The sequence below is a fragment of the Rhizobium sp. S152 genome (assembly GCF_030380735.1).
In the GTDB taxonomy this organism is placed as follows: Bacteria; Pseudomonadota; Alphaproteobacteria; order Rhizobiales; family Rhizobiaceae; genus Rhizobium.
In genome coordinates, this window is the sequence record NZ_JAUDRZ010000025.1 from 342244 (window position 1) to 397475 (window position 55232).

Here is a 55232-nt window from a genome sequence, read left to right on the forward strand (position 1 = left end):
CAAGCCCGACGACGGCGTGTCCCGCCTCATGCACGCTTACGATCCATCGCTCGTGACCGACAAGCGGAAGCGCCGGAGGCAGGCTCGCGAGAACCAGTCCGCCGTCCAGACGGACCTTGCTCCGGCGCGCACGTCGTCGCGCTTCCCTGACCACGCCCTCGATGTCGGCGCCGGACATTCCCTCGGTGGCCGCCGCGAACGCTCGAAGTTCCTCGGCCGACAACGCCCCGTTCAAGTAGGCGTCGGCGATCGTCGCCCGATCCTCGATGGCCGGGAGAGGGATCCGGATGTGCCTGCCCAGTCGTCCTTGTCGAAGGAAGGCCGGATCGATGGCATCCGGGTTGTTCGTCGCACCGACCACCACCACCCCTTCCCGTCGGCTGGAGCCGTCGATGCACTCGAGCAGACCGTTGACCACCTGCGTAGAATAGCTCGCGTGGTCGGCAGAAAACCGCGCCCGGTCACCGATGCTGTCGAATTCGTCGATGAAGAGCAGCGCGGGGGCGCGCTCGGTCGCCATCTTGAACGACGCCCGCATCGCCGCGAGCAGGTCTCCAAGATGGCCGGTCGCCTGCCATCGCGCGACCGACGTCGGCACGAATGCGAGATCGCAGGATCGTGCCAACGCCGCCGCATACAGCGTCTTGCCGGTCCCCGGAGGACCGCTCAGGAGCAGTCCTGCGTCGACTTCGCTCCAAGCGATCTGTCCGTCTCGCCACGCTCCGACGTCCTCCGCGAGGTCGAGCCCCCAACGCCTGGCCTCTCCGTATCCACCCAGCGTCTCGAGCCTTGGCCCGTTTTCATCGGGACGGGATTGTTGGGAAACGACGTCGATAGCCCCCACGGCATTGACGATCTGCCTGACGCTCCGCCCCGGCCTCATGGCGGCCAACATCGCTTCCAGGGGCAAGGTCAGCAGTCTCCGGGCCTGACGATCCGTCAGGCTCAGCCCGAGTACCTCCTCGGCCGCGGTCCGCAGATCCACCGCCGCGACGGGCGCGATGTCCGCGACCACGTCGGCCGCGGCCCGCAACCTGCCCGGAATGGCCCGTGGATCCTCCACCAGAACGACAAGCCCACGTTCCTCGGCGACTTCCAACATGATCTCGTCGAAGTTCAAGGCGCCGCGTCGATCGCGGCGCGGCGCAAGCACACGCGCCTGCTCTTCCTTCGGCGCGGCAAGCATCATCATCATCGCAGCGTCCAGATATCCTTTTTCGTCCGCCCCTTTGGGAAGACGAAGCACCGCGATCGGGCGTCTGAGGTAAGCGATCGCGCCCAAGTCGCCGAGCGCCCTGCGGATGCCGAGGCTATAGACGACACGCTCGACGTTCGGCTCGAGGAGCCTTGCCCTGTTCGGAAAAGCCATGGAGCGAACCTCAACGCTGAAAGCGACGGACCACCGTCTCGGGACCGATCATCGCGTCGTCGAGATCGAGGTCGATCAACCGGTGTAGAAACATCCAGGCGATGCCCGTCATGGGCGCCACCTCTCGGAACAGACCAAGGCATTCCCCGATCTGGAGCGATCCCGCCTCCTCGATGACCGCGAGCACGCGGACACGGTCGTTGAGAGGCGTTCTCCACCGCGCGTACCGCAGAAGATCGCGTGCGTTCAGGAGCCGGAAGCCACCCTCGATAAATTCGCGGAATTCGAAGCAGTGACGCAGACCCACGATGGCGGCTGCCTCGGTGACGTCAGGAACGTCTTCCGCATCCTCCGCCGCATCGAAATAGACCTCGGCGCCGTCGTCGTAGGTCACAAGAAAGTCGAAGACGTGCGGCCCGTCCCCCGTCTCCACGCTCCGCGGAAGGCAGGTCCAGGCGACGACGCTACGGTCGACGTCGAGCAGGCACCCCAGATCCCGCGCAAGCTGCGTCCGAAACATGGGAACACCGGAACAACGGACAGTGCCCGACGGATAGAACTGTTTGTTGGTGGCAACCGCATAGGCGTCGTACAACGCCGGAGGCATTTCGAAATGAGAATGGCTCATCGCATGATCCCGAATACGAAAGAGAGTGCCGATCCGCCCGAAGGCGGCAGGACAATCAACGTATTCGCGATATTCGAAGGGCGTTCATCATGGTGAACAAAATATGAACAAAATTTCGAAAGTCAACAGGATTCTGATTCGCGTTGGCGGTCCGCGGTGGGGACGCTCAGCGCTTCAGGCCGTAGGAGTCGGCCAGCGCTTCGAAGATCTGTTCCCGTAGGAGCTGCGCTTCTTTCTCGAGCGAGCGAACTTTGAACCCGTAGATCCGCTCGAATTCGAGCAGCATGATCACCGTGAACAAGAAGTTGCCGAAACCCTCCTCCTCGAGAACGTCGCCCTTGTCCCGCATAGGCGAGAACGGGCTGAAGAGCTGAACCTTGAGCTCGTCGGTGACGTCGAAGTCCAGTCGATGTGCGAACTGGTTGCGGGCCTTGTTGATCGCCCGCAGCGTCGACGCGAAATCTTCGTCGACCAGCCCGTGGGCGCGACACAGGGCGAGCTTGTCGGCGAATGTCTTGTGCCCGCCGCCAAGGTAGCCGTCAATGTCGGGTATCGTGTCCCGCAGCGTCTGCGTCAGGACGTGGTCGAGATAGATGTGTGCGGCGACGAGCTTCGCCCAGTCCTCGACCGCCTGCAGCCGATCGGTCAACGCGACGACGTCGAAGGAGATCTTCTTGAAGTCTTCCACGGTGAACCGGCCGGGCAGCTTCGCATACGTACGAACTTTCATCGCAGGTGTGCCGGCCCCGACGACCCGTCGTCGACGGTTCTGTCGAGCTCCGGGCGCCATCCGCGCGTCAGGCCGCGGCTCAGGCATCTGCTCGCCATGTCCAACTGCCCCCGCAGATGCGCGCAGTCCAGCAACAGCGTCGCGATGGTCGCGCGCGCGTCGTCATCGTGCCATGCGAGAGCGGCGTCGACGTCGCCGCGTCCCTCTGAATCCAATTTAAAAGCTGGCATCTCGTCCGTCCTTCTTGGGCGCGTCGCGCCGATCTTCCCGGACATTGTCAATCGCCAGGCGCCTCGTATCGACATCGCACCCCGAAGGCGACGATCCGCCGCCGGAGGAACGATAGGCGCCCGCGTGAGTCGCAGCAACGCGTCTTTTTCAACGCCGACGCACAACTGACATGTGCGCCGAAATTGCAATATGGTTAACGAATCCTTGAAATTTTCCGCGAATTCTAGCCCTTTGGGCGGAGTTTCAGGAGCGCTTCGGCCACGTCGGCCTTATTCTCGCGGACGACCTTGAGCACATAAACACCCGTGGGATCTCGAATTTCCTGTGGGCCGGCCTCCCGCGCCTGCCGAAGCACGCGCACGAAATTCCTCGCCGCATCCTCAGACGTCCAAATCGAGCTCGAATCTTTCAAACGTGCACCCGTTTCGATCAGTAACTTTTTGTAAGCTAAGCGACGCCACCCTGCTTGTGTTTTCTTATGGTTCACACAGGAAAGTGACGCGTGCGTGGCGAAGCTCCTGATCGACACGAACATCATTTCGGTCGCGTATTTGCCCAACGCGCCGAAATGGCTCTGGGACTGGCTGGAGTCCTTGCCGGCCGGCCTTCTCGCCGTTCCCTGGACCGCCATCTACGAGACCGAGTACGGAATCCGAACCGCCCAACGCCACAACCCGCGACGGGCCCTCGAGCTTCTGGCCTGGTTCGACAGCTTCGTCGCCGACTGCGACACCTACCCCGACATGAACGTCGACGCCTCCAGGCTTCTGGGGAAGATGGCGTCGTCTCCGGCCCTGCGCCACTTCTTCATCACGGAAGAGCGGAAGAACAAGAACGGCGAGGTGCTGGAACCGCTTCACGTCAAGCTTGGCTGCGACGTCATACTCGCCGCCCTGTCGATCGCACATCGTATACCGATAGCGACGTTCAATACCCGCGACTTTGTCTTCATCGATCGCCACTTTCCGCTGCCCGGCGTCTACGATCCGCAGTTCGACTGCTGGCACGTGCCCCCAAGCCTGGAATGGGCGACCGCCGGACACGCCAACGACGACGACCAGGACGCTCCGCTGCGGCGCTTTTCGCGGTAACTGGCCCGCGAAGCGCGGACCCAGCCATCCCGATCTGGCCAGGAGCTGAAGGCTTTGCCACCGACCCGCTCATCGCCCGGTGTTCAACAAGGCTCTTGCTTCGATCTCGGCGAGTGCGGCCCCAAGCTCTCTAGCCGCTTCCATGTGGTCCTCTTCCTCTCCAAGAAACCGTATGGCTTGACCGTCTTCAAGAAGAACCGCCCGCCCTTCTCGATATTCGATCTCGAACGAGCGGCCTTCAAACTCGAACACGTAGGCTTCCTTTCTATCTTCCCTGCGAATGACAGCCACCTGCTCTATGTTTCGACGCCGGCATTCCGGCTCGAGGAACTCCCACAACTGGCCGATATCGATGTCGCCAATTACGTAAGGCAGGTCGAGGCCGAAAGCCCGCGGCGCAAGCGCCTGGCCGCGCAGGTTTTCCGCGGCCAGTTCGAAAGCCCTGTCTACCTCCGCATCGGTTTCGGCAGGCGCGACCGGATGGCCACAAAGCATGTTGAAGTCGCGTTCGTAGAAAACCCAGCCATTCGTGCCAATGGGATACGACACCGTTTCGTCGAGATCGAGCATGACATGCTTCCAACTGATCTCGTCTTCTCGAGTCCATTTCGCGGACGGAAAGATGAAGCAGGTCGGCGACACCCAGCGAACTCCGTTCTCATCCCTTCGGTCGAAACATAGCACCAGCTCGTCATCAGCCGTCTTGCGGAGGCTATGGCGGAGGCCGAGCTCTCTCGTGACCGGCCCCAATCGCTCCTTGATCTCCATCAGACGTTTGCGCACGTACATTTCCCGTTCTCCCCGATGTTCTCGAGAAGATCGTTCCGCCACGGCGAGCAACCGACAAGGATTGGGCGAGCCATGGGTTCGGCGGCGATCCCGCCGAATGAGACAAGCCATACCTGACTTAGGCCTCCGGGCGGCGACAGCGCTCGACGACGTCGAACATCCATCTTATGTCGAGCTCCATTTCGCGAAGACGGTATGACTGCACGACGGATTCTACCTCGCCATCCACCAGAAATTTCGCCTTGTCGCCACTGAAGACGATCTCGATCGCGCTTCCATCGTATTCGAAGCAGAAAAATTCGTCGCCGTTACCGGATCGATCAACGTCGATTTCCTCGACTCCGTGATCCGAACATATCGATCGCAAGGTCTCCCAGATGTCGTCTAGGGGACCGACTTCTATCACGCCCGAAACCACGTCGTCCGGCATGAGGGGAAACTCCCGGAGAGTGCTCTCGGCCGCCTCGAACGCAATGTCGATCGAAGGGATCTGGTTGTTCTGCTGCCCAATGGTGAAATCGTAATCAGGACCGTCAAAGCAGACCCAGCCATTGGTGCCGACCGGTTTCGCGACAGCCTCCGTTAAACGGATGCGCACCTTGCTCCAGGTGTCGTCGATCTCCTGTCTGGATAACGCCGGAGGAAAAGTGAAGATCACCGGCGCCTTCCAGACCACGCCGTTCTTGTCCTTTCTTTCAAAACACAGACGGAACTCGTCGTGATCGATCCTTAGCCGATGCCGGAGGCCGAGTTCCTTGGTGAGCGGGCCAAGCCTCTCCTTGATTTCCAGCATGCACTTCCTGAGATTGGCCAAGACGTTCCTCCTTTTCGGTCGAGGATCATGGTTCGACGTCGTGGCGCATTCGACAAACCACTTGTGGTGTTCGCTTCACAGGCGCCGGGCCATCCATAGAGAAACCCAGGGAGGAGGCAGGCCTTGCGCTGTTGCTGCCGTTTCCGAGAATGTGCCGATGGCGCGGATCTCATAATCGAGTTTACGACAGTGCAACCAAATGGCGGTATCCGTGCTCTGACAGGAGCCGCTGCATGACAAGTTCGCGTGACACAGCAGAAATCCAAGCTGCGAAAAAACTAGCAAAACAGAAGGCTGCGACCTTACGAGATGCCAAGGCCGATCTCGAAACGCTATGCAGAAAGCAAACCGAATATTTCCTGAAGATCGCCGACGAGGTTCGCGCCCTGAAGGCGAGCGTTTCGGGATACGAGGATTTCGATCTCGTCGGCTGGCTGCAATCCACGCTCGGAATCTCGGTCGACGAAGCAACGGCCTATGCGACGTTCGACGCCGATCTGATCAGTCACCGGGAGACCTTCATAAAATTCCGCACCTCTCCCGAAACCATAAAGGCATTGGCACTATGCGACGTCGCGCTCAGGTCGGAGTGCATTGAGCAAATCGAGTTGAATGTTTCGCTAAACGCCGGGATCATCACGAAGAGGCGCGAAGACAAGCTGATTGCCGAGATGTCAGCGGAAGATCTGGCAATGCTTCGGAGGCAGGAAATCTTTGATGCAGCCGCGAGCCAGGCCGGCACTGCTTTAGCGGAGAAATTAGAGGATGGCGCGAAGGAAATCCTTAGGCTTCTCAGTCTCAACACCGGTGAAGAAACTGAATCTATGAAACCTTCCTCGGAAGTTGCGACGAAAGCAGCAGATGTCCGCGACGACTTCTATCGCTTGCTGGGCCCGTTCCTCCCACGCCACGGCCGAGATAAAATCGAAGAGCGGGTCGCCATCGGAGCGATCGTGTCCGCCTACTACAGCCTCGAGAGGCTGATAAAGGGAAAGCCTGGGCCTTGGAAGGGAATTGATTTCCTTGCCGGTATCCGTTCATTCGCCGTCGATCCTCTTGCGGCGACGGGTCCACAGCGGTCGCCATGGCGCGGGCCGAATTTCCTGGACATCGACGCTGGTGTTGGTAGAATGGCTATAGGCTTGGCAGCAGCCGGCTTTTTTAATCCGACGCTTTTTGCCAGAACTACTGATGAATTTTCAGCAATCGTCTCGAACAAGACCTTTCGCGACGTCCGGGAGGTTCGTCAGGACGCCTTCATAAGTCAGATCGCGAAACTCGACGGATCGGAGATCGATCTCGTTACTTGCGGCATTCCTTGGTACGCCTACAAATCAGGCGACTCCCGGCAGGCTTTCCAAAACTCGCTGTACGCGGTCGAGACGCTGAGGCCAAAGGCATTCGTCTTCGAGGCATATTCGCAGGAACTCGATGTCGATCGAGCTCAATCCTTCGAAGACGCGGGATACGATGTGAAGTGGTATTCGCTAGACAGCTCCAGGTTCGAACTCGCACAGAACAAAGTGCGCCATGTGATGATCGGCTCGAGAGATGGCCTTTTGGCCAATTTCGTCATGCCGAGGCTGAACGGTCCGAAACAAGTTTACCTCGATGAGGTCATAGGAGACCTCCTGGGCGGGCACGTATGGAGCGGACCAGTCAGCCCCTTGGCGCTTGAGAACTACACCAGTGCTCTCGCCGCTCTCCGCAAAAAATACGCAACTGTAAAAGCGCCTCCCTTTCCGAATTTCTATCGACGCGGACTGAAGCGATTCTGGACCGCTCTGAACGTCGACCCCAAAGGCTTTGCGGACGTCGCTCCGGCACTCGAAGATTTGGAAAATCCGGCCGGATTTCAGTTGTCTACCGCAATGGTAAAGCGCATCGTCAGCTTTCCGGACGATTGGAACGTCGAGTCAGCCTACTCTTCGAACGCACAGAAAGTTTCAGAGTCCTTCCCCCCGAAACTGGCGAGGATGATCGGACTGGCAGTTCACTCGGCGCTATCAGGGACCGACTTTGACTACGAGATAGCCAATCGACTTGACCTTATTGTACCGGTCCCCGCTTCAAATCAAGATCTATCACTTTTCAATATGCATCCGCATTATCCTGGGAAAGCCATCGTGAATCCAAACAAGGCAATCTACGACCTTTATGTTCGTTATTCACCAAGCACCATCTGACGCGACCCGCTTCAAATATCCTTGCACGATGACGCAGCAGCCGAGAGCTGCGTGTCGATGATCTCGGTCACATCCATGAACTTGAACTTTGTGATCACATCGCAAGTCTCTCCGTCCTTGCACAGGTCTATCTCGAAACCACGATCGATCAATTGAAAGCGTGCGCCGGCGTAATCGAATTCGAAGAACTCCCAGCGCTCGTCGTCTCGACCGACGTAGACATCGTCGATCCCTCTCTCAAGACAGATCGGTTCGAGTTTTACCCACAAGTCTCCCATTTCCCCATCGTCAAGAATGAATGGATAGCCAAGCCCTTGTGGAACGAGCGGATATCTTCGCAGGCCGTCGGCGGCAAGCTCGAACGCCCGTTCCCAGGTCTCGATGTATTCGCCCTTGCCAATCGTGTAGCCTTGGTAGTCGTAATCGCCCAAGTAGTGGACCCATCCGTTCGAGCCGACCGCAATCATGCTGCTTTCACACAGGCCGAGCTTGACGTTGTCCCAACTTACCTCGGCCTCGCCCGTGCGAGCCGGTGGCTCGAATATGAAGCTGACGGTCGAACGATAGATGTTGCCGCTGTCGTCGACCTTCTGAAAGAACAGATGGTACTGTCGATTTATAACTTCCATCTTGGGGGTCAGCCCAAGGTCCGCCGTGATCGCACCAAGACGCTGGTCGATCTCTTGCAGCCGCTTCTCCAGATAGTGCATGTCACCTCTCCACAATCGGTTTCCGGGAGAGATCGTTTCCGTTTGGCGCGCAATCGACAAATCTCGCGACGCGCCCACATGTCCCGCCAGCGGGGGCATGGTCGTATAGCGTTCATAACATTCGCGACGCCGTCGCCCGTTAACTATACTTAATAAATGCTAAAGGCGTCGGATTGACGTCGCGACCATTTGGCGTCGGAATAGCGGTCGAATTCTTCGCTAAACGGGGCAATACCCATGCGATCTGCTCGAATATTCCGCCTCATAGGGGCGTTGATAGGCATAGCCGCCAATTGAGCGCCATCGTGGCGATAGCCGCGAGTCCTTTCCAAGATTGACATTCGGGTTCGGGAAGTGTGCCGTATCGGGGCACTTTAGAACAAAAAAAGAACGATCTGTTTTTGGCGCGTCCTTGCAGATCCCGAGTTTAGGTTGCGGCCCAGGCCTCGGTGTAGGATCTTAGGCGTGTTCTGAAGTTCAGGTGCCTCGGCGCACCAAAGGAGTATGAGATGGAAATGCGCATCGCCGATCTCAAAGGATTCAACGTCGCGCTCGTCGATTAGATGAAGCGTCGTTTCGGCGAGACCTGCTCGTCCAATGACATCTTGATGACCGTCAGGGCGGCGAACCTCGCCTACGATCTTACCAAGGATTGGTCCGAACACCATGTCAGGCTTGCTGATCGGATCGCGACGATGGCTTGGTTCACGAAGAGACCGCTGCTTGTTCCCGCCCAAAGCGAATTTTACGCCTTGGTGCGGTCCTACTCGAACGACGCCGAGATTCGGGCCGTCTACCAGTCGAGGAGAAAGCCGATCTACGCGCACGTCGACAGTGACATCTTGGCTGCGATCGTCAAGCACGAGAGAGCTGCGGCAAACGCCCGAATAGAAGCCGCTCGCGCAGCGTAACGCGCAAAACCTTTCCTTCCAACAATCTGACCAGGAGAGCTGCCGTGCCGCAGAACCCTTTCGTGCGCCCTTTTTTTGAAACGTTCCTTACGGGATTGGCCGGAGGGCCAGGCGTTTCGGCGGCTCGGCGGCGCACTTCCGATCATTTGTCCAAATCGACGCTGCAGGAGGTACCATGCGCGACATTTTCCACGAACCTTGCCACGAAGACCACCGCGATACGGCCCGCGATGACGAGTTGGATCAGTGGGATCCGGCCGAGCATGCGCCGCGCGGAGCATCCAGACCATCGTCGCGGGGCTGGACCTACAGATTTCGCCCCCTCGCCCGCGGACCGCGCGCCCGAGGCGTTGGCATGCACGGTTCGATCCGTGCGGGACAATAGCGTCGGAGCGCTGCTGATCGATGCGAATGAAACACCCTGACATGAGGAGATCGACACGATGACAAAAGAGATGCGCTGGTCCTTCAACGTAATTCCAGAGCGCGTTGTGTCGGACCATTCATTGGCGACTGTCAGCCCAGCCTTGCGAGCGGCGCTCGACAAGCTGCGGCTCGACGGCGCCCAGCGCCGGTCAGCCGCGGACCGGGTCGAAGTCGACGGCCTTCCTTGCGCCGACCCGATCTTTCCGGACCCACGGTGTGCAACGGCGCCGCACCGACGTCTTCGGCGAAATCCGAGAGACCGACCGGTGCCTGCTGGCCCCTATCTGGCCTGACGCCGGCAATCCAAATCAGTTTGACAACCAGTCTTCACAGAAAGGTCCATCCAATGGCAACTTTTCCGCCCTTGTTTACCGATGCCGACACACCGTTCAGTGGTGGGGAGTACCTGTCCGCCAGTGAACGGCGTCCTTTCCAACAGCCAAGCCGCGAGGTGATGCGGTTGATGACCGATTTCGCCAAGCAGGCGATCGCGGAAGGCTGGGACGCCGAGACCGCGTTCGAAACGTTCGAAGAACTTCTCGACGAGCACAACGACGGCCTGCAACATGATGAGCGCCTCCACATGCCACGGTACCGGGCTTTCGAAGCAACGTTCGAGTCCGTCGCGCTCGCAGCCGATTTGGTGCTTCGCAGACGTCGCGCGCACTGACTGCGTGATCGAATACGGGTGCCGATAAGCGACACCCGCCTCAACAAACGGAGATGAATACGATGACTGCGTCGCAACACGCCGCGGCAACCCTGCCGCACGCCCTGAAAAATCATCCGGACTCGCTGTCGGTTCGGGACCTGTCCATCCAAGCCGCCTTCGCAAAGCTTACGATCGGAAGGAACGGCATCTCGGAAAAAGAAGCCTACGCGGAATACGAAAGATCCGTGTGCCGGGAAAACTCCTATGCCGCGGTGGTGGGTAGCCCGGAAACCGGCCTCGTCGGCCCCCGTGGTTTTTCCACCATGGTCCGAGCGATGAAATCCGAACGCGAGGCGCAGATCATCTGCCGCGGCCGCATGCACCCCGTCCTGCACTGAATTCAGATCCGCTGCCAGTGCCGCACGCTCCCTCCTTTTGAAAGGACGTCAAATGAAAGTCGAATGGCCAACAGTCCAGTCCGCCCTGGACGCGATCTCCGCTTCCTCTCCTATCAACCGGCGCCCGATCCTGGGCGCCGCGCCAGCGCCCGCTTGCCCGGCGCCCCTTGGCCGGCCCGATACTTGGCCGGTCCGGCCGTCGATCGCCGATATCGGCGACATGTTCTTCGAGCGCGCCTCCGAAGCGCGTCCCCGTTACCTGCACTAGGCCAGGCCATGCGGCCGCGGCCCAGGCCGCGGCCAGCCCGAGTTTTCCAATCAGGAGTACCAAAATGACTGCTTCCCGACCGTTCGAAGCTGCGTCGATCGCTTCGAACTCTCCCCTCGCCGTAGCTTTTGCGCGGCTCGTGGATGAGATCCCCGTTCCACCGAAGCCGGAGACCACTGTCGATCTTGAGACTGGGTGCATCACGGGCGTCAAGGTCGAACTGCTTCCCATGCGCACGGAGACGACGGAAACTCCTTGCGATTTCGCGCGGACCCGCGTCAGGCCGTTCGCGCCCCGGTCGGTGCAGGCCTGATCGACCCCGGTCGCTATTCCTTCCTCCGCGATCGCGTTGGATTCCCGTCGCTCGGCATCCGGGCGGCACAAGCACACTTGTTTGCATTGGAGACGACGATGACGAAAGAAACAGACCGGACGATCACGCTACCTCTCGGCAATCCAGCCGCCATGCGTCTGTTCGAGCAGGAAACGGGTGCGATCCCGATCGTCGTGGTGACCGATCCCGAAATTCTCGCGCTCCTGGACGGCATGCTCAGAGAAGCCGTCGACTCCTGCTTTGGACCGGACGAGCTTTGCGTGGACGACGCGTATGACCTCTTCAAGCAGCGGATCGAGCTGCTGAACAACGACCGGGAAGTCCAGATCCCGTTGCCGTCCTTTGGAATGTTCGGACTGCGGCTTCGTTCCGACGAGAGAAGCTCGTTGAACCCGCGGGTCTGGCTGCCTTCAGAACGTCCACCCCGCGATCTTGCGAGGGAAAGGCGCCGTCGCGAGCTTTGGTTCGACGCCTGCGACTTGTTCCTCGAAATGCACGCCGCCGGCCAGCTCATCGACGGAGAGTGTACGTCGCTGTCCAACCGCTCGCTCAAGAAGACCCTTCCTGCGCTCATGCGTGCGGTCGGCGGCGACAAGGAAGGCATGGAGCCGCCATCACCTCGCTGGTTTCGACGCGAAGTGACGAGGCAGGAAGACTGACTTCCCGCACATCTCACAACCGGCGACGGCACCGAGCCGGCGTACCCTTTGCCACGTCCAGAAAGGACAATGCATGTCGAACGACCAGACGTTTTCACCGTTGCTCATCGGAGGAATTCCGGCGGCCGAGCTTCGCAGGAAGCTCTATGGCCACCGGGGCCGGCTGCGCAACAACCGCGGCATCCTCGAACAGGTGCAATATGATCGCGCGGGCGTAGCGCCAATCAACCAAACGCCCGAAAGCACCGTCTACCTGACGCCCGACAGGGAGCACGTCGGCGCCACGACGTCAGATGAATTCGGCGACGTGTGGATCGAACCGACGCCGTCGTCCGGACTGCGTTCCGTGGACTTCAAGTCGACCTCGTCGTTCCGAGGCCATGTTCCCTATCGCGACCAGAACACGCGGCTGGCTGCGGAAAGCATGATCGAGGCGCGTCTCGCGAAAATTCTACAGGTGAATCGACGCATCGTCGATATTCGCGACCAGTATCCGCTGTGCCACTATCTCGACGACGGCGAGCAACGGGAGACGATCTTCGACTACTGGGTCCAGCTCGACAATCAGATGCGGGTGGCGATTGCCGTCAAGCCGGCGAACCGCGTGCGCAAATCGGGAATCCTCAGGACATTGAAGCTTTGCGCCGAGCAGGGGATCGGCAGCTATGCCGACCGAGTGGCGCTCTTCACCGACATCCCGGCAAGTTTGGACAACGAATACAACGCCGCCTGGATTCTTCGGTCCCGCCGCGCCTTCAACCAGGCGGAGTTCGACCAGGCGCTCGCGCGCATTCAAACGGTCTACGGCTCGACCCGCTTCCACGACCTTCTACTAGGAGCGCCAAGTCAGGCCGGTCGTCGTACCGCTATCTGGAACTTGATCGACGAAGGGTACCTCGTCGCGGAAGAGCCCGGTCGGATCAAGGATCTTTCATGGCTTCGTCACAACCTGACCAATTGAGGAGACCTCATATGAGCGCGGACATCCCTATGAAGAAAGTCGCCTCGTCGATCGCAGGTGCGCCCTCGCGAGCCGACGTCCTTCGGGCGCGAATGAGCCCTCGCCTGTTCAACGTGGAACGGCCTCGCTGGTGCGTGTCGCCGTCGGACTGGGAAGGCCGACAGCGCCTCCTTGAACAGGCCTGCGATCTCTATCTCGAGCTTAAGGCAGCCAAAATCCCGATCGCCGGACGTCGCGCGAGCCTTTCGACGCCCGTGCTCCGGGTCATCTTGCCGGTGATCGAGCACGAGGTCGGCGCCGGCCGGTGCTTCGGCCTGACGCAGAGCCAGCGAGCATTCCGCGCGATGGTGAAGGAGAAGCAGGCGCAGTCGTCAGCGGCGAATATCAGCTCCAGACACTCGTCGGCGCTGCACTGAGCGACCGGTCAGAACGTGGCTTGCCGCCTGCGTGGCGCCTCGATCAGCAGCGCTGGCAGTCGGGCTCCGGCGCACCGGCAGATCTTTGCGGCCAGCTTCGGTCGCCAAACTCCAGGATAGGAATACTCATGACGAATTCCGGCTACTCCGCGTCCGATCTCAAGCCGCGCCGACGTTTTGGCAGAAATGCCGTCGTGCGAATCTTTGGGCGCCCTTACCGCGTCGTCTCGTCCAGTCGTGAAGGGAAGCTCTTCAAGTCCTTGATTTCCATGGAGACGCTCTTCATGGCCCACGACGACATCGACGATCATTTCTCCGGCGGCTCAATCACGGTCGAGCTCTTTCCCGGAACAGATGGACGCGTTTCCTATGTCGATAGACCAGGGGCCACAGACCTGAGCGACGAGCGGATGCGGGAACTGGCCGGATGCTGATCTACCAATCCTCCGGCGCCGACCCGCCATAGCTCCGTCTGTTCCGGACAACCGATCAACCTGACGAAACCGGCGTTCCGACGCCGGTGCCTCACGGCGACGCGATCGCGTCGGCGGCGCCCTTCTGCGCGCCAACACAACCTTGATCGTTTTTCGAAAGGACGACTGCATGAATGAACCTGTCAAGAACATGCTCTTTCCGGTCCCGCGTTATCGGATCTGGAAGTCTGCGCTGATCGTGATCAAGAAGAAGGAGTACCGGCTCATCGACACGAACGACGAGGGCCATCTCCTCGTTCCGGTCGATCGCCCGGAAACCACGGAGCGGTTCACCCACACGCGTTTCTACGAGCTGATGGAAGCTCGGAAGATCGACGTTCACCAGTTCTTCTTTGCCGGAGGACGGAAAAAGCGTCCGACCGAGTTCGAGAGCAAGCGCGTCGTCGATCTTCCTGACAAAGCGCAGTTCCGCGTCATCCAGTACCAAGCGATGCTTGATGCGTTTCTCCGTCGGAAGGTCGCCGCGGCGCGCGACAAGACGCTCGAGAAGGTGCAGCTCAGCGACGCTTCGCTCCGACGCGTTCTTCCGCTCATCAAAGCGGAACTCGAGCCGAAAAAGGGTCAGGCAGGGAGCGTGCGCACTTCGGTGACGATGCCGAGCCCCCGTCAGTTCCGACGTCTCCTCGCCCGGTACCAGGAGAGCGGTTACGACCCGATGAGCCTTGCCAAGTTCTCGGCCAGCAAGACGAAGAGGCTTGAGCTGCATCTGGCGCAGGATATCCAGATCTGGAACCAGTTCGCCCACGAATATGCGAGCCCCTTAAAGCCGTTCGTCACCGACGTGCACAAGGCGCTCGTGGCTCATATCGTGCAGCTCAACGACAAGCGCGTCGAACAGAACCTGCGGCTCCACACGATCCCGTCTTACAAGCAGTTCCTCAAGCTTGTGAAGTCGCTGAACACGTTCTGGGTGACCGCCGCGCGAGAAGGCAAGGAGGCTGCCAACAAGCTATTTCGGATTACCTACGGCAATCACGAAGTGGAGCGCCCCGGCGAGGTCGTCGAATTCGACGAATGGACCGTCGACCTCATTACCTGGTTCTCTTGGGCAAAGCTGCTTGAGTTCCTGTCGGCAGAAGAACTGGCGGCCATCAAGAAGGTGCGCTTGAGGGTGATCGTCGGCATCGACGTAGCCACGAAGTGCATCGCTACGATGCGGTTCTCGACGGCTGCGGCGACCGAGAAGACCATGATCGACGCGATCGAGATGATGGTCAGCGACAAGTCGCGGCTGGCCAAGCTTGCGGGCGCCAACTCGTCGTGGCCGTACCACATGCTGGCGGAGACCGCGGTCGCCGACAACGGTGGCGCACTTGCGGCGTTCGGGGTCCGTGCGGTGTTCTCGGCGCTCGAGACGCAGTACATGCACCCGCCCGCTGGAATGCCTTGGTTGCGCGGCTCGATCGAGGCGGTGTTCAAGACGTTCGGCGGCCAGTTCCTGGCGTGGTTCGAAGGCCGAACGTTCTCGGACATCTTCACGAGGGGCGACTACAAGTCCGAAGAGCGCGTGTCTTTGTCGATCGACCAGCTCAACCTGCTGCTGGTGCAGGCGATCGTGGATATCTACCACCATCAGCCTCACTCGACGACGGGCCAGACGCCGCACGAACGTTGGCTGAGGCTGTCCGAGAAGTACGGCGTCCTTCCGCCGCCGCCGGCGAAAGTACGTAGGGCGATCTTTGGTACCCGCATGAACCGCGAGATCACGGACCAGGGCGTCACGATCTTCGGCATCCACTACCAGAGCAAGCTGCTCCAGCAGTTCCGCATGGACTCGAAGAGCTCGATCCTCGTCCGTGTGGACCGCTTCAATCTCGATGCGATCTCGGGTTGGAACGGCGAAGGCTGGTTCACGATCCCGGCGACCATCCGGATCCCGGAGGACGTTTCGCTGTGGGAATGGGTGGGCGCGGCCCGCGAAGTGGAGGCCGACAACGCCCCCGGAACCGAGCGCGGGCTCGCCTCGATGCTTGCCGCGGTCAATCGTCTTCGCCTTTCCGGCGCCGCGGCATCGGCGCGAGCCGGGATCGCGACGGCCCCGATCGACGAGGAATCGCTGTTGAAGGCGCACACGAACTACTTCGACAACATGGCCTACATCGACGACCTGGGCGACGTCGACCCGGAACTCGCACCGCTTCTGCTGGCGAGCGATCCCTTGATGACGGGCATCGCCGGCATCGACGACCAGCTCACGGCTTCATCAGAGCCGGATCCCGATTTCCCGGCAGCCGCGATCTTCGTAGCGGCGCCAACCACCATCCGTTCCACTTCCGACATCAAGATCTAAGGAGGATCGCACATGTCAGACAATTCCAGCTTCGACCCTATCGCTTCCGCGGCCGCTCACCTCGTCTCCGCCATGGACCCGGAAGCCCGCGCGCGGGCCGAGGCGATCGGGCGCTTGAACCAGGCCTACATCGAGTCGGATCAGCACACACGTGTTCTGGCCGGCGTGAACGACCTCATCGAGAATGCCGCATCGGCGCTCAACGGTGAAGCTGGCAAGCGCCGTGCCTTGTTCGTGCTGGGCGCGAGCGGCTCCGGCAAGACGACCGCCCTGCAACATACGTTGTTGAACCGACCCGAGCTCCAACCCTACTACAACAGCTATGGCAACGAAGTAAGGCACCTCATTCACATGGAGGCGCCGAAGCCGGCATCGATGAAGCTGTTTGGTCGAAAGATGGTCGAAGCCACGGGCTACCCGTTGTCCAACTCAGCGCGTTACACCGAAAACGAGCTCTTCGAACTCGCCAAACGGCAGCTCAGAGAGAGGCAGGTGCTGTTCCTTTACGTCGACGAAATGCAGCACCTGTTGCGGGCCAACAAGGCCGAGGACATCGTCAATGTCGCGGACACGCTGAAAAGCCTGCTGCAGATCGAAAACTGGCCTCTCCACCTTATCGTCGCTGGCATGCCGGTCCTGGCGAAGTTTCTCGAGGAGGAGACCCAGCTTCGCAATCGGAGCCTTCTGATCTCCTTGGAGCAGACGACCTTCCCGCAAGACAAGGAGCGCGTGCGAAAGATTGCTCAAGGGATCATCGAAAGTCATGCGAAACTTCGCCTGGATGGCTCCTTCTTCACGGACACCTTCCTGGAAAAGTTGGTCAAGTCGGCAGATGGCGGCTTCGGCACCATCATCCAGATGGTCAGAGGTGCCTGCCAGATCGCTCTTCAGGCGAAGCTCTCGGAGGTCGGAAACCAGCAATTCGCCGAATGCTATGCGCGCATCACGGGCTGCCAGCCCGCGCACAACATGTTCCTGTCGGCTGATTGGAGGAAACTGACGCCCGCTACGACGCTGGCCGACCTTGCTGCAAAGCAGGCACGTGCCGACCGCGTTGCGAAGGCTACCAAGACAGTACGGGAGGGCTAGGGATGCTGAATCGGGTCGAGTTTCACTCCTCTGAGACGCTCAAAAGCTTTCTGTCACGCTCTGCGGCAGCAAATGGCGCTGGCGACATGCGCTCTCTCCTCAAGCATCTTGGCACGACCTACGCCAAGTTCTCGAGTGAGATTCGACCCTCCGATGAATACGTTTCGGCCGAGCTTGGGATCTCGGCCGAACGGCTCGCTCGCGCCAGGCGCTCCAAAGCTGGGAGCAGCGCGCGTTTCAAGCTCAACGGGCATCTGTTGGATCGTAGGTCTCTTTGGCTCGGGCCATTGCGTTACTGTGCGTTGTGCTTGATGGACGACATGACGACCAGAACCGACAGGCCCGTCGTTCGCCCATTCGGCCGGATGTCATGGACGGTCGAATCGGTCTCCGCCTGCCCCGTTCACAGCATCAAGCTCTCCATTGCGGACAACCTTGGACGGGAACCCGACGACTTCGCTCGCGACGTTTCATCACGATGGGCGGTAGTCGAATATCAGGCCTCACGCTGCGAACGTGTCGAACTGCATGCCTGCGACCACTACTTCGCCGACCGCCTGGACGCCAGGGAGGTCGCAGTCCCACTCGTCGACGAGATCCCTTTTTATCCGGCGATGCAGATCTGTGAAAATCTCGGCGCCTTGGTCGACCGAGGACCAACTGCGCTCGGCATGGCAAAACTGCCTGCCGACGAGCTTGCGCGGCTACGACATGTCGGCTTCGATCTCCTCGCTCGGGGGGAAGGCGCGCTTCGCTCTTTTCTGACCGGCGCTGCTCGGCGTTATTGGGACACCGCCGCATGGCATCCGATGACGTCGCTCTTCGGAAATTTCTATCAGGTCGTGAGTCGAAACCAGAACGATTATCCAACTGCAGTCAAAATTCTCCGGGATGTCGTCCAGAATAACCTGCCTGTGGGACCTGACGACGTCTTTCTTGGCGCGCCTTTCGAGCGACGGCTTCATACCGTCGCGACGATCGTGAGGCAGCATGCGATCAGCTACCGAGCGGTACGAGGCATTCTCTGTGACGCCGGAATCATCGATGAATCTGTCCGTTTCACAGGCGACGCGAATATCCGCATCGAGGGTGATGTGCTTCGCGACACATTCGAGCGAGAGGCTAACCTTGTCTCCCAGTCGTCGTTGATCAGGATAACCGGCATGTCCGATCTGTTCGAAACCTGCGTATTCGATCCGGGCTGGGAGTATTCGCTCCAGCCTCAAACGACGTACAACCGCGGCAAGCTTTACAGGATCTCTGACGCCTTCGACCTGCTCGCTAGACTTTCAGCGAATGCGGGAGATCACAGTGGATCCGACATGGTCACAGTCTCTGAGGCGGCACGGCTTGCAATGACCTCGAAAGACGAGGTGATCCAGCTCCTGGCAAAGGGCGCACTTCAACGCGTCAGCACGACAGGTAAACGCTTCTCGGGGATAACTGTATCGTACCTCGAAGTACGCGAAAATTTGGCAAAGCCTTATTGCGGAGCGCTGCACTACGAGGATGTCTCCATCGTGTTGAACCTGCCGCTTAATTTGGTGAAGTCCTTGATGCAGGACGGCGCCTTGCCTGTATCGCTGGTTGAACTGCCGGGATGGATCAAGACGTATCCGGTGATCTGGCCGGCTGCGCTTGACGTGTTCACAGACCTGAATGTCTCGGTGGCCGAATTGGCTGCGCGTGACAAGTCGACGCCGGAGGCCGTCGTAGCGAAGCTTGAGGACGGCGGGATCTTCCCTTCGGTGAAAACGCGAGGCGGGTTGCCGGTTTTCTATTCGAGGGAGGTGCTGGGTGAAAGAGTCACTCGCATGATTTCTTAATCGAAGGTGTCCAAATCAGGACTGCACACGAGCACAGACACCGACGCGATCAATCCCACCTACTGGAAAATTGCGGAATTAAGTGGCAAAAGTCACCATCTCCACTTTTGGCCGCTTAGCCGTAAAGCACCCCGTCGCTAAGGCCTCAGTCGTAGCCGGCCATCCTTGCGGGCAATGAACAAACACGGATCGCAAAATCTCAAAGTTCACTTGTTAGTTGCTATGGCTTTGCGGAACCTAGATTATCACTTGGCTAGGAAAGTCGTGCGAGATGCTCGAAGTGAATATGGAAAAAGTGCCATCCTTTAAGGAGGCTATCGATAACGCAGACTATCGGGGAAATGTGCAAGGAGTAGCGGAATCCATCAAGGACTACGTCCTGAGCTGGATAGATTTTAACGATGAAGACGAACTGTCGCCTCTCTTCGAAATCCCACTGGATCACCTTCGAGCCCTTCGTGCCACATGTTTCGCTGCAACAGATGAGGAGAGGATCCTGGATGCGGTTTCGAGTAAATTTTCCGAATTCGGCCTCAGTTTTCGATAGTTTTGTCTCGGCGCTCTAGCTGCAGCGGCCGGTTCGCTGGGATATTTAGCTTTCGTTGTGCGTAGGCGATCCCTATGAACCGGAGACGGGTAAGGTCACCCCGGCTGCGAGGCTCGCATTAGCTTCGAGGAACGAGGCAATCTAGCTCTTCCCGTCGCGTTCTATGAGATCATGTTGCCGTCGAGGTTCAGGATCGTAATCACGCCCTCTCCCGGAATTCGAAACGACTGCTCGGTGATTTCATACTTTTCGGCTGCCCAGTTGTCGAACCATGCATCGGCGCCGATCTTGCGAGGGAAGCCTTCATCGCGGGACGTGGGGTTGTGAAGAAGTTCAAAGGCGAAGCTGTCGGCATCGAGATCGTCCTTGGGCTTCCAGTATCCTGGAATGCCGTTCGCCAGCTTATGCCATTTGCGGCCTCCAGTCCCATGGTTGATCATGATCGCGTTCGGATAATTTCCAGTATCGATCATCCTGATCAGGGTAGCCGTGAGACTCGTGTTGAATGCTCCCGAGACGGCCTTCAACGCTTTCAGATCGAGCCGCCGATGCTCGCGGCAAGCCGATTTGAACATGGCGTATGGCATAAGGAGATTGGCCGCGTATTGATCGGCCGCGCGCTCGACCTCGTTCGTCTTCGAGAACCTTCCAATATCCGTCGCGCGACAGGCCACCGTTTCACCGCGGTGGTGAGCCCAATGTCCAAGTTCGTGCGCAATTGAAAACCTTTCGCGCTGAGGCATGACTCCGGGCTTGACGGAGATGATCCCCTTGTTTCCACGACCCGTTATCATTGCTTCGCAGCAATTAAGACAGCGCCGTTTCACTTTCAGGCCGACGTAATACGCGATCGCCTCAACATCGATGTCTCGTGGCTCGGTAATGCCGAGCGACCGAATCAATGCGTCCGGCGACAAATTCGAGGGGATGGGATCAATTCTCGTCATCGTCGTCGGCTTCAAGTTCTGCAAGATCCTCAAGAATTGCGTCTTGATCGCCGTCCATGGAGCCGTCGCCGAAGCGGGCTGCGAGTGTGAGGCCTGCCGTCGCGTCGCCAGCCTTCGCACGCTCGTATAGACGTCGGGCGCGTTCGATCTTCAGATCACTTACGTTGCTGGTCATGTTGCTTGCGAGCACGCCGCTACGTGCCCGCTCCAAACGAGCCTTGGCAAGCTTCGCCTCGGCCAGAGCGATAGCATCATCGAAAATCTTCAGGTCGTCTTCGTCTTCCGGCCCGACAGGAGTCTCGTCCGAGAGAATGAACTCTATCAAGTTGTCGAGACCGTCCTTCTTCTTGTCGCTCATCACGACTTTCCTTCCGTCTTGCCGTATTCGGCAGCGAGTTTCTTCAGCTCGCGGTTCAATCGGGTGCGCAGCGCTTCCAAGCGCTTGGCGTCTACACCGATTGCTTCCTGCAAGTCGTTTCCGATCAGCCCCTCCCTGACACCCATCAGGAGCAGCTCCATTTCTTCATCGCCGGAAAAACGGGTCTCCAGCTTCGTCAATGCCTCTTCGTCCCGAACCTTCTGCGCCAGGTGGTCATCCTCTACGACCGCCACGTTGTCCAGTTGATCCGAGGTGACGATAGTCGAACCCTCGTTACGGCGCACGAGGTTTCTCTCTTCCGGCAGAAAGTCTGCATCGGTCGCCAAACTACGAAAGACCCCCGCAAGAAAGTGCGTGAAGGTCTTCGATTTGTTCCACTTGCGCTTGCCCTCGGCGATCCTGATGTAGGCTTCGCTTATGAGCTCGTCGGGCGTTGCGAATCCTGTGCCAGCCAGGCAGACACGCGCGATAACGATTAGGTTGCGGCGCTCTTCTTTGGAAAGGGCGCCGAAGGCCGCGACAGCTTCGTCCGCGGTGAAGTGTTCTTTGACAGGTACGTCCACCTGTTCCTCCTCATATCAGTGGTCATGCCGTTTCTCCTCCTCTGTTGGCACCTCCTTTGCGCGCGAGATCGCGGATTCCGACATTTTATTTTTCATGTCGGAATCGACAGGGCCGCGCGCAAAGGAGGTGGACAACGAGTCCATCCGATAAACAGGAATCAAGACCATGACTATCGAACATCACGAACCTCCCGACGACAAGCGCATCACTGTCGAAATCGCCGGGCTCGACCTCAACTTCCACACGTTTGAACTCGACACGAAGACGCCCACCGGCGGCAAGATCGCCAAGGTGTTCGGGTTTACTCCGGACCAGTCACCGTACGTTCTGCAGTGGCGCGATGACGGGGATTTGGAGGACTTGCGCTCGCAGGAGGAAGCCAATCTCGGCGTGGGTGGAAAGTTCATCGTTGCGGAAGCGGACGGAACGAACCGCATCACCATCGATGGCGAGGAGTACGACTGGCCGGCGGACATCATCCTTGTCTCCGTCATCCGCAAGCTCGGAAGGATTCCCGCCGATCATGCCGTCTATCTTGAACGCACCGGCGAGCCGGACCACGTCCTCGCGGACGACGCTTCAGTGAAGATCAAGGCCGGTGGCATCGAGCGTTTTCGTCGCGGAAAGCCCGAAGTCTGGGAGCTGAACGTCCAGGGCAAGAAGATCACCTCGACCACGTCGATCATCTCGGTGGTCGATGCTCTGACGCGGGCGGGCTTCGATCCGAATGACTGGATCATCATCCTGAAGATTGCCGGCCAGCCTAAGAGGCAGCTCTCGGTCGGCGAGGAAATTGATCTGCGCGCTCCTGGCATCGAGAAGATCCGGCTCACCGCGAAGGACGTGAACAATGGAGAGGCGCGCACGGCGCCTCTTCGCCAGTTCGCTCTTCTGGAAGGCGACGAATCCTACCTCGACGGTCTCGGCCTTCAGTGGGAGACCATTGAGGCCGGCGGACACAGGTGGCTGATCGTCCGGGACTATCCGGTTCCTGACGGCTACACGATAAAGACCGCTTCGCTCGCGCTCATGGTGCCGTCAACCTACCCGCAGGCGGAAATCGACATGTTCTACGTGCACCCTCACCTCCATCTGAAGACGGGTGCCGAGATCCCGGCAACGCAGGCGCTCCAAGACGTCGCTGGGGTGTCCTTTCAGCGCTGGTCCCGACACCGTGGCTCGGTCAAGCCTTGGAACCCGAGCCGGGACAATGTCGTCACCCACCTCGCTCTCGTGGAGTCGGCGCTTTTGAAGGAGATCGGCGAATGATGCCCGAACGCACCCTTGCCATGGCCGGCATCACTCACGCCGCACTGAAGCAACACCTTCTTGCCGACGGAAACGAGGCCGCAGCGATCCTAATCTGTGCCCGCTCACCCGGCCCTCGGCACCGGCTGGTCGTCCGCCGTAGCATTCTTGTCCCGCACGACGCATGCGCCGTCCGCAAGCCAGATTACATCGTCTGGCCGGGTGCCTACATCGAGGAGGCAATCGACGCTGCGGAGCCCGAAGGACTCACGATCATTCTTCTCCATTCCCACCCAGGCGGATGGCTGGACTTTTCTCGGGTGGACGACGAAAGCGACCGCAAGGTTATTCCTGGCATCTTTCAAGCATTCGGAGCATGTCATGGATCGGCCATCATGACCCCAGACGGTGCGATCCGGGCACGCCTCTATTCGGACGACATGACGTCAACGCCCATAGATCTCGTGACGGTGGCAGGCGACGACATTAGCCAGTGGTGGAACGATGTCATCATCGACGGGACGATCGCCAGCCGGCCTCTTCCCTTCACGAGCAGCATGACGGCGGAGCTTTCTCGGCTTTCGGCGGCAGTCGTCGGTGTGTCCGGAACGGGTTCGCTCGCCGCCGAACAGGTTGCACGACTAGGATTCGGATCAGTCGTCCTGATTGACCCGGACAAGGTTGAGAAGAAGAATCTGAACCGCATCGTGAACTCGACAACCGCCGATGCCGAACAGGGCGTCGCCAAGGTGGAAATGTTCTCCAGGGCCGTCGGCACCTATCGCGGAGACGGCGTGACCGTCTTGATCGCGAGCCTTCTTGGCACCAGGGAGGCGATTGAGGCCGTCGGCCAATGCGACGTGATCTTCTGCTGCGTCGACAGCAAGGAGGGGCGGATGTATGCGGACCTTATCGCCTCGGCCTTCCTGCTGCCCCTGTTCGACGTCGGTGTCACGATCCCGACATTTCTCGACGACGGACACGTCGCCATCGCAGATGTGAGCGGCCGTATCGACTATGTGCAGCCGGGCGGTTCCACGCTTTCCGACCGCGGTGTCTACACCCCGGAAGGTCTCCGCGCCGAGCACCTGCGGCTTGCCGATCCAGGTGCCTACCGGGACGAGCTCGCTGCCGGGTATATCAAGGGCGTACTCGAAGAGGCGCCTTCCGTCATCACTCTGAACATGCGCGCTGCTTCAGCGCTTGTGAACGAGTTCATCGCCCGCGCCTATCCATTCCGGCAGGAGCCGAACAGGAACTACGCTCGGTCTGAATTCAGCCTTGCAGCCTGTGACGAGGAGCACTACGCCGAGGACGAGTACCAACGTCAGGAAAACGACCTGTTCGGTCGGGGTGACGCGGAGCCTCTTCTGGGCATGCCCCAGTTCCGCAAGTCGAAGAGGAACGCATGATGAGCCTGATGTCTTGGGTACGCCGGCTCTGGGACCGTTTCGGACCTGCCCGGCGGCTCGTTGTCGTGGAAGGTGACAGTTTGCCAACGCTCCTAACAGGTCGTGACTTGGTTCTGGTCCGCGATGACGGCGAAGACTGGAGCGTCGGCATGTTGTGCCCGTGCGGCTGCGGCGAGACCATTGAGCTGTTGCTTCTGGAAGAGGCGCGGCCCAGATGGGACATCTCGCTCGATGCCTTCTCGCGCCCCTCGCTGCATCCGTCAGTCTGGCGTAAGACAGGATGTCGATCGCACTTCTGGGTCAAGCATGGCCGTATCCACTGGTGCGACTAGATGGCAATCGTACACCTTCGGACCACATCGATTGTCGATATGGATTACACGCCTGAGGCCCCAAAAGCCGGAGTGCTTCATCGGGCCAGGAGCCATAAACCACCTACGTCCTCAGGTTTCGCCCAACGGCAATAAGTCAAAGGAAGGCAGCGCTTGTCGCGGACGCTACAGGGGTTGGCGGATATTCGCCCAACGGGTGCTGGACTGACCTTATTTTTGCCGGGGGACACCGTCTCGGGGAAACCGCCATCAGACGGTGGGAAATCTCGCGGAGACTGCATTCTGCGTTTTCAACAACTTGGTATTTTTCGCGAGGACAGTGTTAGAGGGCACCAGCAGCAACAAAGCAGATTCGCTCGTCTCCCCTACGGAAACGTTGCGCCCGCCTCGTATCGAGACGGGCTGCCGAGCAAGCAGGGCTTTCAGGCTATGAGGGTTTCGCCCGCGCGCGGTCCAGCGACAACTATCGGGGGTGTCGTGGAGACTGTCGGGACCAGAACGCTGCCTTTTTCGATCGGCGACGTCATCGGCGGCGTCAAGATCGCCCGCACGCTATCCGCAGGGGGATCTCGGCGCCGATATTCTCGTACCGTCACAAGGAGGATTGACGGCCTCGTTTCCAGGGAGAAGCGACATGTTCGGCCCATACCACCAGACCGTAGACAGCCATGCTGATCGAGGATGCCACAAGCGCTGTCGCCCACAGCTCGGGTATCTTGTAATCCTGTCCGTAATCGACGATCAGGAAACCCAACCCCCTCTCGGAGGCCAGCCACTCCGCCACCAGCGACGTCACGATCGAGCCACAGGCCGAGAGCTTCAATGCGTTGAAAAGAAACGGCACCGATGCGGGGAGCCGGACCATGAAGAGCCGCTGACGCGTCGAGGCTCCCAGGGTGTAGAGCATCTCGCTCACATCGCTGTCGGCGCTTCTGAGGCCGCGCACGGCGTTGACCAGCATCGGAAAGAACGTGTTGATCGTGATAATGAAGATCTTCGGCGCCATGCCGTTGCCCAACCATAGGATCAGCACCGGGATGATGGCGATGAACGGAATTGCCTCGGCGCCGATCGCCAGGGGGTAGAACGTTCTGCGGACGAGCGACGAGTGGACAAAGATGATGGCGATCAGGAGGCCAAGCGCATTGCCCGCGGCAAAGCCGATCAACGCCTGGGCCACAGTTACACCGGCATTGCTCGAAATCACCGGCCACTGATCGATAAGGGCCGCGACGATCTGCGAAGGACCCGCAAGAACGAGGCGCGACATGATCTCGTTGTCCGCGACATATTCCCAAACCGCCAGAATGAGAATGAACAGCAGCGCGGGCAACAGCACCTTCCGCCACGTTTGAAAGAGTTCGCGCGCTTTCTGGTAAAGGCCGCTGTGATGCATGTCATCGGCAAGTGTCGTCTGGTTGATTGCTTTCGTCGTGCTCATGGTCAGCCTCCCACATCTTCGGCGGCAGCGGTCCAGCGACCAAGAAGCGCTTCCATCAGGGTGACTATGCCCAGAAGCGCAAGCGTAAGAAACGCCGCCGTGAAAATCGCGGCCCAAAGGGTGGCCAGCTTGAAATATTGGCCGGAGACGACGACAAGATAACCAAGCCCGAGATTGGAACCGATCCATTCCGCGACGAGCGCCGAGATGAACGCGCCGGACGCGCTGATCTTCAACGCCGCGAACAGATATGGCATGGATGACGGAAAATCGACCAGCCAAAGCCGCTGCAGCCGTGTCGCCGAAAGAGTATGCAGCGTTTCATGATACTCCGCGTCCGCGGAACGCAATCCCCGGATCATATTCAGAAAAGTCGGGAAATAGACCGTGAGCGCGACGGTGAAGATGATGGGTGGCAGCCCGCGTCCGAGCATCACGACGATGAGGGGCGTGAAAACGATGACCGGGACCGCACGCGTCAGCAGGGCGAAGGGATAGAATGTCTCCTTCATCGGTCGCGACCAGGTCAATAATATCGCCATCACAACTGCGACGATATTGCCGACGGAAAAACCGGCGAGCGCTTCAAGCGTCGTGCGTGTCGCATGCTTCAGCAGCACCGCCTTGTTGGCCATGAACTCCGCGGCGACCTGCTCCGGACCCGGTATGATATAGAACGGCACGATCCCTTTCGCCGAGCCCCACGACCACAGCACCACCAGAACGATCAGAAATACGACGGGCGGCGTCGCCGCGACAAAAGCGGCCAGAACCGCGGAAGCCGTCGGCAGATTTGAAAAAATGGCCCTGGCGGGAGGCTTCTGAGTGTCCAGCGCGGCGTCTGTCATCGTGGAATTGCACCTGTGTCATCAAGCAGAAAGTGTCAGCGGAGCGTGGGGGGCGCCCCGCCGATGCGGTGGTCAGAGCTTCGGACGATCGATCTTGTCGAGAATTTCGGTCGTCAGGAACTGCGAGGGATCGATGAGGCTGGGCGTGCTCTTGGCGGCGAACGAATTGGCGGCCGTTTCCTGCCAGACCTTCGGCTCGAGGTAGAGGATTCCCTTTTCCTTGGTCGTCTCGCTGGTCATGAAGCTGACCTGGCGTTCGGCCTGGTATGTCTGCTGCTCGAGATCGAGCCCATCGTTGAAGCCTCCTTCCACGATGAACTTCGCGGCGGCGGCGGGATCCTTGAAAAACTCGGCCCACGCCTTGCTTTCGGCTGTCAGATAGGCCGTGAGCACATCCTTGTTCTCGTTCAGGTATTTCTCGGTGACCGTGATGGCGCCGGGCTGGCTGTTCAGACCGTATTCGCCCAGCGGCAACACGTTGACGGGTACGCCGGCACCTTCGATGAGACGAGGTTCGTTGAACGCGAAGGTGGAATACAGGCAATCCACGCGCCCGGCGATGATGGCGGAGATATCGCTGCCGCCGACGCTCAATGTCTCCATGTCCTTGGTGGTAAGGCCCAGCTTGGAGAGAAAGACATCGGCCTGACGCGTCGCGGTCTGCTTGATCGCTAGGCGCTTGCCTTTCACCATATGGGCATCCGTAACACCGGAATCCTTCCGGCAGGTCATTGCCTGCGGGTTCATCTGAAAGCGGGCGCCGATAACCTTCAGGTGTTCTCCCCGGCCTTCGGCGGATAACACGTTGGCTGCATCGACCATCGCGATCTGCGCCGTGCCGGACGAGATCATCTGAATACCGTCGATACCGCTGGTACCCGGTACGATCTCGACCTCCAGGCCGGCTTCCTTGAAGTAGCCCTTTGCGTTGGCGTAGATGGTGCCGAAGTTCTCAACGTTGGGAATATAGCTCAGCACGACTGTCACATGCTTCAGTTCGGCCGCGTTCGATGCCGGCACCGCGCCGAGCAGTGGCAGTACGGAAGCGCCGACGGCAAACAGGGTTCTCTTCAGGCATGCGTGTATGGACTTGGGCATTCAATTCGTCTCCGGTTGCGGTTTTTTGAGTTAAGCGGTTCGGCGCTGTCCAGCGACGACCGCCGGATCACCATGAAGGGCATGGCGCAGTTCTGCCTCGTAGACCGCGAACCGCGGATCGTCGCGCATGGCGATCGTCCGGTCGCGGCCAAAGCCGATATCGATGATCTTGGTGATGCGGCCCGGTCGCGGCGTCATGACCGCCACCTGATCCGACAGGATGACCGCTTCGCTGATCGAATGCGTGACCAGCAGAAGCGTCGCCGAGGTTTCCTGCAGAATGCGCAAGAGTTCGAAATTCAGCTTGTCGCGCGTCAGTTCGTCGAGCGCGCCGAAGGGTTCGTCCATCAGCAGAAAGCGTGGCTTCAAGGTCAGTGCGCGCGCGATGGCGGCGCGCTGCCTCATTCCGCCCGACAGTTCGGAGGGGAAGGCTTTCTCGAAGCCCGTCAGACCCACCAGTTCCATCGCTTCGGCGATCAGACGCGTGCGTTCTCCCTTTGCGACACCGGCGACCTCAAGGCCCAGCCCGACATTGTCAGCCATCTTTCGCCACGGCAGCATGGTCGACTGCTGGGATACGAAAGCATAGGTTCGCGCTGCCCTAGCCTCCGCCGGCGACAGGCCATGCAGTCTCGCCTGGCCGTGCGTCGGCTTGACGATATCGGCGAATATTCGCAGCAACGTCGACTTGCCGCAGCCGGATGCACCGATAAGAGATGTCCAGCTACCGCGCGGAACTTCCAGATTGCAATCGGTAAGCGCGATCGTGCTCTGCTTGCCGCGTCTGTAGATCATACCAACGCCGCGGGCCGACAGGCCGTGTCCGACATCAGGATTATTCACGAGAAAGACCTTTCTGCCGGCATCCGGCAAAATGGGCTTTCCTCCCCCAGCGGTTCCATTCTTGGAACTCTTTATCGTGGATTTCCGCCGTCTACCGCGTTACGCGCCTCTCGGCGATCTGCAGCGTTCCTCGGTGTTTCGTCGGCTCCGGTTGACCAAAAACTTGCACACGGCTCCGGCCAACACAAGCAGCATTCGAACGGACAATGCGTTGCGCAAACGGCAACAGTACGACTGGCGATGTACTCATATGCTTCCCGACTACATTAGGTCGCCTGTTCTATCGAGCCCGTCGCACGCTCGATGAGCGATCGCAGATTCTCGATGAAGACACCGGTCAACGCACCGAGCGCCTTGTCGTGACTGACGAGCATCAGCCGTTGCGTATGGTGGGACAGTTCCTGCATGGGCACATAGACAAGGCGCCCGAGATGTTGCTCGAACTCGATGTCGAACGGCGTGAGGAAGGTAATGCTGCCATCCATCATCGCGGTGTGACGCATGACTTCGATCGAGTTGGTTTCGATCGAAAACTCCGGTTCGAGCTTGGCCTTTGCGAACATCTGATCGAGGTAGGGACGAATTGCCATCGTCTCATCCGCAACAATCAGTCTATACCCCAGACAATCGCTGACACGCAGAATCGATCTGCCGGCCAGCGGATGATCCGGCGCCATGACCGCCCCGAGCCGCCCTATGGCGCCGTTGAGCACACGAATCTTGGGACGAGAGGGAAAATCAAAGCCAATACCCAGCTCCACCTCTTCGGAGGCGACCGCGGACATGATGTCGTCGCCCGTCGCCAGGAGCCTGATGTTCACCTTGACGCGCGGGTTTTTCTGCTGAAAGTCGGCGACGCAACGCGGAACAAGGTTGGCGGCGAGCCCGCTCATCACCGCAATCGTGATCTCTCCGCGGCGCAGCCCTTTCAACTCCTCGATCTGCGCCTGTGCCCGATCCATATCCTTCAATGTTCCGCGCACATGCCGAATGATGATTTCGCCGGCGGCGGTCAACACAAGCTTCCGCGGGCCACGCTGAAACAGCGGCGTTCCCAGCCCCTCCTCAAGATAGAGAATCTGACGACTGACCGCCGACGGCGCAACGTTGAGCCGCTCCGCGGCCTTCCGGATCGACCCGCTCCGGGCCACTTCGTCGAGGTAATTCAGCAGCCGCCCATGTAGCATGTTCTTCCTTCTCGTTGCCGAAAAGGCAACGCACATGACGAATTAAAACGCTTTTCTTGTACGAGCGCGCATCTAACCTTGGGGTGAAACGACCTTCAAGCCGGGAATTCCACGCGGCTCGCTGGCGAATCATGCCGCAACACAGAAAGCACGCCTGATGAAAAGCTATTCATTCGAAAATGCCCGATCCGCCGAAGCCTTTCGAATCTCGCCCAATGACAGCAATTATTTCGCTATCCTCTTCGATCCCGCGAAGGCTACGACAGATGCGATCTTCGTGATCGAGATATTCAATGTCGGCGGCGCCACGCCCCCCAACAGCCATTCCGCCGCCCACGAATTCTTCTATGTCCTGCATGGCGAGGGCGTCGCTTCGAGCGACGGCGAGGAAATGACGATCGGCAAGGGGGATGCGTTCCTGCTCAATCCCGGCAGCGTTCACATCGTCAGGAACACCGGCAAGGGCAAACTCTACACCCTGACCGTGATGACGCCGAACCAGGACTTCTCGGAGCTCATTCGCAGCGGCGAGCGCGTGACGCTCGACGAGGACGACATTCGAATCCTTCAAGGTCGATGACCGCCATGGTGGACACGGAAAACAACGGCACGACGCCGCTTGGCGCCTCGTCCCGAAACCAGTGGACCGTCTCGCGCGAAAGCGTCGACATGGTGCGTCAATCATCGCAAGCGCATCCCGTTACGGTTATCGACGGTGGCCGGAAAGTGCGTTTCGACCTGGCGCGAACCGCGCTCGTGATCGTCGACATGCAGAACGACTTCTGTCATGCGGATGGCTGGCTGGCGCATATCGGCGTAGACATAAGTGCTGCCCGCAAGCCGATCGAGCCGCTGAGGGCATTGCTGCCGACGCTGAGAACCGCAGGCGTTCCAGTCATCTGGGTCAACTGGGGAAACCGTGCCGATCGCGCCAATCTTTCGCCTGGCGTCCTTCATGTCTACAACCCCTACGGAAACGGCAACGGCATCGGCGATCCGCTTCCAAGACACGATGCACGCGTGCTTCTCGCCGGCAGTTGGTCGACGGCAATCGTCGACGAGCTTGGTCCCGCAGCCGATGACATCCATGTCGACAAATACAGCATGTCCGGCTTTCACGACACGGTGCTGGACAGCGTACTGCGGAACCTGAATGTGACCACGCTGCTGTTTGCGGGCGTGAACCTCGACCAATGCGTGCTGTGCACTTTGCAGGATGCGAATTTCCGCGGCTACGACTGCCTTCTGCTCGACGATTGCTCGGCGACCACATCCCCGGATTTCTGCGCGCAGGCCAGCCTCTACAATGTTCGGCAATGCTTTGGCTTCGTCTGCGCATCGACGGACATTTCCGACCAGTTGAAATGAAGGAAGACATCATATGTCCAACCAGTCAAGCGGTTCTGCTCAACCAGCCGAAGAGCTGAATCTGCCCTCGGTTGTCGCGGAACTCACTCGCGTTTGCGACGCCTACGAGCAGGCTCTGATGAGCAACGACCTGGATACCCTCGATCAACTGTTCTGGGCATCGCCATCCACGCTTCGATATGGCGTGAGCGAAAACCTCTACGGCATCGACGAAATCCGTTCCTTTCGCATCGGCCGCAGCGGTGGCTCGCCGCAACGGGAAGTGCTGCGGCGCGTGATCACGACCTACGGCCAGGACTTCGCGACGTGTAACCTGGAGTTCGTCCGCCCTGCCACCGGCACGCGTGGCCGCCAGAGCCAGACGTGGTTGCGAACACGCGAAGGCTGGCGCATCGCCGCGGCTCATGTGTCGCTGATGAATACCGATCGCTAAGGGCCTTGGCGCCTCTTGTTTCCTCAAAACCAACCGGCATGGCCGTCCACTTGGAAAGAATAAAATGAAGCTGAAATCGCATTGGTGGTGGGATCTCTCCGCTGAAGACTTCCGAACGCTCGACATGAGCAAGATCGTTGCCGTCCTGCCTGTCGGCGCCGTCGAGCAGCATGGCCCACATCTGCCCGTGCGCGTCGATGCGGCCATCAACGAAGGCATCATGAGACACGCGGTCGAGCGAATGGCCGACGACTTCCCCGCTCTGATCCTGCCGACCATGGCAATCGGGAAATCCAACGAGCATTCCGCCTATCCCGGCACATTGACGCTTTCGGCGGAGACGCTCGGCCGGCTTTGGTACGAGGTCTGCGAGAGTGTCTACTGCGCGGGCGTCCGCAAGGTCCTCTTTGTCAATTCACATGGCGGCCAGCCGCAGGTGATGGAAATCGTCTGCCGCCAGTTGCGCATCAACCTCGGCATGTTCGCGGTCTCCTCGCAATGGTCGCGCTTCGCCGATCTGTCGGGTCTGTTTGATCCGGAGGAACGCAAACACGGGATTCACGCCGGCGAGGTCGAGACCAGCGTCATGCGGTACCTGCACCCTGATCTCGTCGACATGTCGCTTGCCGAGGATTTCCCGGCGCTCTCGCAGGTTCTTGAAAAGGAATACGATCTGCTGATGTCGGAGGGTGGAGCCGTCGGGTTTGGCTGGCAGATGCAGGACATAAATCCGAAGGGCGCCTGCGGCAACGCGCTGGCGGCCGACGCCGAACGAGGGCGGATTTCGGTTGAACGCGCCGCTGACAAGTTGATAAAGCTGATCGGCGAAGTGATCTCCTATCCGTTGTCGCGGCTGAAGCCGGGGCCTGATTACGCGCCGAACGTCAGGGTGGACTAGTCCAGCCTCTTTCCGCGTACCAGGGCAGGTAGCGGCCCGCTACCTGCCCTGGTTCCTCCACTGCAAGCCGGAACATCGATCATGAACACCTGCAACGCCTTTGTCCTGCCTTTCAGCGAACCGATCCCACCCACCTCGGCGGGTCCGCTGAGTGGCCTCACCGTCGGCGTGAAGGACAATTTCGATATCGAGGGGACGATCACCGGCGCCGGCAACCCCGAGTATGGCGCGGATCAATCCGCTGCCGCGGCGCATGCAGCAGTGGTCGAGACGCTGCTTGCCAACGGGGCTTCCCTCGTCGGCAAGACACAGATGGACGAACTGGCCTACAGCTTGATGGGGCTGAATGCTCGCTACGGCGTGCCAATCAATCCGGCCGCGCCTGATCGCGTACCCGGCGGCTCGTCCTCCGGTTCCGCGTCAGCGACGGCTGACCATTTGGTCGATATCGGCCTCGGTACGGACACCGGCGGCTCCGTGCGGCTGCCCGCCTCCTTCTGCGGCCTCTTCGGCTGGCGGCCGACCCATGGCCTCATCGCCCCGCGGGGCATGGTGCCGCTCGCTGAAAGCTACGACGTGGCCGGCTTCTTCACCCGCGATCTGGCATTGATGTCGCGGCTTGTCTCCGTGTTTGCCGATTCCGCCTCGACAACTCCTGCAATGTCCTTCTGGGCGCCGCAGGACATATGGGCGCTGGCCGTGCCGGAGACCGCGGCGCTGTTGAGAGGCGCGTTGCCCGATCTTGCCTACAGACGCGCACCCATTCTCCCTGACGGCGGCGCCGATGCTTGCCTTGCCGCTTTCCGCATCCACCAGGGCTACGAAATCTGGCGGCATTTCGGACCTTGGATAACCGCCCGTCAACCCGACTTCGGCCCTGGAATCAAGGAGCGCTTTGCAATGGCGAGCCGGATCACGGCAGCCGAATTTAAGGCCGCGCAAGCATATCGCGACGGCCTCCGGGCCAGGCTCACGGAGCTTCTGCCGGAGGGGACGATCCTTGTCTATCCGACGGCGCCCGGACCGGCCCCGCTGCTTGATACGCCGCAGTCCGAGCTGGAGCCGTATCGCAATCGCGCGCTCAGCCTGACCTCGCTTGCCGGCCACGCCGGTTTGCCGCAGCTCAGCGTTCCCGTTGCCCACGAGGAAGGCGCGCCCATAGGCCTGTCGCTCGTCGGACCACCGGGCAGCGACGATCTTCTTGCCAAGGCGGCCCCGCTTTTCATCTCCCAGTAAATGGACAGATAATTCCATGCTTCAGACCAGCCTCGCCTTCAACGGAACGCTTACCGCGCCGCATCGGGAAGCAACCTATGCCGGTCGCCGGATCCTTGACGAGGGCGGAACGGCGATGGAGGCGATGGTTGCGGCAGCGGCAATGATCGCTGTCGTCTATCCTCACATGAATGGGATCGGCGGCGACGGCTTCTGGCTGGTTCACAGGCCGGGCAAACCTCTGACCGGCATTTCCGCCTGCGGCCAGGCCGCCGGCCTGGCTACGCCGGAATGGTACGCCGCGCGCGGCCATACCCAATCGATCCCGGCCCGAGGGTCAGAGGCCGCGCTGACGGTGCCCGGCACGATCGGCGGGTGGGAAATGGCGCTCTCGCTGGTGGAGCGGCCAGATCGCCTGTCCGTTTCGGAACTGCTTTCCGCAGCGGTGACAAAGGCGCGCGACGGCATTGCCGTGACGCTCAACCAATCCAATTGCACGGCCGAGAAGCTTCACGAACTCTCCGACGTGCCCGGATTTTCGAAAACGTTTCTCGATGACGGCGCCGTTCCCAAGCCCGGTGCCAGGCTCCGGCAGGCATCGCTCGCGGACACGCTTGAGCGCCTGGGGCGGGATGGCCTGCGAAGCTATTACGAAGGCGACACCGCACAGGTGCACGCGGCGTTCCTGGAAAGGTACGGCAGCCCGCTTCGCCGCGACGATTTCCGGACCTACGGCGCACGCGAAGTGACGCCGTTGCAGGTTGCGACGCGCCAGGGCAAGCTCTTCAACATGACGCCTCCGACGCAAGGCGTCGCCTCGCTGATGATTCTGGGGCTCTTCGACCGTCTCGCGGTCGAAACGGGCGAAAGCTACGAGCATGTCCACGGCCTGATCGAAGCGACCAAGCAGGCCTTTATCCGGCGCAACAGCGATCTTGGCGATCCCGGCACCATGGCAGACGATGCGCAGTCATGGCTGGACGATGGTGTGCTCAATGCCATGGCAGCCAAGATCGACATGACGCGTGCCCTCCCCTGGCCGCACAAGCCGGCCGAGGGAGACACGATCTGGATGGGCGCCGCGGATCGCTACGGCAATGTCGTCAGCTTTATCCAGAGCGTCTATTGGGAGTTTGGCTCCGGCCTCACCTGCCCGGAGACGGGTGTCTTCTTTCAAAACCGCGGCGCCGGTTTTTCGCTTCAGCCGGGACCAAACCAGCTTCAGCCCGGGAAACGGCCCTTCCACACGCTCAACCCGGCTCTGGCCTATCTCTCCGATGGCCGTATCATGGCGTACGGGACAATGGGCGGCGAAGGCCAGCCCCAGACGCAAGCGGCGATTTTCACGCGCTACGCCCGTTTCGGCATGCCCCTGCAGCAGGCCGTCACGGCGCCCCGCTGGCTGCTTGGGCGGACTTGGGGGGCGAGCAGTACCAATCTGAAACTGGAAGATCGGTTCCCTGCGGCGCTCATCGACAAGCTCGCGGCAGCCGGTCACGACATCGAAATGATCGCGCCGTACTCGGATCTATGCGGTCATGCCGGCGCTGTGGTTCTTCATGCTGACGGCCTTTGCGAAGCCGCGAGCGATCCGCGTTCGGATGGGGCGGCATTGTAACGGCGACGAACGGTCTCCATGCCGGCACGGCTCACGCGGCCGCCATTTCTTGTACGCTCAGGCACGCGCCGTGTTAATAACGCGAAGCCTTTCGCGCAGAACCGGCCACGCGCAACGTCAGCCAGGGACACTCATGCTCAGCTTCATGCACGTTCACATTATCGCACTTCGCTATTTCACGGAGACGGTGCGCAAGAAATCGATGCGGCAGGCCGCGGAGGCGCTCAATATCGCTCCGTCGGCTGTCAACAGGCAGATATTGAAACTGGAAGAGCAGTTGCGCTGCAAGCTCTTCAACCGTCTCGCCGATGGCGTGCAGCTGACAAGTGCCGGCGAAATTCTCTATCACTACGCCAGGAATATGGAGCGCGATCTTGAACGAGCGATCGGACAGATCGATGATCTGAGGGGGCTGAAGCTCGGGCATATCAGGCTTGCCGCCGAAGACGGCATTGCCAAGGACTTTCTGCCGTCTGTTCTCCGCGATTTTCACCGGAAATACGATCGTGTGACCATCTCTCTGGAAGTCACGACCGGACCGGAAATCATAGGCCGCGTCGAATCCGGCGAGGTCGATATCGGCCTTGCGATGGGAAGCGGCCATCAATCAACGGTCCTGACGTCGGCCTCCATCGACGTGCCGCTGGGCATCATCATGCATACAGACCACCCTCTTGCGGGGCGCTCCACCCTGACGGAGGCGGATCTAGCCAATGAGCTGATGATAGAGCGCTCCGAAATAAAGGACGATGTCGTGGGTTTCCACTCGCGGCTGAAGCCTTCGTCCGTTCGGCGGCAGTTCATAAACACAAACGCCTCGGACGTACTGACCACGTTGGTAAAGACCGGCCTCGGGATAGGCATGCGCTCACCGGTCGGCATTCTTTCGGACCTGGAGCGCAAGCAACTCGTATTCGTCAAGCAGATGGACCTGAAGCGCAAGGCGAGTCTGAATGTCTACACGAATGCGCAGCAGACCGGCGATGTCTCGACCTCGGTCATTCTTCAATATATCCGCTCGGCGCTCCCTGAGTTCGAACAACGCATCAACCATATCGTGAACAGCATTCAGGAGGCGCACGAAGCGTCCGCGGCTAGTCATTCATCGCATTGAAGCGATAAGAGGCGGAGGCGTCCGGCGGCGTGTGCCGCTGATGAAACGCCTCCAGATAAGGCATGAGTGTCTCGACCGTCATCCGCGCCTGCCGCTCAGGCGCCGTTTCCGGTGCCTTTAACCGGGCAGCGATTTCATCGAGAACGGTATCACGATCGATGCGGCAAACGCGGCCATTCTCCACGACCATCTCGCCATCGATGAAAACCTTGTCGACCGCGGACCGACTGCCGCGATGCAGGATGGTTTCGCTGATCGGCACCCGCCGATCGACGAACGGACGTTCCAGCCGTGTTCTGTCCAGCAGAACCACGTCGCCGGCAAACCCCGGTTCGAGGCGTCCAACCGTTTCGCCGAAGCCTGCCGTTCGCGCACCGTGCTCGGTCGCCATCCGCAGCACCGCACCGGCGTCGGGCCTGTCGTTCCACATGCCGGTCTCACGATGGAGAGCCCAGACGAGCTTCATCTCCAGCAACATATCCCTGTCATCGGCGACGTTTGATTGGTCGATACCGAGCGCGACCGGGATATTCCGTCGGCGCATCTCGTTGACAGGGGCAATCCCGCTGCCGAGACGGAGGCCCGAGCTCGCATTGTGGCAGATCGAGCAACCGCAATCGGCCACGAGATCGAGATCACGGCGCGTCATCCAGTTGCCGTGCCCGAGCGTCAGTTCGGGACCCAGGCATTCAAGCGCGGCAAGATGCTCCACCGCGCTGTGTCCGTAGCGAGCCTGTGCGAATTCCGCCTGACGGCGCGTCTCGAGCAAATGCATGTGCACTTGCGCGCCGTGAGTGCGCGCGGTCTCGAAGATAAGCTGAAGACTCTCGTCGCTGCACCAGTGCAGGTTGGCGGGAGCAAGATTGAACCTAAGCCTGCCGCGACCCGTGCCGGTCCACCGCTCGCGCGTCTCTCGGAAAAACGTCATGTAGTCGCGCGTCGGCACCTGCGCCGGCTTCAAGCCCGCAGCGACGATTTCAGCCAGGTCCGCCGGCAGGCTTTTGAGCACCTCCGCATCATTTTCATAGGTGAGGATGTTCCGGTCGCGCATCATGAAGGAATAGCCCGCGCGCATGCCTATCTGCTGATAGGCACCAAGGACTTCATCGGTCGCCGCCCGCCAGTTTTCCGGATCGCCCGTAAGCCCGCTCGCGATATGGTGGACCGTCGTGGTTCCGCTTTCCAGCATCTCGATGGCGGAATACAGCGTATCAAGGCGTGGTCCGATCGAGCGCATACCACGAAACTGCGGCAACCAAAGTTCCAGCGGTGCGAAAGGCACGCCCATCATCAGTGGCGTGAGGCCGAAATGATGGTGGCCATTGACGAGCCCGGGCATGGCAACGAAACCGGCGCCGCCATGTCGAGGCAGATGAGCATTGCCCGCGACCACGGCTTCAACCGCGCCGATGTGGGCAATCCTGCCGTTGTGAATGCGGATGGCGGCGTCGTGTCTCAAACTCGGCGTGCCGTCGGCGTTCAATCCGCAGAAGACGACGCCCGCTTCGATGATGCAATCCATGTCCGCGCTCACGTATAACTGGCGACGAGGCCGACGCGACGCGCGGCAGCAAGCTGATAAAGCGGGTCGCCGTAGATCTTCATCTCCTCATTGGCCGAAAACACGAGGCTGATATCGTGTTCGTCGTAGGACGCGGCGGCCGCCGCCTTGATCGTTTCCCAGTCGGGTACGGGCAGCGCCCTCCATTTCTCGACATCCTGCGGATCGGGCATAAGGGGAAACTGCATTTCCCCCATCAATGCAGCGATGCACTGCCAGAACGATCGCAGCATATGCTGCGGCTCTTCACAGTAGGGAAGGACGACGCGCATCCAGTGAACGCCGGTGACGGCATGCAGCGCACAGAAGTCCATCGTTGCCGCGAAAAGCACGATGGCCGCGGACGCCATGCGTTCCAGCGTCCTGTCATCTATCTCGAGCCAATCGACAACCGGCACGAAGTCGGCGCAGCGGCCGGATTCGGCCATGTTGAGCCACAGCAGTTCGTGCAAAGGTAGCCCCCGAAGGCTTTCGATGGCTGCAACCTTCTCCAGAACGACAGCCGGCTCCCTGGTCATGGACGGGCTTTTACCAGGGGACGGCAGCGGCAGATAGGTGGCGGTCCAGTAAGCCAGCGCGAGGGCGATTTCCGTATCGCTCTTGCGGATAAGTCCGTAGGCAAGACGCATCAGGGCATGAAAGGCGCTCGCCCCGACGCCCGCCGCCAGTGACGGGAGATAGTGCCGGATCGCCGCTTCCGCGCCGAGGCGGTCCACCTCGGCTTTGAAGAACAGGTTCAAATCCGCTTCCCGGCTTCGTTCGCCAAGGGCTGCTCTCCAATTCGTGGCATCGATCGCACGGACGACCGGGGGAACCGGAAGCAATTCCTTGTAGTCGCGATAGTGCTCGAAGAACGCCTGCAGACGATCGGCGGAACCGCCGATCCGATCGAGTGCGACCAGCACCATGGGGGCGTGATTGGCGAAGGTCTTGGTGAACTCGAAACTATAGTTCGGCATTTCATTCATGATGGTGTCGAGCGCCGACTGAGGCATCACCTGTTCCCTCGTTCATTCGATTTTGCGACAACGATAGCCGCTACGGCTTCAAAAGCAATCTAGGCCGCCGCGCCGCACAACACCGACGAGAGCAACGAATAAATCATGTTTTTCAAATAATTAGACGACGACTTTCCGGCCCGTTGCCCAACGCGCAACGACTCGATGCCAAAATACCTCTGAAGCGGTTCCAACGCGTTCTGCATTCGGCAACAGGTCGAACACAATTCGACGCTTTCTCGATATCGGCTTTGCGCGTTAGTCACTCTATCGCGGGAATACTGGCAGCAGCTTTCGTCCGGGCGTCCCCTTCTCTCCGACTCTATGTTTGAAATTGAAGGATGAAGATGAAATTCGCGACCGCTTCAAAAGACGCCTTGCAGGAACTGGCCGAGCGCGTGCAGGCCGACCTCAAGATGATGGACTATGCGACAAAGCCCTGGGTCGAGCCACGCTTCGACGAAAGCGGCAAGCAGATCTTGGACGTCCTTATTATCGGCGCCGGGCAAAGCGGCTTGGCGGTTGGCCATGCCCTGCAACGGCGAGGGGTCGGCAATATTCTGATCCTCGATAGCAGCCCGGAAGGCAAGGAAGGCGTTTGGAGCACTTTCGCGCGCAACTACGAGATTCGCTCGCCGAAGGACATTACCGGCACCGAACTCGGATTGCCGAGCCTGTCCATCCAAAGCTTCTATGAGGCCAAGTACAGCCGCCAGGCCTGGAACGAGATAAAGCGCATACCCCGTTTGGAATGGCTGGATTACCTTCAATGGTACCGGTCGGTGGTAAACCTGCCGATCCGCAACAATGCCAAGGTCGTGGATATCGACTACGACGCACAAGGCGTGAGCGTATCGCTTGCCGATGGGGAAACGCTCCGCGCCAGGCTGGTAGTGCTCGCAACCGGGATGGATGGCGGCGGCGCCTGGCGCGTGCCTGATAGTATCAAGAACAGCCTTCCGCGCGAACGGTACAATCATTCGAGCGACATCTTTGACGAGACCAAGCTCAAGAACAAGAACGTCGGCATATTGGGGAGCGGCGCCGCCGCATTCGATATTGCCGTTGCCGCGTTGACGGCGGGCGCCAGCCGTGTCGACATGTGCCTGCGCGGTCCGCGGCTGCCGATGATCGACATCGTGCGGGAAGGTGAAACCGCCGGCCATCTCAACCACAGCCACGAAATTCCCGATCGGATGAAGTGGGACCTTGCGGGCTTTCGCGCCGGGCTGCGTCAATCTCCCGCCGATCATCATTTCTTCAAGGCGTGCAGCTTTCCGAACTTCTTCATCCATGTAAACGCCGGTTGGGACGAGATCGGGCTTGATGGCGACGATATCCTGGTGAAGACCGGCGAGAAGACCTTCCGCTTCGATCACGTGTTTGCGGCGACCGGCGTGACCGTCGACATGGACCTCCGGCCGGAACTGCGCAAGATCTCAGCGAACGCCGCCTTGTGGAAGCATCGCTTCACGCCTCCGGATAGCGAGGGCCTCGGGCGGTTGAACTTCCCCTATCTGAGTGCGAACTATCAATTCATCGAAAGGGAACCCGGAATCGCGCCCGGAATCGATCGCATCTTCGCCTATAACGCACTCGCCGCTATGAGCATGGGAATTGCGGGGGCGGTTTCGATCAGCGCCATGAAATATGCCGTGCCGCGTGTCGTAAGCGCGGTCACAGGCTTTCTGTTCAAGGAGCAGGAGGACAATCTCATTGATTTCTTTGCGGGCTTCACGACGCCGGCGATCACGTTTCCGCCGCATGTTCGCTTGATGCTCGGCCTGCCGGCCGAGGGCGAGCTTGACGCCGCCGCGCCGTGATAGGCGGCCGTTTCCGTAGGGCCTGTTAAGCAACATTGGTGAGGGGTCTCGAACGACCATGCATATCGCAACCCAGTCTTTGCCGACGCCGTTCGCATCAATCAAGAAGCCGGCGATCGGCTCGCAAGGGATGGTGGTGACCAATCACCCGCTTGCTTCGGCGGCAGGGACGGAAATCATGCTTGCCGGCGGCAACGCGATCGATGCCGCGATCGCTTCACTTTTCGCGCTTACCGTCGTGGAGCCCATGATGATCGGCGTTCTGGGCGGCGGCATCCAGCACATCCGGCTCTCCGGCGGCAAGCATCACATTATCGACAGCCTCGGGACCGCTCCGCTCACGGCTCATCCCAATATGTACGAGTGTCTCTCGGACGAACTGGATACCATGCGGGAGACGCGGGGGCGCGAAAATCTACTGGGCGTCAGAGCCGGTGCTGTCCCGGGAAGTCTCGCCGGCTGGTGCGACGCGCTGGCACGGTTCGGAACCATGTCGCTGGAGGACGTCGTTTCTCCGGCAATCCGATACGCCGAGCGCGGGTTCATCGTAACCCCCTATCTGAACAGCTGTATCGGAGACTGTGTCGCTGACCTCGCGGGGGATTCAGGCCTTGCCGATCTGTTCATCCCGAATGGCTCCCCGATGAAGGCCGGCGAAAGACTTGTGCAACGGGAATATGCCGAAAGCCTGAAGCTCATCGCTCGCTTGGGGCCGGCGGCGCTTTATACCGGTCCGCTCGGCGATGCCCTGACATCGTTCATGCGGGCTGAAGGCGGCTACATCAGCCAGAAGGATCTTGACACCTATCGGGTAATCGACCGGGCACCTGTTCGCGGATCCTATCGGGGCTATGATGTGGTCGGCCCCCCACCGCCCTCCTCGGCCGGCGTTCACATCACGCAGATGCTCAACATTCTGGAAGGCTATGATCTGCGAGGCATGGGATTTGGTTCAGCCGACTGCATCCATCTGCTCGCCGAGGTGCTTAAGATCGCCTTTGCCGACCGCAGCATGTCGACCGCGGACCCGGATTTCGTCGACGTCCCCGTCGAGCGCCTGATATCGAAGGACTATGCCGCCGAGCGCCGTGCAGCGATCGATATGAATTCCGCGCAAAGCTGGGAGGCAAAGGTCTTTGCCAATGAATCCGTCAATACGACACACATCACGGTCGCCGACGCGATGGGCAACGTTGTCTCCACCACGCAGACTATCAACGGCCTGTTCGGCGCCTGCGTGCGCATTCCGGGCACCGGAATGATCCTCAACAATTACATGTACAATTTCGATCCCCATGAAGGGCGGGCTCTGTCGATTGCGCCGGGGAAACGCGTCTTTACCTCCATGGCGCCGATGATGGTGCTGAAAGACGATCACATGGCGTTCGCGCTGGGACTTCCCGGAGCTTTGCGGATATTCCCTTCCGCGATGCAGGCCATCGTCAACATCATCGATCATGGCATGTCGATACAGGATGCGGTCGAGGCGCCGCGTGTCTGGACGAATGGCGGAGCGCTGGAGTTGGAACCCGCCTTCCCCGATGAAATCGCGAACGAACTGCAGAGCCGGGGACACAGGATCGCGCGTTCGGCGCGGATCGCAGGCGGCATGAACGCGATCGGCTTCAACCCGGATGGATCGCTGACCGGCGCTGCCTGCTGGCGCGCAGACGGCACGCCTGTGGCCATCTCCGGCGGCCTTGCGGCAGCGGGTGTAACGTTCAACATTTAGATCTCATAGTGTCGGAAGAGGCCAAGTTGTCGGAAAAAATCGTTCTTTTGGACAAGACATCGCAAGAGCGCGCGAATGAGATCCTGCCTCATGTGCCAGAAGGCATGACATTTGTTCACGGTGTCGCGGAAGGCACGGACTATCTGAAAGAGATAATCCGGGACGCGGATTACGCGATCGCCGGCCAGGTCGCCGTCACGGGCGAGGTGCTGCGTGCCGCCACGAAGCTCAGGCTGCTGCACAAGTCCGGTGTTGGAGTAGACAACATCGATATCGCTTCGGCGCGAGAGTTGGGCATCATGGTTGCCCGGACACCCGGCAGTAACGCCGTGCCCGTGGCCGAGTTCGCGCTGGGCTCGGCGATCGCGGCTCTTCGAGGTCTGGCCTACGGCAATGCCAATCTGAAAAACGGTGAATGGCGCGGCCCCGGAAAGCTACCGAACAAGACGTTTATTCTAACCGGCAAGACCGTCGGGATCATCGGCTTTGGCGCAATCGGGCAGGCGTTTGCCAAGCTGCTTCAGGGTTTCGGGTGCACCATTTTATACAGCCAGCGCTCCCGCCTTGTCCCAGAGCGCGAGCGGGAACTAAAAGCAGCATATGCAAGCCTCGACCAAATCCTGGAGACCGCTGATCTCATCTCTCTGAACTGCCCGCTGACAAGCGAAACCGCAAATCTGATCGACCGTGCGGCCTTCTCCAAGATGAAGCCGAGCGCCGTGCTGGTGAATGTCGCGCGAGGCGGCATCGTCGTCGAGAAGGACCTGATCTGGGCGCTGGAAAACCGGATCATAGCCGCAGCAGCAGTCGATGTGTTCGAACAGGAACCTCTCCCGGCCGACAGCCCCCTGCTTCGGCCGATTGATAATCTTGTCCTGACACCGCACATCGCGGCCGTTGCAGCCGACACTTTTGCACCGACGCTGCAGCGAATCTTTCGCAACATCGTGTCGGTAGCGAAGGGAGAGGCGATCGCAGAGGGAGACCGGGTCGTCTAGCACCTTATCGTTGGGATTATCAGTTTCACGCCGGTAGCCGGATGCCTGGCAAGGACCGGCCGCAGTGCCATTGCCGGACAAAGGAACTCTTTTATGAAGACGGAAAGCACGTTCGATCTTATTATCCGCAATGTTCGGATCGAGGAATATGGAGCGCCCGTCGACATCGGGGTGCACGGAGGCCGTATCGCGGCGATCGGGTCCACGCTCAGTTGCGAGGCCGTAGAGAATTTTGACGGCGGTGGCGCCTTCGCTTTCGCAGGGTTTGTCGACACGCATGTTCATCTGGACAAAGCCTGCATCCTTGATCGCTGCACGATTTGCGAAGGAACCCTTTCCGAAGCCGTGCGCGAGACCGCCGCAGCGAAGGCGAATTTCACGGAGGCCGATGTCTACGAGCGTGCCGCGCGCGTGGTCGAAAGGGCGATCTCGCATGGCACCATACGCATGCGCACCTTCGTGGAGATCGATCCACGCGCCGGATACCGTTCTTTCGCTGCGATCAAGCGCATCAAGGCCGACTACGCTTTCGCCATGGATATCGAGATTTGCGCTTTCGCGCAGGACGGCCTGACAAACGAGCCGCAAACTCTGGAGATGCTGGACAAGGCCCTTGCGGAAGGCGCGGACCTCGTCGGCGGTTGTCCCTATACGGATCCCGATCCCGCCCGGCATGTCGACATGATATTCGAGCTAGCCGTCAGGCACGGGGTTTCCGTCGATTTCCATCTCGATTTCGATCTCGATCCCCAGCATAGCGATCTGCCGGCTGTGATCGCGGCGACGGAGCGCCACGGCTGGCAGGGCCGGGTCACGATCGGCCATGTCACAAACCTGTCGGCCATGGCGCCGGCCGAGATATTGGATGTTGGAGACAGGCTGGCGGCAGCCGGCATCGCGCTCACCGTGCTCCCGGCGACGGACCTTTTTCTCACGGGGCGCGGGCACGATCGGCTGGTGCCGCGCGGTATCGCCCCGGCCCATCTCCTGGCGCGCCGTGGAGTTGTAACCTCGCTTGCCACCAACAACGTCATGAACCCGTTCACCCCTTACGGCGATGCGTCGCTTGTCAGGATGGCTAATCTCTACGCCAATGTGGCGCAGCTCTCTCGCGACGCGGATATCGCCGGCGTATTCGAAATGATCGGAGAATCGGCAGCCCGCCAGCTCGGAGCGCCGTACGGCCTTCACCTGGGTGGCGAGGCAACGCTCATTCTCGTCGATACATCGGGACCGAAAGCTGCGGTGCGCGAGATCGGCCGGGTTGTGGCCGGCTGGAAAGCCGGTCGCCAAAGCTTTCACAATGGCGATCCTCGTATCTGCAAGCCAGACCAGAGGTCGATTCCGTGATCGTCATCGATCGCTTCGAGCCCGTAGCCTGCCCCATCTCGTTCCTGCTGCGGCTGGTCCGTCATCCACGAACAGTCGTGGCCGTAACCCTGCGCAGATCGAACAAGAAGCCGCATGATTTCGGTCGCCGGTTCGGTATAGATGTTTGAGAGCAGTTCGGCTTTTCTTTCGAATCGCGGAACAGCCCTATCCTTTTGTTTTCACGCAATTCCGGACGGAAACCGTCTCGCACTCCCGGAATTGCTAGCCGGGGGCTCCCGTGGATCAGATACTCGCCATACGCACTTTTGTCCGCGTCGCCGAAGCCGGCTCCTTCGCAAAGGCTGCGGACACAATGAATCTGCCCCGATCCTCCGTGAGCAAGCTCGTGCAGGATCTCGAACAGCATCTTGGGACAAAGCTCGTGGAACGCACGACGCGGTCGGTCACGATGACGACCGAAGGCGCCGCCTACCACGAGCGCGCGCTTCGACTTCTTGCCGATCTCGACGACATGGACGACACCGTCGCCGGCTCTCGCAGCACGCCCAGGGGGAGGCTCCGCGTCGATATCGGCTCCGTGCTGGCAAATCAGATCCTCATACCTTTGCTCTCAGACTTTCAGCGCCAATATCCTGATATCGATCTCATGCTCGGCGTCAGCGATCGCTCCGCCGACCTCATCGGCGAAGGGATCGATTGCGTCATCCGTGGCGGATCGCTCCTAGACTCGTCAATGAAGGCTCGGAAGCTATGTGAGTTGGATTACGTCCTTTGCGCGTCGCCCGCCTATCTGGATGGCCGAGAGTTGCCGAAGCAACCTGACGATATCCGGGCCCATCGGGTCGTCAGCTATTTCTCGGCATCATCCGGAAAGAGGTTTCCGTTGCGGTTCGGGCGCGGCGACGAGCGAAACGAGTATGTTCCCGCCTCCAGCGGGATTTCGGTCAACGAAAGCACCGCGCATCTGAACGCACTGCTTGCGGGGCTCGGGATTGGTCAGAGCTTCGGCTTCCTTGCAAGACCTCATGTCCAAAGCGGGGCGCTGGTCGAACTGCTGCCCGACTGGAAGCCGGACAATCACCCCTTGCACCTGGTCTACCCGGCCGCTCGATTTCCAAACCCTCGGCTGCGCGCCTTTGCGGATTGGGCCGCAAGGGTATTCGAAGCAGTGGATGCCAAGCGGAGTGGCTTGAGGGAGACCGTCCATACGGATGGATAGTGTCTCCACGCGGGGCGACTTCTCGCCGAGGGCCTGACGAACTAACTTCTCGATATCGGACGGCGACGAAGCAAAAGACCAACGCCACCTCCCGAATAGTTTCAGATCTTCAACAGGCAGCGCATTCGGGCTGAACCCTTTCGCGCGCCCAGCATCAGGAGAGTAAGATGACCAACAGACTTGAAAACAAGGTCGCCGTCGTCACCGGCGCAACCAGCGGCATCGGCCTTTCGACCGCCAAGCTCTTTGCCGCCGAAGGCGCGCGTGTGTACATCACCGGCCGGCGCAAGGATGCGCTCGACAAGGCGGTTGCCGAGATCGGCCATGGCGCCGTCGGAGTGCAGGCCGATTCCGCAAGCAACGATGATCTCGACAAGCTGTTCGCACAGGTAAAGGCGGAACACGGGCGTCTTGACGCCCTTGTCGTCAATGCCGGCGGCGGCAGCATGCTCCCGCTCGGCCAGATCACCGAGGAACAGATCGACGACACCTTCGGTCGCAACGTCAAGGCTGTCATCTTCACGGTGCAGAAGGCGCTTCCTCTCTTGGGCAAGGGCTCGTCGGTCGTGCTGACCGGCTCGACCGCCGGCACCGAAGGCACTGCGGCTTTCTCGGTCTACTCCGCCTCCAAGGCTGCCGTCCGCAACCTGGCCCGCTCGTGGGCGCTCGACCTCAAGGGGACCGGCATCCGCGTCAACGTCGTCTCGCCCGGCGCGACGCGCACACCCGGCCTCGTGGAACTTGCCGGCGACGACAAAGAGCAGCAGCAGGGCCTGCTCGACTACCTCGCCTCGCGTATCCCGCTCGGCCGCGTCGGCGAAGCCGAGGAAATCGCCAAGGCGACCCTCTTCCTCGCTTCGGACGATTCGAGCTTCGTCAACGGCGCCGAGCTCTTCGCCGATGGCGGCCAGGCTCAGGTGTGATCGGAGAGCGGAGTGGCTGACACCCGCTCCCTTTCACGGAAATCCAGCGAGGCGCGCTTCACTCCATGGTCGAAGACATCCGGTGAAGCGCCACATACTCCCATGCGGCGGCAACCAGCAGCGCGGCCGTCGCGCACAGGCTGATTGCATAATTCGGCAGCGCAAGGCTTGCTGCCGATATCCCGGCCAACAGACAAAGGCCGATGACATGCGATAGCGGGAACCGGCTTCCGGCGCTGACCTTCACCCATATATTGCCAAGCAGGAACAGGGCCGGCCCACCGAGGATGGCGGCGATATGCGTCGCCTCGCCCCTGTCTTCGCTGTGAGACAGCGCGAAATCCTCCCCGACTGCGGTGAGGATGATGCCGGCGACGATCGGGAGGTGACCGTAGGTGAAGAGGTTGTGGGCGACGGCTTCCGGTGTGCCGGTGCTTTCCGCTTTCTCGGCGGCCTTTTCCTGCCCGTGGTGAAAGTAGATCCACCACATGATGACCGTACTCATGAAGGCGCTGCAGAAGACCGCGAAGGTCGTGCCGCTGCCCATGTGCTCGACGGCGTTGCGCCCGGTGGTCAGGATCGTCTCACCGAGACAGATGATGACGAACAGGGCGCAGCGTTCGGCCATGTGCTCACCGGCAAGGCTCAGCGTCTCCTTGGGCGCCGCCCCCAGCCCCGGCATCCAGTAGCGGATCAGCGGCACGGCATATTCGACGGCAATGGCCAATCCCCAGAGGACAATTCGCCCCTCGAAATCCGCCAGCGCACCGAGAAGCCAAAGGATGCCCGTCGCGACCATCCAGATGCTGATGCGCATGAACGCCAGGGCACTCCCCCGATCGGTGCCGAGAAATGCGTAAGCCGTGAAAAGCGAGCGGCCGATCTGCATCGCGGCATAGATCGCGGCGAAGGCCATCGCATGCTCCCCGAATGCCTCGGGCAAGGCGATCGCCAGGAGAATGCCGGCGAACATCAGAATGAAGAGCATATGGCGCACGGCCTCGCGCTCCGTATCCAGAAGGTTGGTCACCCACGTGGTATTAATCCAGACCCACCAGACCGCCAGGATCAGCAATGCCGCCTCGCCCACCGTCGCTGACGTGAAATCGGAAGCAAGTGTATGAGAGAGCTGGACCAGCGCGAAGACGAAGACCAGATCGAAGAACAGTTCCGGAAAGCTCGCCTTGGACTTTTCCGCCCCTTCTTCGCGGATCCACCGGCGCCTGCGGTTGGCATTGCTCATCGATTGCTGTTCCTTCAGGCTGGATTTCATGGATCGGCATAGCCAACAACCCGGATGGCGACGTTTTCACCTTCCACGGGCGTCGAGAAAATAAGCGCGCCACGCGCCTTCGAATGGGCCGGCACATAATCGAATTGTGCCTCCGATGTTTCCACATCGGCGCTCCCGCGGATGTGAAGTTCACCGCGCACGACGACGGCCGCCGCGGTGGTGTCGGCCGAGTTGGCGATTTCGAAAAGGAGTTCGTTCGGCGCTGCCTTGGAACGCTGATCCAACATGGAAACGGCGAGCCGAGGCGGCCCTCCTTCCTCGCTGAACACCTCAAAGCCGATAAAGCCTATCATGGCGACAACGAGGAGCGTACTCATAAACCCGACAACCCATTCCACGACATGGGGCGAAGCATCGGCTACGGTCTTTTTGCGGGACATCGCGGCTCCCTACAAGATCAGGCGCGCGGCAGCCGCGCCTATGGAACATGGCAGACCGAGCACGATCGTCGTCAAAAGCATCTGCGAGACGGCCGCATCGTCGAAACGCTGAAAGGTCCAGAGCGTGTAGGCGCTCACCAGAAGCGCGATGACATAGCCCGGGAGGGTGAAGCGGAGCACGGTATGCCAGCGTGGGACTTCGTCGCCGATCTCGTGCCCTCCCTTGAAGGAAACGGCATAGACGAAGCCATGCATGATGACGAGGGAAAGGATGACCACGGCGAGCGCATGCAGCGGCGTCATCTTGTAGGAGAGCAGGATCATCTCCTCCGTGGGCGCCACGTTCAGACCAAGAAAGAGCGCGCCCAGCGCCATCAGGAACAGCTCTCCGGCATAATCGTAGACCGTCGTCTGGACCGGATCGTCGCTTTCGCCACTGTCGTCGACATCGCCATTGAGCTGGCTGCGACCCAACAAGGCGCCGATGCTTGCCGGCACAGATTGAACGGCAACCTTGCCCACCATTTCAGAGAGCGGCTGCCCAAGCTTGAGAACCGCGACGCTGAACAGGATGACGAGGCTGGAGAGAATGCCGATCGCATAGGCAATCATCGCATCGCGCACGGCATCACGCCAGCAGGTCGTCTCCTCGAAGCCGACCCGATCGGAAAGGATGATGAGCAAAGGGATATTCAGCACGAGAAGCAGGAGCAGCCTGAGCCGGTTCATTGAAAAACCCAGTTCCCACATCTCCATCGTCATGAACATCGGCAGCGCGAAGATCAATGCCCCCGCAAATCCGCGCCCAATCCCCGTCGCGAACCGCGAACCGTCCCAACCTTTCGATGTTTCCGCAGACGCTGATGACCTCATGAATCGGGAGATAGTTGCGAACCGCCAAAAGGCGACCGGTCCTATTCAAATTGGTAGTAATATGATGCCGATACGGACTTTCCGCCGCAGATATCCGGGTCGAGGTCAACCTAAGCAAAAGGGCGGTCGGCACATTGAACGCGCCCCCACCTCCCTCGCCCGGGTGACCCGGCAGGACATCTTTCCATCACAGACCACCTTGCGCGGCGCGGAGCACCGAATAAGCTGCGCATCTGGCTGCGACGGATGCGGGAGCGGATGGTGCCAACCGACAGAACCAAGATATCGAATCGAATGCTGGCATCGCTGCAGGAAAGCGATTTCGCATTGCTCGCCCCTCACCTCGAGGAGATCGATCTGCCCACGCGCTACACGATCGCGCGCCCCGACACGTTACTCGAGCACATCTATTTTCCCGATAGCGGTATCGGCGCGGTCATGAGCATGCTGCCCGATGGCAAGACGTCCGAAGCCGGTATGTTCGGACGCGAGGGTTTCGTCCCGACATCGACGATTATCGGCGATACGGTCGTGCCTTATCTGATCGAGATGCAGGTGGGCGGAAGCGGTTACCGCATACCGGTTGACAGGATGCGAGAAGCCACCACGAGCAGTTCCACGCTTCAGGTTCCCTTTATCAAGTTCATGCATGTCTTTGCGGTTCAGGTCTCCTATACGGCGCTGGCCAATGCCAAGTTTCGTGTCGAGGAGCGGCTCGCCCGGTGGATTCTGATGTGTCACGACCGGGTGCGATCCGACACGATGAGCATTACACACGAGTACATTGCGTTTCTCCTCGGCATCCGCAGACCGAGCGTCACCACCGCCCTGCATATTCTGGAGGGGCACAAGCTCATCCGTTCGAACCGCGGATCGATCGTGGTCATAAATCGCAAGGGTTTGGAGCGCTTTACCGCCGGCTGTTACGGGTTGCCCGAGCGCGAGTTCGAGCGCCTGATCGGGGCCTGAGCCGCCACCTTTTCCGTTGATATCAAGATGACTGTCATTCCCATGGAACTGGCGCCCATCGCCTGTCGTTTCGTCAGCAGATGGAGGTCGATATGCTTTTCTATTTCAATGTGCGTTCCGAGGACAGTTACGACATGGATGAGGAGGGCATTGATCTTCCATCACTGGAGGCGGCAAGATGCGAAGCGAAAAAATCAGCGCGCGAGATGGTCGCCGAACTCATATTGCACGATGGCCGGATCGACGGCATCCGGTTCGAAATAACCGACGCGAGCGGGTATCTGCTCGCGACCGTTCCGTTTCGTGACGTTATTAAGTTAGGCTAGGAACCGCCCGCTATTCAGCTTTGTCTTTAGCGGCCGTGGCGCTGTCGGGTCTTTTTTGTGAAACGGCGGCCTCGCGGGCGAGACGAAGTCGTTCTGTTTTTGCCCGCCGCGCTTCCGCCTCACCGTTGATGGTGGCCATCGCAACCTGCGTTGTCGCCTCGAGCCTTTCACGCCGTTCTACAGCGCTAGTGGAATCACGACGGCGAGGCTGTTGGTTTTCCGTTTTCAGCATCCGTCCAAGGTAAACCGCGAGCGGGCGAAGGCAATCGATTGTCAGCCAGCGTACGAAGCGCGCCCCCTCCATCCAGCGGTGAAAATCTTCCGTGCGGCCGGCCTCATCGGAACTTTTGCGGCCAGGGACGATTTCTATTCCACAACAGGAGTCGACCCGATGCCCAGCCAAGCCAACTCGCCTGCCGTTCAGTCGATGCGCAATGAGCAGGCGCGACAGCGCAAAGCGGCCCGAAAGGGCGAACTCGATGAAGCGCTGGAAGGCACGTTTCCCGCATCCGATCCAGTTTCGCCGGCGCATACGTCGGTACCGTCCGGTCGTGCGGACAGGAAAGAGGCTGACAGGCTCGGCGGCGACAGGCCGGAGGTCTCTAAGTCAGCCGACAGGGAGCGAGGCGACGCAAGGCGGGTAAAGGCCGATTTGCGGTCACGTTGGCAAGACATCGAAGCCGCAGTTCGCAGGAGGCCGCTAACCGCGGTCGGCATAGTTGCCGCCTTCTCCTATCTCCTGGCTGCAAAGCGATAGGATATCAAAATGCAAACGCGAAACCTCTGCATGATGCTTTGCATATCGGCTGCGGTAACGGTGCTTTGCGGACAGGCCCAAGCCTTTAGCAGGATAGGTTCGTCCGGACCTGAACCATCTCAGGCGAAAGGGGCGCTAGCAGGGTATGTCCAGGAAGATCGAAACCCGGGAAACGACGGCTTTCTGCTATCGCCGGCAGAGATCAAGCATATTCGCTGGTGCGCCACGCAATATCGCTCCTATGATCCGACGGAGGATACCTTTGTCTCGCCAGCGGGAGCGCGCACGGCTTGTCGCTCTCCGCATTGACCTGACACGCACGGTCCTGAGCATGCGTTGATTTCAAGGAAATCGCCACCTCTGATCGGAACTTTGACGACCGGGCCAAGTTAAGCGGTGCCTGGAGGATACGCCATGAACGATCAGAGATACGAGTGGATCAGCAAACGCGCCTACGCGCTTTGGGAACAGGCCGGATGCCTTCCGGGTCATGACGAGCAGCACTGGCTTCAAGCCGTGTCCGAACGTGAACAACTGGAACGAACGCAGGCCTCCTCCGACGGGCATGAAGTTCTTTCAAGAAAGCGCGCGACCGTTCCGATCGTGTTGCCGCTCGACAGGCAACAGATCCTGGTTGTCGATGACGAACCCTTCGTGCGCTACGATACGGTCGACCGCTTGGAAACCGCTGGCTATTCGACCCTCGAGGCCGCCAATGCGGCTGAGGCGATGATGCTGTTGAAGCACCACCTCGTCGGCACGATAATTACCGATATCAACATGCCCGGCAACATGGACGGCCTTAACCTCGCCGCGCGTGTCCGGTCGCTTTGGCCGAGGACGAAGATCATCATCACTTCAGGGCTTGTTCGGCTGCGCCAGCAGGATCTGGTGCCGGGCGTCGAGTTCCTGGCAAAGCCTATGCCATTCGAACGACTTCTCCGACTTGTCGCCTCACAACATTAGTGGAGGGCGTCAGGCGCCTTATCGAGCTGCGCGTAGACAAGTGCCATGTCGACCGGATTGTTCGACCGCAAGATGATTGCGCCATCACGATGAACGAGAACGAGTTCGAATTCTTCAATCGAAGGACCCTCGAGATCGAAACGAATGTCGTCCGCATCAATGGCCATGGGATTCTCCAGGCTGGAGAACACCCCGCCCCCCACAACGCGCAACAGCACAACGTCACGGGCCGCCAACGACTCGTGCTGGTTGGTCAGAAGCGCCTCCTGCATCTCCGGTCGGTCGTCGGCGGATCCCTCGAAAAGCACGAGGACGTGGCACTTTCCGCGAAACCGGGAAAGGCTTGCCAAGCCTTCTGCATTGGCCGGCGGCGTTCCGAGAATTTCGCTCAAGATCGACTTCAGCATGTCCTGCTCCTTATCCGGATCGTGCACTGCTAACCGCTTGGCGCCGACAAGGTTCCGAAATGCTGCCGAGCGTCGCTTACAATTCCCCGATAAGGCGCCGATATTCCTCCTCGGGCTTGCCGTAGGAATCGCCGGCGAACTCCTCCATCCCGCGCCTGTCCCGGATGGTGATCAGCCCGCGTTCGGAACGAATGAATCTCTCTCCCTCGAGCACATGAAGCGCCGTGGTGACGCTCGGCCTGCGGACACCGAGCATGAGGGAAATGAAATCGTGAGTGAGTGCGATCTCGTCACCGTCGACACGATCATGCGACATGAGGAGCCATCGGGCGAGCCGCACGTCGATCTGGTAGTTGACGTTCGACAGCGCCGTATAGGAGATCTGTGAGGCGAAGGTCTGGATAAAGCGGGCGAGCAGGTTCGCGAAGTGAGGATGGCGCGCAATCGCGTCGATCGTCGCCTCCAGTGTCATCCTGTAGCCCCAACCAGCAACCTGCATCAGCACCTCGTGAACGCTGATCGTTCCCCCCACGCCAGCCGAGGTCGGTGAAAACCCCTCGCGTCCGAACATCCCGGCTTCAGCCTGATGACCGCCAGACGACACGGTAATGACCGAACCGATGCCGTTGCAAAGAAAATAGACATGGTCGATAGGCCGATCGGCTTTGACGATGACGTAGCCTTGGCGAAGATCGACCATCTCGAGGCAGTCCAGGATGGGACCGAATTCGTCGTCGGGCAGACGCGCCAGAAGCCGGTTTTGTACTGTCGATTGATCAGGGGCGAGCATGAGACTTTGATGATGAGGGATGAGGCAGGCGGACCTGCGCCACGCGCCGAAATGTGACGGCTGTATAACATCCTGTTGTTGCGCATGTTTTTGGGTACGGTGGCGGACATTTCACTGGACGTCACACTGAACGACCGACCCGTCCTGGTTGTTTTCGACGAGTGAGAACGGCGTACGGATCACGCGTGACGCGACCGGCGGAAACCGAATTTCCGGAACAACCGCCGTTGCCGGCGGTTGAGTCTCACGACGAGCCAACGCTTCGTGCCAGTCAATATCGAAATTCCGCTCGGAGCCCCTCAACCGCGAAAACCGGAGCACCGCATGACTTTCATTCTCGGAGATCCCGCGCTTCCCGACGGCCAGCCTGTGCCGCCCGTTCCCCCGCCCTTCAGACCCGAGCCCCCGATCAAGGAGCCCGATCCGGACCGTCTGCCCGATGAGATACCGCTTCCCAATCCAGACGAAAACGACGATCCGCCTAAAGTGGCCGGCGTGGCGCCAGCTGGACGAGTCTCAGAACCGGCGGCGAACTCGCCGAGACGATATTGTAGCGAAAGGCGGGAAACATGACTGCCAGAAAGCAAAAATGGTCGCAGGACGTGACCGATAACAGTGACGCTATGGACTTGGAAGAAGGCGTTTTCAAACAGAGAAACGCTGAAAAGATCGCGGCTTCCTTGAAGCGATCCGCCGAGCGTAGCGAGCGTCGCAAGACGACGCCGTTTCGATCCGCGATGTCGATGCTTACCTTTTACATCAATCGCGCTGGGGACGAGTTGCCTAAGTCGCAGAGAACGGTCCTGGAAAAGGCAAAGGGCGAATTACGCAAAAGCTTCGGTAAGCAGTAGGCGGGCAATCAGATTGAAGGGAGAATGGAGACGCTGTTGGCGAACTCCTGAAATGGCGGCTGTGTCTTGCAGGCGTCAGGTACGACACGGGGACCGAAACGGTCCCCGTGCTGTGATTGTCACTGGCTATTGTCCGGGCATGCTTCGCTTACGGACGCGCCACTGTTGCCGCCCTGAGTGGCGACGGCGCCGGGAGCCACCGGATCGGGGCATCGGCTGCGATCAACCGTGCCCGTGGTGTTGGTATTTCCCATCGTGCTGTTGGTGGC

The 55232-nt window shown here is 60.0% G+C and carries 59 protein-coding genes (2 of these 59 only partly in view); 35 read left to right on the forward strand and 24 right to left on the reverse strand.

Going from position 1 to position 55232, the window contains the following annotated elements; genetic code table 11:
- From QTL95_RS18255 to QTL95_RS18270, 4 genes are all read right to left on the reverse strand, one after another.
- On the reverse strand, window positions 1-1369 hold the 5' portion of the coding sequence (locus QTL95_RS18255; protein ID WP_289721331.1) for an AAA family ATPase. The gene continues 515 nt to the left of window position 1, outside the view; 1369 of the gene's 1884 nt are visible here — the first part of the coding sequence; the start codon lies at window positions 1367-1369; its stop codon lies off the left edge, out of view.
- 10 nt (window positions 1370-1379) lie between these two features.
- The gene (locus tag QTL95_RS18260; RefSeq protein ID WP_289721332.1) at window positions 1380-1997 is read right to left on the reverse strand and encodes a hypothetical protein; all 618 of its coding nucleotides are present in this window, start codon (window positions 1995-1997) and stop codon (window positions 1380-1382) included.
- A gap of 166 nt (window positions 1998-2163) precedes the next feature.
- Window positions 2164-2727, reverse strand: coding sequence for a hypothetical protein (locus QTL95_RS18265; RefSeq protein WP_289721333.1), 564 nt, complete (start codon window positions 2725-2727; stop codon window positions 2164-2166).
- Window positions 2724-3002: a hypothetical protein gene (locus tag QTL95_RS18270; RefSeq protein ID WP_289721334.1), complete on the reverse strand. Its 279-nt coding sequence runs from the start codon at window positions 3000-3002 to the stop codon at window positions 2724-2726. The genes QTL95_RS18265 and QTL95_RS18270 overlap by 4 nt, the downstream gene beginning before the upstream one ends.
- A 462-nt stretch (window positions 3003-3464) precedes the next feature.
- Here QTL95_RS18270 and QTL95_RS18275 point away from each other — a divergent pair, with 462 nt between their 5' ends.
- On the forward strand, window positions 3465-4049 hold the full coding sequence (locus QTL95_RS18275) for a type II toxin-antitoxin system VapC family toxin (RefSeq protein ID WP_289721335.1): 585 nt from the start codon (window positions 3465-3467) through the stop codon (window positions 4047-4049).
- Between the two features lie 69 nt (window positions 4050-4118).
- On the opposite strand, the gene QTL95_RS18280 is transcribed toward QTL95_RS18275, so the two are convergent.
- Both QTL95_RS18280 and QTL95_RS18285 read right to left on the reverse strand, forming a co-directional pair.
- Window positions 4119-4838, reverse strand: a complete 720-nt coding sequence (locus tag QTL95_RS18280; RefSeq protein WP_289721336.1) for a hypothetical protein — start codon at window positions 4836-4838, stop codon at window positions 4119-4121.
- A gap of 118 nt (window positions 4839-4956) precedes the next feature.
- Complete coding sequence (locus QTL95_RS18285; protein ID WP_289721337.1) at window positions 4957-5631, reverse strand: hypothetical protein; 675 nt, start codon at window positions 5629-5631, stop codon at window positions 4957-4959.
- A gap of 254 nt (window positions 5632-5885) precedes the next feature.
- Here QTL95_RS18285 and QTL95_RS18290 point away from each other — a divergent pair, with 254 nt between their 5' ends.
- The gene (locus tag QTL95_RS18290; protein WP_289721338.1) at window positions 5886-7838 is read left to right on the forward strand and encodes a DNA cytosine methyltransferase; all 1953 of its coding nucleotides are present in this window, start codon (window positions 5886-5888) and stop codon (window positions 7836-7838) included.
- 11 nt (window positions 7839-7849) lie between these two features.
- Here QTL95_RS18290 and QTL95_RS18295 read toward each other — a convergent pair whose 3' ends face one another.
- On the reverse strand, window positions 7850-8548 hold the full coding sequence (locus QTL95_RS18295; protein ID WP_289721339.1) for a hypothetical protein: 699 nt from the start codon (window positions 8546-8548) through the stop codon (window positions 7850-7852).
- Between the two features lie 563 nt (window positions 8549-9111).
- Between QTL95_RS18295 and QTL95_RS18300 the strand changes: the two genes are divergently transcribed.
- The 12 genes from QTL95_RS18300 to QTL95_RS18355 all read left to right on the forward strand — a co-directional run bounded on the left by QTL95_RS18300 (window position 9112) and on the right by QTL95_RS18355 (window position 19819).
- Complete coding sequence (locus QTL95_RS18300; RefSeq protein ID WP_289721340.1) at window positions 9112-9459, forward strand: hypothetical protein; 348 nt, start codon at window positions 9112-9114, stop codon at window positions 9457-9459.
- A 772-nt stretch (window positions 9460-10231) separates the two neighbouring features.
- Window positions 10232-10555: a hypothetical protein gene (locus tag QTL95_RS18305; RefSeq protein ID WP_289721341.1), complete on the forward strand. Its 324-nt coding sequence runs from the start codon at window positions 10232-10234 to the stop codon at window positions 10553-10555.
- 62 nt (window positions 10556-10617) lie between these two features.
- Window positions 10618-10935, forward strand: coding sequence for a hypothetical protein (locus tag QTL95_RS18310; RefSeq protein WP_289721342.1), 318 nt, complete (start codon window positions 10618-10620; stop codon window positions 10933-10935).
- Window positions 10936-11267: 332 nt separating this feature from the next.
- Complete coding sequence (locus QTL95_RS18315; protein ID WP_289721343.1) at window positions 11268-11516, forward strand: hypothetical protein; 249 nt, start codon at window positions 11268-11270, stop codon at window positions 11514-11516.
- A 98-nt stretch (window positions 11517-11614) separates the two neighbouring features.
- Window positions 11615-12196 (forward strand): hypothetical protein, encoded by a 582-nt coding sequence (locus QTL95_RS18320; protein WP_289721344.1) that lies wholly within the window; start codon window positions 11615-11617, stop codon window positions 12194-12196.
- Between the two features lie 73 nt (window positions 12197-12269).
- Complete coding sequence (locus QTL95_RS18325; RefSeq protein WP_289721345.1) at window positions 12270-13157, forward strand: hypothetical protein; 888 nt, start codon at window positions 12270-12272, stop codon at window positions 13155-13157.
- A gap of 11 nt (window positions 13158-13168) precedes the next feature.
- Entirely contained in the window at window positions 13169-13573 is a 405-nt protein-coding gene (locus QTL95_RS18330) for a hypothetical protein (RefSeq protein ID WP_289721346.1), read from the forward strand.
- 128 nt (window positions 13574-13701) lie between these two features.
- Window positions 13702-14007: a hypothetical protein gene (locus QTL95_RS18335; protein WP_289721347.1), complete on the forward strand. Its 306-nt coding sequence runs from the start codon at window positions 13702-13704 to the stop codon at window positions 14005-14007.
- Between the two features lie 169 nt (window positions 14008-14176).
- Window positions 14177-16357, forward strand: a complete 2181-nt coding sequence (locus QTL95_RS18340; RefSeq protein ID WP_289721348.1) for a hypothetical protein — start codon at window positions 14177-14179, stop codon at window positions 16355-16357.
- 12 nt (window positions 16358-16369) lie between these two features.
- Window positions 16370-17446, forward strand: a complete 1077-nt coding sequence (locus tag QTL95_RS18345; RefSeq protein ID WP_289721349.1) for an ATP-binding protein — start codon at window positions 16370-16372, stop codon at window positions 17444-17446.
- 2 nt (window positions 17447-17448) lie between these two features.
- A complete protein-coding gene (locus QTL95_RS18350; protein WP_289721350.1) occupies window positions 17449-19272 on the forward strand; it encodes a TniQ family protein in 1824 nt (607 codons plus the stop codon).
- A 271-nt stretch (window positions 19273-19543) separates the two neighbouring features.
- Window positions 19544-19819: a hypothetical protein gene (locus tag QTL95_RS18355; protein WP_289721351.1), complete on the forward strand. Its 276-nt coding sequence runs from the start codon at window positions 19544-19546 to the stop codon at window positions 19817-19819.
- 161 nt (window positions 19820-19980) lie between these two features.
- Here QTL95_RS18355 and QTL95_RS18360 read toward each other — a convergent pair whose 3' ends face one another.
- Genes QTL95_RS18360 through QTL95_RS18370 form a run of 3 tightly spaced genes read right to left on the reverse strand, consistent with a single transcriptional unit; the run spans window position 19981 to window position 21708 of the window.
- Window positions 19981-20781: an ImmA/IrrE family metallo-endopeptidase gene (locus QTL95_RS18360; RefSeq protein WP_289721352.1), complete on the reverse strand. Its 801-nt coding sequence runs from the start codon at window positions 20779-20781 to the stop codon at window positions 19981-19983.
- Window positions 20753-21124 carry a hypothetical protein gene (locus QTL95_RS18365; RefSeq protein WP_289721353.1) on the reverse strand — a complete coding sequence of 124 codons (372 nt, stop codon included), beginning with the start codon at window positions 21122-21124 and terminating at the stop codon, window positions 20753-20755. Before QTL95_RS18365 ends, QTL95_RS18360 begins: the two co-directional genes overlap by 29 nt.
- Window positions 21124-21708 carry a transposase gene (locus QTL95_RS18370; RefSeq protein ID WP_289721354.1) on the reverse strand — a complete coding sequence of 195 codons (585 nt, stop codon included), beginning with the start codon at window positions 21706-21708 and terminating at the stop codon, window positions 21124-21126. The genes QTL95_RS18365 and QTL95_RS18370 overlap by 1 nt, the downstream gene beginning before the upstream one ends.
- Window positions 21709-21874: 166 nt before the next feature.
- Between QTL95_RS18370 and QTL95_RS18375 the strand changes: the two genes are divergently transcribed.
- Genes QTL95_RS18375 through QTL95_RS18385 form a run of 3 tightly spaced genes read left to right on the forward strand, consistent with a single transcriptional unit; the run spans window position 21875 to window position 24701 of the window.
- Window positions 21875-22978, forward strand: a complete 1104-nt coding sequence (locus tag QTL95_RS18375) for a multiubiquitin domain-containing protein (RefSeq protein ID WP_289721355.1) — start codon at window positions 21875-21877, stop codon at window positions 22976-22978.
- Window positions 22975-24369, forward strand: coding sequence for a ThiF family adenylyltransferase (locus tag QTL95_RS18380; RefSeq protein WP_289721356.1), 1395 nt, complete (start codon window positions 22975-22977; stop codon window positions 24367-24369). The genes QTL95_RS18375 and QTL95_RS18380 overlap by 4 nt, the downstream gene beginning before the upstream one ends.
- Window positions 24369-24701 (forward strand): DUF6527 family protein, encoded by a 333-nt coding sequence (locus tag QTL95_RS18385; protein ID WP_289721357.1) that lies wholly within the window; start codon window positions 24369-24371, stop codon window positions 24699-24701. The genes QTL95_RS18380 and QTL95_RS18385 overlap by 1 nt, the downstream gene beginning before the upstream one ends.
- A 592-nt stretch (window positions 24702-25293) precedes the next feature.
- Here the strand turns inward: QTL95_RS18385 and QTL95_RS18390 are convergent.
- The 5 genes from QTL95_RS18390 to QTL95_RS18410 all read right to left on the reverse strand — a co-directional run bounded on the left by QTL95_RS18390 (window position 25294) and on the right by QTL95_RS18410 (window position 30118).
- A complete protein-coding gene (locus QTL95_RS18390; protein WP_289721358.1) occupies window positions 25294-26142 on the reverse strand; it encodes an ABC transporter permease in 849 nt (282 codons plus the stop codon).
- 2 nt (window positions 26143-26144) lie between these two features.
- Window positions 26145-26990 carry an ABC transporter permease gene (locus QTL95_RS18395; RefSeq protein WP_289721359.1) on the reverse strand — a complete coding sequence of 282 codons (846 nt, stop codon included), beginning with the start codon at window positions 26988-26990 and terminating at the stop codon, window positions 26145-26147.
- Window positions 26991-27062: 72 nt separating this feature from the next.
- Window positions 27063-28088 (reverse strand): ABC transporter substrate-binding protein, encoded by a 1026-nt coding sequence (locus QTL95_RS18400; protein ID WP_289721360.1) that lies wholly within the window; start codon window positions 28086-28088, stop codon window positions 27063-27065.
- Window positions 28089-28118: 30 nt separating this feature from the next.
- A complete protein-coding gene (locus tag QTL95_RS18405; RefSeq protein WP_289721361.1) occupies window positions 28119-28883 on the reverse strand; it encodes an ABC transporter ATP-binding protein in 765 nt (254 codons plus the stop codon).
- Window positions 28884-29197: 314 nt separating this feature from the next.
- A complete protein-coding gene (locus QTL95_RS18410; RefSeq protein ID WP_289721362.1) occupies window positions 29198-30118 on the reverse strand; it encodes a LysR family transcriptional regulator in 921 nt (306 codons plus the stop codon).
- Window positions 30119-30275: 157 nt separating this feature from the next.
- Here QTL95_RS18410 and QTL95_RS18415 point away from each other — a divergent pair, with 157 nt between their 5' ends.
- The 7 genes from QTL95_RS18415 to QTL95_RS18445 all read left to right on the forward strand — a co-directional run bounded on the left by QTL95_RS18415 (window position 30276) and on the right by QTL95_RS18445 (window position 36764).
- Complete coding sequence (locus QTL95_RS18415) at window positions 30276-30698, forward strand: cupin domain-containing protein (RefSeq protein WP_289721363.1); 423 nt, start codon at window positions 30276-30278, stop codon at window positions 30696-30698.
- Window positions 30699-30703: 5 nt separating this feature from the next.
- Window positions 30704-31486, forward strand: coding sequence for a cysteine hydrolase family protein (locus tag QTL95_RS18420; protein WP_289721364.1), 783 nt, complete (start codon window positions 30704-30706; stop codon window positions 31484-31486).
- Window positions 31487-31499: 13 nt separating this feature from the next.
- Window positions 31500-31919 carry an oxalurate catabolism protein HpxZ gene (gene hpxZ / locus QTL95_RS18425; protein WP_289721365.1) on the forward strand — a complete coding sequence of 140 codons (420 nt, stop codon included), beginning with the start codon at window positions 31500-31502 and terminating at the stop codon, window positions 31917-31919.
- A gap of 64 nt (window positions 31920-31983) precedes the next feature.
- On the forward strand, window positions 31984-32817 hold the full coding sequence (locus tag QTL95_RS18430) for a creatininase family protein (protein WP_289721366.1): 834 nt from the start codon (window positions 31984-31986) through the stop codon (window positions 32815-32817).
- 81 nt (window positions 32818-32898) lie between these two features.
- A complete protein-coding gene (locus QTL95_RS18435; RefSeq protein WP_289721367.1) occupies window positions 32899-34053 on the forward strand; it encodes an amidase in 1155 nt (384 codons plus the stop codon).
- Window positions 34054-34069: 16 nt separating this feature from the next.
- Entirely contained in the window at window positions 34070-35650 is a 1581-nt protein-coding gene (locus QTL95_RS18440; RefSeq protein ID WP_289721368.1) for a gamma-glutamyltransferase family protein, read from the forward strand.
- 133 nt (window positions 35651-35783) lie between these two features.
- A complete protein-coding gene (locus tag QTL95_RS18445) occupies window positions 35784-36764 on the forward strand; it encodes a LysR family transcriptional regulator (protein WP_289721369.1) in 981 nt (326 codons plus the stop codon).
- Here the strand turns inward: QTL95_RS18445 and QTL95_RS18450 are convergent.
- Together QTL95_RS18450 and QTL95_RS18455 are read right to left on the reverse strand one after the other, a co-directional pair.
- Window positions 36745-38286, reverse strand: a complete 1542-nt coding sequence (locus QTL95_RS18450; RefSeq protein ID WP_289721370.1) for an amidohydrolase family protein — start codon at window positions 38284-38286, stop codon at window positions 36745-36747. The genes QTL95_RS18445 and QTL95_RS18450 overlap by 20 nt on opposite strands.
- An 8-nt stretch (window positions 38287-38294) precedes the next feature.
- Window positions 38295-39320 carry a questin oxidase family protein gene (locus tag QTL95_RS18455; protein WP_289721371.1) on the reverse strand — a complete coding sequence of 342 codons (1026 nt, stop codon included), beginning with the start codon at window positions 39318-39320 and terminating at the stop codon, window positions 38295-38297.
- A gap of 350 nt (window positions 39321-39670) precedes the next feature.
- Between QTL95_RS18455 and QTL95_RS18460 the strand changes: the two genes are divergently transcribed.
- The 6 genes from QTL95_RS18460 (at window position 39671) to QTL95_RS18485 (ending at window position 47350) form a co-directional block, all read left to right on the forward strand.
- On the forward strand, window positions 39671-41146 hold the full coding sequence (locus QTL95_RS18460) for an NAD(P)-binding domain-containing protein (RefSeq protein WP_289721372.1): 1476 nt from the start codon (window positions 39671-39673) through the stop codon (window positions 41144-41146).
- A gap of 58 nt (window positions 41147-41204) precedes the next feature.
- Window positions 41205-42878 (forward strand): gamma-glutamyltransferase, encoded by a 1674-nt coding sequence (gene ggt, locus QTL95_RS18465; protein ID WP_289721373.1) that lies wholly within the window; start codon window positions 41205-41207, stop codon window positions 42876-42878.
- A gap of 26 nt (window positions 42879-42904) precedes the next feature.
- On the forward strand, window positions 42905-43876 hold the full coding sequence (locus QTL95_RS18470) for a 2-hydroxyacid dehydrogenase (RefSeq protein ID WP_289721374.1): 972 nt from the start codon (window positions 42905-42907) through the stop codon (window positions 43874-43876).
- Window positions 43877-43969: 93 nt separating this feature from the next.
- On the forward strand, window positions 43970-45226 hold the full coding sequence (locus QTL95_RS18475; protein ID WP_289721375.1) for an amidohydrolase family protein: 1257 nt from the start codon (window positions 43970-43972) through the stop codon (window positions 45224-45226).
- 259 nt (window positions 45227-45485) lie between these two features.
- Entirely contained in the window at window positions 45486-46427 is a 942-nt protein-coding gene (locus tag QTL95_RS18480) for a LysR family transcriptional regulator (protein WP_289721376.1), read from the forward strand.
- 167 nt (window positions 46428-46594) lie between these two features.
- The gene (locus tag QTL95_RS18485) at window positions 46595-47350 is read left to right on the forward strand and encodes an SDR family NAD(P)-dependent oxidoreductase (protein ID WP_289721377.1); all 756 of its coding nucleotides are present in this window, start codon (window positions 46595-46597) and stop codon (window positions 47348-47350) included.
- A gap of 58 nt (window positions 47351-47408) precedes the next feature.
- On the opposite strand, the gene QTL95_RS18490 is transcribed toward QTL95_RS18485, so the two are convergent.
- The 3 genes from QTL95_RS18490 to QTL95_RS18500 are packed head-to-tail and all read right to left on the reverse strand — an operon-like array spanning window position 47409 to window position 49897.
- Complete coding sequence (locus tag QTL95_RS18490; protein ID WP_289721378.1) at window positions 47409-48593, reverse strand: low temperature requirement protein A; 1185 nt, start codon at window positions 48591-48593, stop codon at window positions 47409-47411.
- A 26-nt stretch (window positions 48594-48619) separates the two neighbouring features.
- Window positions 48620-49024: a hypothetical protein gene (locus QTL95_RS18495; protein ID WP_289721379.1), complete on the reverse strand. Its 405-nt coding sequence runs from the start codon at window positions 49022-49024 to the stop codon at window positions 48620-48622.
- A 9-nt stretch (window positions 49025-49033) separates the two neighbouring features.
- Window positions 49034-49897: a TIGR02587 family membrane protein gene (locus QTL95_RS18500; protein WP_289721380.1), complete on the reverse strand. Its 864-nt coding sequence runs from the start codon at window positions 49895-49897 to the stop codon at window positions 49034-49036.
- A gap of 294 nt (window positions 49898-50191) precedes the next feature.
- On the opposite strand from QTL95_RS18500, the gene QTL95_RS18505 reads away from it, so the two are divergent.
- Both QTL95_RS18505 and QTL95_RS18510 read left to right on the forward strand, forming a co-directional pair.
- Entirely contained in the window at window positions 50192-50866 is a 675-nt protein-coding gene (locus QTL95_RS18505; RefSeq protein ID WP_289721381.1) for a Crp/Fnr family transcriptional regulator, read from the forward strand.
- Between the two features lie 92 nt (window positions 50867-50958).
- Window positions 50959-51192: a DUF6894 family protein gene (locus QTL95_RS18510; protein WP_289721382.1), complete on the forward strand. Its 234-nt coding sequence runs from the start codon at window positions 50959-50961 to the stop codon at window positions 51190-51192.
- Between the two features lie 10 nt (window positions 51193-51202).
- Here the strand turns inward: QTL95_RS18510 and QTL95_RS18515 are convergent, their stop codons facing one another.
- The gene (locus QTL95_RS18515; RefSeq protein ID WP_289721531.1) at window positions 51203-51724 is read right to left on the reverse strand and encodes a hypothetical protein; all 522 of its coding nucleotides are present in this window, start codon (window positions 51722-51724) and stop codon (window positions 51203-51205) included.
- 258 nt (window positions 51725-51982) lie between these two features.
- On the opposite strand from QTL95_RS18515, the gene QTL95_RS28940 reads away from it, so the two are divergent.
- Together QTL95_RS28940 and QTL95_RS18525 are read left to right on the forward strand one after the other, a co-directional pair.
- Window positions 51983-52258, forward strand: coding sequence for a BA14K family protein (locus QTL95_RS28940; protein ID WP_442981318.1), 276 nt, complete (start codon window positions 51983-51985; stop codon window positions 52256-52258).
- Between the two features lie 105 nt (window positions 52259-52363).
- A complete protein-coding gene (locus tag QTL95_RS18525; protein WP_289721383.1) occupies window positions 52364-52915 on the forward strand; it encodes a response regulator in 552 nt (183 codons plus the stop codon).
- Here the strand turns inward: QTL95_RS18525 and QTL95_RS18530 are convergent.
- A complete protein-coding gene (locus QTL95_RS18530; RefSeq protein WP_289721384.1) occupies window positions 52912-53322 on the reverse strand; it encodes a DUF4174 domain-containing protein in 411 nt (136 codons plus the stop codon). The two genes, QTL95_RS18525 and QTL95_RS18530, sit on opposite strands and share 4 nt — an antisense overlap.
- A 76-nt stretch (window positions 53323-53398) precedes the next feature.
- Window positions 53399-54112 carry a Crp/Fnr family transcriptional regulator gene (locus QTL95_RS18535; protein ID WP_289721385.1) on the reverse strand — a complete coding sequence of 238 codons (714 nt, stop codon included), beginning with the start codon at window positions 54110-54112 and terminating at the stop codon, window positions 53399-53401.
- A 569-nt stretch (window positions 54113-54681) separates the two neighbouring features.
- Here QTL95_RS18535 and QTL95_RS18540 point away from each other — a divergent pair.
- Window positions 54682-54963 (forward strand): DUF3175 domain-containing protein, encoded by a 282-nt coding sequence (locus tag QTL95_RS18540; protein WP_289721386.1) that lies wholly within the window; start codon window positions 54682-54684, stop codon window positions 54961-54963.
- A 119-nt stretch (window positions 54964-55082) separates the two neighbouring features.
- Here QTL95_RS18540 and QTL95_RS18545 read toward each other — a convergent pair whose 3' ends face one another.
- Window positions 55083-55232: the 3' end of a hypothetical protein gene (locus QTL95_RS18545; RefSeq protein ID WP_289721387.1), read on the reverse strand. Its footprint extends 192 nt past the window's final position; 150 of the gene's 342 nt are visible here — the last part of the coding sequence; the start codon falls outside the window, past its right edge; it ends in the stop codon at window positions 55083-55085.

What these genes read in the sequence shown, in the direction of transcription:
- QTL95_RS18260 (WP_289721332.1), bottom strand. Translation starts at nt 1,997, where the DNA reads ATGAGCCATTCTCATTTCGAAATGCCTCCGGCGTTGTACGACGCCTAT.
- QTL95_RS18475 (WP_289721375.1), top strand. Translation starts at nt 43,970, where the DNA reads ATGAAGACGGAAAGCACGTTCGATCTTATTATCCGCAATGTTCGGATC.
- QTL95_RS18430 (WP_289721366.1), top strand. Translation starts at nt 31,984, where the DNA reads ATGAAGCTGAAATCGCATTGGTGGTGGGATCTCTCCGCTGAAGACTTC.
- QTL95_RS18280 (WP_289721336.1), bottom strand. Translation starts at nt 4,838, where the DNA reads ATGTACGTGCGCAAACGTCTGATGGAGATCAAGGAGCGATTGGGGCCG.
- QTL95_RS18320 (WP_289721344.1), top strand. Translation starts at nt 11,615, where the DNA reads ATGACGAAAGAAACAGACCGGACGATCACGCTACCTCTCGGCAATCCA.
- QTL95_RS18530 (WP_289721384.1), bottom strand. Translation starts at nt 53,322, where the DNA reads ATGCTGAAGTCGATCTTGAGCGAAATTCTCGGAACGCCGCCGGCCAAT.
- QTL95_RS18415 (WP_289721363.1), top strand. Translation starts at nt 30,276, where the DNA reads ATGAAAAGCTATTCATTCGAAAATGCCCGATCCGCCGAAGCCTTTCGA.
- QTL95_RS18510 (WP_289721382.1), top strand. Translation starts at nt 50,959, where the DNA reads ATGCTTTTCTATTTCAATGTGCGTTCCGAGGACAGTTACGACATGGAT.
- QTL95_RS18420 (WP_289721364.1), top strand. Translation starts at nt 30,704, where the DNA reads ATGGTGGACACGGAAAACAACGGCACGACGCCGCTTGGCGCCTCGTCC.
- QTL95_RS18460 (WP_289721372.1), top strand. Translation starts at nt 39,671, where the DNA reads ATGAAATTCGCGACCGCTTCAAAAGACGCCTTGCAGGAACTGGCCGAG.
- QTL95_RS18410 (WP_289721362.1), bottom strand. Translation starts at nt 30,118, where the DNA reads ATGCTACATGGGCGGCTGCTGAATTACCTCGACGAAGTGGCCCGGAGC.
- QTL95_RS18300 (WP_289721340.1), top strand. Translation starts at nt 9,112, where the DNA reads ATGAAGCGTCGTTTCGGCGAGACCTGCTCGTCCAATGACATCTTGATG.
- QTL95_RS18285 (WP_289721337.1), bottom strand. Translation starts at nt 5,631, where the DNA reads ATGCTGGAAATCAAGGAGAGGCTTGGCCCGCTCACCAAGGAACTCGGC.
- QTL95_RS18515 (WP_289721531.1), bottom strand. Translation starts at nt 51,724, where the DNA reads ATGCGCCGGCGAAACTGGATCGGATGCGGGAAACGTGCCTTCCAGCGC.
- QTL95_RS18490 (WP_289721378.1), bottom strand. Translation starts at nt 48,593, where the DNA reads ATGAGCAATGCCAACCGCAGGCGCCGGTGGATCCGCGAAGAAGGGGCG.
- QTL95_RS18355 (WP_289721351.1), top strand. Translation starts at nt 19,544, where the DNA reads ATGCTCGAAGTGAATATGGAAAAAGTGCCATCCTTTAAGGAGGCTATC.
- QTL95_RS18295 (WP_289721339.1), bottom strand. Translation starts at nt 8,548, where the DNA reads ATGCACTATCTGGAGAAGCGGCTGCAAGAGATCGACCAGCGTCTTGGT.
- QTL95_RS18540 (WP_289721386.1), top strand. Translation starts at nt 54,682, where the DNA reads ATGACTGCCAGAAAGCAAAAATGGTCGCAGGACGTGACCGATAACAGT.
- QTL95_RS18315 (WP_289721343.1), top strand. Translation starts at nt 11,268, where the DNA reads ATGACTGCTTCCCGACCGTTCGAAGCTGCGTCGATCGCTTCGAACTCT.
- QTL95_RS18405 (WP_289721361.1), bottom strand. Translation starts at nt 28,883, where the DNA reads ATGATCTACAGACGCGGCAAGCAGAGCACGATCGCGCTTACCGATTGC.
- QTL95_RS18450 (WP_289721370.1), bottom strand. Translation starts at nt 38,286, where the DNA reads ATGGATTGCATCATCGAAGCGGGCGTCGTCTTCTGCGGATTGAACGCC.
- QTL95_RS28940 (WP_442981318.1), top strand. Translation starts at nt 51,983, where the DNA reads ATGCTTTGCATATCGGCTGCGGTAACGGTGCTTTGCGGACAGGCCCAA.
- QTL95_RS18395 (WP_289721359.1), bottom strand. Translation starts at nt 26,990, where the DNA reads ATGACAGACGCCGCGCTGGACACTCAGAAGCCTCCCGCCAGGGCCATT.
- QTL95_RS18330 (WP_289721346.1), top strand. Translation starts at nt 13,169, where the DNA reads ATGAGCGCGGACATCCCTATGAAGAAAGTCGCCTCGTCGATCGCAGGT.
- QTL95_RS18380 (WP_289721356.1), top strand. Translation starts at nt 22,975, where the DNA reads ATGATGCCCGAACGCACCCTTGCCATGGCCGGCATCACTCACGCCGCA.
- QTL95_RS18325 (WP_289721345.1), top strand. Translation starts at nt 12,270, where the DNA reads ATGTCGAACGACCAGACGTTTTCACCGTTGCTCATCGGAGGAATTCCG.
- QTL95_RS18505 (WP_289721381.1), top strand. Translation starts at nt 50,192, where the DNA reads ATGCTGGCATCGCTGCAGGAAAGCGATTTCGCATTGCTCGCCCCTCAC.
- QTL95_RS18345 (WP_289721349.1), top strand. Translation starts at nt 16,370, where the DNA reads ATGTCAGACAATTCCAGCTTCGACCCTATCGCTTCCGCGGCCGCTCAC.
- QTL95_RS18440 (WP_289721368.1), top strand. Translation starts at nt 34,070, where the DNA reads ATGCTTCAGACCAGCCTCGCCTTCAACGGAACGCTTACCGCGCCGCAT.
- QTL95_RS18500 (WP_289721380.1), bottom strand. Translation starts at nt 49,897, where the DNA reads ATGAGGTCATCAGCGTCTGCGGAAACATCGAAAGGTTGGGACGGTTCG.
- QTL95_RS18435 (WP_289721367.1), top strand. Translation starts at nt 32,899, where the DNA reads ATGAACACCTGCAACGCCTTTGTCCTGCCTTTCAGCGAACCGATCCCA.
- QTL95_RS18485 (WP_289721377.1), top strand. Translation starts at nt 46,595, where the DNA reads ATGACCAACAGACTTGAAAACAAGGTCGCCGTCGTCACCGGCGCAACC.
- QTL95_RS18495 (WP_289721379.1), bottom strand. Translation starts at nt 49,024, where the DNA reads ATGTCCCGCAAAAAGACCGTAGCCGATGCTTCGCCCCATGTCGTGGAA.
- QTL95_RS18445 (WP_289721369.1), top strand. Translation starts at nt 35,784, where the DNA reads ATGCTCAGCTTCATGCACGTTCACATTATCGCACTTCGCTATTTCACG.
- QTL95_RS18340 (WP_289721348.1), top strand. Translation starts at nt 14,177, where the DNA reads ATGAATGAACCTGTCAAGAACATGCTCTTTCCGGTCCCGCGTTATCGG.
- QTL95_RS18310 (WP_289721342.1), top strand. Translation starts at nt 10,618, where the DNA reads ATGACTGCGTCGCAACACGCCGCGGCAACCCTGCCGCACGCCCTGAAA.
- QTL95_RS18270 (WP_289721334.1), bottom strand. Translation starts at nt 3,002, where the DNA reads ATGTCCGGGAAGATCGGCGCGACGCGCCCAAGAAGGACGGACGAGATG.
- QTL95_RS18390 (WP_289721358.1), bottom strand. Translation starts at nt 26,142, where the DNA reads ATGAGCACGACGAAAGCAATCAACCAGACGACACTTGCCGATGACATG.
- hpxZ (WP_289721365.1), top strand. Translation starts at nt 31,500, where the DNA reads ATGTCCAACCAGTCAAGCGGTTCTGCTCAACCAGCCGAAGAGCTGAAT.
- QTL95_RS18305 (WP_289721341.1), top strand. Translation starts at nt 10,232, where the DNA reads ATGGCAACTTTTCCGCCCTTGTTTACCGATGCCGACACACCGTTCAGT.
- QTL95_RS18525 (WP_289721383.1), top strand. Translation starts at nt 52,364, where the DNA reads ATGAACGATCAGAGATACGAGTGGATCAGCAAACGCGCCTACGCGCTT.
- QTL95_RS18535 (WP_289721385.1), bottom strand. Translation starts at nt 54,112, where the DNA reads ATGCTCGCCCCTGATCAATCGACAGTACAAAACCGGCTTCTGGCGCGT.
- QTL95_RS18385 (WP_289721357.1), top strand. Translation starts at nt 24,369, where the DNA reads ATGAGCCTGATGTCTTGGGTACGCCGGCTCTGGGACCGTTTCGGACCT.
- QTL95_RS18455 (WP_289721371.1), bottom strand. Translation starts at nt 39,320, where the DNA reads ATGCCTCAGTCGGCGCTCGACACCATCATGAATGAAATGCCGAACTAT.
- QTL95_RS18400 (WP_289721360.1), bottom strand. Translation starts at nt 28,088, where the DNA reads ATGCCCAAGTCCATACACGCATGCCTGAAGAGAACCCTGTTTGCCGTC.
- QTL95_RS18350 (WP_289721350.1), top strand. Translation starts at nt 17,449, where the DNA reads ATGCTGAATCGGGTCGAGTTTCACTCCTCTGAGACGCTCAAAAGCTTT.
- QTL95_RS18290 (WP_289721338.1), top strand. Translation starts at nt 5,886, where the DNA reads ATGACAAGTTCGCGTGACACAGCAGAAATCCAAGCTGCGAAAAAACTA.
- ggt (WP_289721373.1), top strand. Translation starts at nt 41,205, where the DNA reads ATGCATATCGCAACCCAGTCTTTGCCGACGCCGTTCGCATCAATCAAG.
- QTL95_RS18265 (WP_289721333.1), bottom strand. Translation starts at nt 2,727, where the DNA reads ATGAAAGTTCGTACGTATGCGAAGCTGCCCGGCCGGTTCACCGTGGAA.
- QTL95_RS18335 (WP_289721347.1), top strand. Translation starts at nt 13,702, where the DNA reads ATGACGAATTCCGGCTACTCCGCGTCCGATCTCAAGCCGCGCCGACGT.
- QTL95_RS18375 (WP_289721355.1), top strand. Translation starts at nt 21,875, where the DNA reads ATGACTATCGAACATCACGAACCTCCCGACGACAAGCGCATCACTGTC.
- QTL95_RS18365 (WP_289721353.1), bottom strand. Translation starts at nt 21,124, where the DNA reads ATGAGCGACAAGAAGAAGGACGGTCTCGACAACTTGATAGAGTTCATT.